Here is a 55,599-nt window from a genome sequence, read left to right as displayed (position 1 = left end):
TTTCACTGGCCGAAGCTGGTCGACATTCCACGCATTCTGGAAGAGCTCGCCGAGGTGGAGATGCACGCCATCCAGACCTCCGGAAACTGCATACGCAATGTGACAGCAGACCATTTTGCCGGTGCGGCGGCCGATGAAGTGGCGGACCCCCGCCCCTATGCCGAAATCCTGCGGCAATGGTCATCGCTGCATCCGGAATTCTCCTATCTTCCGCGCAAGTTCAAGATTGCCGTGACGGGTGCGGCACGTGACCGTGCGGCTATCGAAGTGCACGATATCGGCCTGCATCTGAAGAAGAATGACAGAGGCGAGCTCGGCTTTGCCGTGTTTGTCGGCGGCGGTCTTGGCCGCACACCCATGGTCGCCAAGAAAATCCGCGATTTCCTGCCGGAGCGCGACCTGCTCACCTATGTGACGGCGATCCTGCGCGTCTACAATCTGAACGGACGGCGCGACAACAAATACAAGGCCCGGATCAAGATCCTCGTGCACGAGACCGGCACGGAAGAGCTGAAAGCGCAGGTGGAGAAGGAGTTCGACGAGCTCCGCGAAAGCGAGCTGAAGCTGCCCGAGGCCGATATTCGCGCCATCGAAGCCTATTTCGCACCGCCAAAGCTGAAAGCACGCCCGGAAGGCGACGCGGTGGTGAGCGGGGCGGTGAAGGCCAACCCCGGTTTTGCCGACTGGCTGCGCCGCAACGCGCACACGCATCGCAACCCCGACTATGCTTCCGTGACCGTTTCGCTGAAGGGCATCGGCGAGGTGCCGGGCGATGCGACAGATGCACAGATGGACGCGATTGCCGACCTTGCCGAGCAATATGGCAATGACGAAATCCGCGTGAGCCATGAGCAGAATCTGATCCTGCCGCATGTGGCGCGGGCCGATCTTCCTGCGGTTCATGCCGCACTTGTCGAGATTGGGCTGGCAACCTCCAATGCCGGGCTGATCACCGACATCATCGCCTGCCCCGGGCTCGATTATTGCGCGCTGGCCAATGCCCGCTCCATCCCCGTGGCGCAGGAAATTTCTGAGCGCTTTGCCTCTCAGGCCCGGCAGGACGAAATCGGCGATCTGCAGATCAAGATCTCCGGCTGCATCAATGCCTGCGGGCATCACCATGTCGGCCATATCGGCATTCTCGGTGTCGAGAAGAAGGGCACGGAGCTCTACCAGGTAACCCTTGGCGGTTCGGCGCGTGAGGGCTCGACCATCGGCGAGATCATCGGGCGTGGCTTTGCGCCCGACGAGATCACCGACGCGGTGGAGACCATTGTCGACACCTATCTCGCACGACGCGAAAACAGCAATGAGAGTTTCCTCGACGCCTATCGCAGGCTTGGCCCCGCACCATTCAAGGAGGCCCTTTATGGCCACGAAGCCAAGGCAGCTTGATCGCGATTTCGCCGCCAGTGGCGATGCGACCGAACTCGCTATCGCGCTGAACGATCGATATGGCTATCTTCCCGCCGAAGAAATCATCGCCGTCGCGATCGATCTGTTTCGGGATGCGGGCGGTATCGGAGCGACGTCTTCCTTCGGGGCGGATTCGGCCGCCTTGCTGCATCTGATCGCGAAAGTCGATCCGGGGATTCCGGTGGCGTTTCTGGACACGGGCCAGCATTTCGGTGAAACGCTGGACTATCGTGATCAGCTCGTCGCCGACCTCGGGCTGACCAATCTCAAGATCGTCGCTCCGCGCGCCAAGGCGCTCGCCGAGCAGGACCCGGATGGGACCCTTCACCAACGCGACACGGATCTCTGCTGCGACATCCGCAAGGTGGAACCGATGGCACGTGCGGTCGAGCCTTATCGCGCATGGTTTACCGGCCGGAAGCGCGCTCAGGCTGCGACCCGCGCCCAGATGCCCGTGTTCGAGGCGGTGGGACCCCGGATTCGTGTCAACCCCCTGGCGCGGTGGACCACTGAGGATCAGGCCAACTATATGCGCCAGAATGAGCTGCGCCAGAACCCGCTGGTGGCTTTCGGCTATCTTTCCATCGGCTGCTTTCCATGCACCAGCCCGGTCAGCCCGGGAGAAGACCCGCGTGCGGGGCGCTGGGCGGGGCAAGCCAAGATCGAATGCGGTATTCACCTGCCCGGCCTCGAGGCCGCGCTCTCTCCATCGCGTTAGGAACAGCTTCATGAATGAACCGCATCCGAAGCTCTGGGACGGCAGGGCATTTCGCAAGAACATCTGGGAGAGGCGTGAAGAGGCCGCGGTGCCGGGCGACGGCCAGCATTTTATCGTGCCGCTGGCTGCTTACCTCGAACTTGAGGAAAAGGCGCGCGAGGAAGCCGCGGGCCGAATTGGTGTGGAGCTGCAACCGGGTGAACCACTGGATCTACTGTTGCCGCATCTCGAGCACCTCCCGCTGGTGGCGCTGGCTTTTCCTGCTTTCAACGACGGGCGCAGCTATTCCAAGGCGGAACTCTTGCGCACCCGGCACGGGTATCGCGGGGAAATCCGGGCAACGGGGGACGTGTTGATCGACCAGGTCGCCCATATGTTCCGGGTCGGGTTTTCCACACTCGAAATCGTCAATGCCTTCACGATCAGCCAACTGGAGGCCGGGAAAGAAGCCGGCATTCCGCTCTACTATCAACCTGCAGCGAAGGCAGCGGCCGCGCCAGGTTCCTATGCGTGGAGGCGTATTTCCGCTTGATTTTCCAAGGAAATCTAAAGAATCCACGGGATTTGCGCGGCATTCTGCGTCATTTCATCTCGAAATCTCCCATTTCTGACCTATATCTCTGCCAAGGGGTGCATTCCGCATAACTTCTGTTATGGTGCGCCCCATCTTGAGTCGCCCCTTCGCCTGGGCGCCTTTGCATCTTTGCGCCGGCTGATGCCAGGCCCTTGCACCGATGTAGAATAAGATTGATCGAGAGCTGTTCTTCGCGCTTTTCAGCGCATTGGCCACGCTCAACCACTGAAACGCCAACTGAAGAAGGAAGTCCATTGCAGGTTATCGTTCGCGACAACAATGTCGATCAGGCCCTTAAAGTGCTCAAGAAGAAGATGCAGCGCGAGGGTGTTTTCCGGGAGATGAAATCCCGCCGTTCTTATGAAAAGCCGTCGGAAAAGCGCGCACGCCAGCGTGCCGAAGCTGTCCGCCGCGCACGCAAGCTGGCCCGCAAACAGGCCCAGCGCGAAGGCCTTCTGCCGAAGAAGCGCCGCGCAGCCTGAGGGCTGACGATCAGGCATCGCCTGATTTAATCGGATTTGAAAACAGGGACGGTGCGGCTCAGGCCCCGTCCCTGTTTTGTTTCACCGGTTCGGTCTGAAGTGGATCAGCCGGCGCGTCGCTCGGCTTCATCGAGCTTGCCGAGAAGGTCGTGAAACTCTTCGGGCATGTCGGTGTCCAGCGAGAAATGCGGCATCCTGTTCAGAAACCGCGTGTTTTCAGGGTGGCCAAGACGCTGTCTGACACTGCGCGCAGTGTCAGCGCGATTTGCGTCGCTCTGGCGCTCCTGTCGTTTTTCGTGTCGCGTCATTGTCCTTGCTCAATCGTTTCAAATCGCACTTATGGAGTTAAACCGCCAGATGAGGATTTGTTCCGAGAAATGAGGCACTTCGGCCATGTTTGAGCAACAGGGTAAATTTTTCCTAAAACTTTAATTGTCTGCCCAAGTGTCTGAAACCCGGTATCCGTGCGGCCATGGATCGGACGGGTCGAGCATCAGTTGATGGGTCCCCGTGACCCACCCTCGCCCGGCGATCTCAGGTATGATAGCCGGCTTATTTCCTGCGAATGTTTCGCTCACGATGCTGCACTCAAAGCGAGAACCGAGCACAGACACGCCTGTGAACCGATCTCCCACCTTCATGCGCCCCTGCGCATGGAGCACGGCCATCCGGGCGGAGCATCCGGTGCCGGTCGGCGACCGGTCGAGCTTGGCCGGGCGAATGACGACCGTATTGCGACCGACGAGACCATCCGCGGTTTCCTCGACCGGCAGGGCGAGCTGGCAGAAGGAGATGTGATCCCATTCCGGGTTATCGGGGTGGGAGAAGCCAAGCTGCTCATTGGCAGCCCTTGTGATCTTCGCGCCGGTTTCGGCCAGATCGCGGGCTTCATCCGGCGTGACGGAGAAACCGAGTGCGGCAGCATCGGCGATGACGAAACTGTCGCCGCCATAGGCGGTATCGACCGTGAGCGTGCCGAGACCCGCGACCTCCAGAGGCGCGTCCAGACGGTCAGCGAAGGAGGGCACATTGGTCACGCGAATGCGCTCGGCCTTGCCGTTGCGGCATTCGGCAACCACCTGAACGAGACCGCCCGGCGCTTCCAGAACGAGCTTCGTCTCGGGCTCGGTCATGGGCACGATGCCCGTGTCGAGCAGCACGGTGGCAACGCAGATGGAATTGGAGCCCGACATGGGCGGCGTGTCTTCCGGCTCCATGATGATGAAGCCCATATCGGCTGCCGGATTCTTCGGCGGGACGAGAAGATTGACATGGCGGAAGACGCCGCCGCGCGGCTCATTGAGCATGAAATTGCGCAGGTTTTGATCTCGGGCGATGAAACTGCGCTGCTCCCACAGCGTATCCCCGGGCGGTGGGAGCACCCCGCCGACAATGACGTCGCCCACCTCGCCCTCGGCATGGCAGGAGACGATGTGGATGACCCGGCTGGAGCGCATGGCTCAAGCGCCTTTGCCAAACGACAGGACCGGCGCGCCGAGCGCTTCGAAATCAGGCTCGATGCCGAGGCCCGGCCCGGACGGTGCCTTCATGCCGCCATTGACGCGCTTCGGCGCGTTGGCGGCGATGGCTTTTGTGCCGTAGGAATTGAAATCCGTTGCCGAGAAGACGAAATCGGACGGCGTCGACTGCGCCAGATGGGCAATCGCGGCGGTGACGATGTCGCTGCCCCAGGTGTCTTCGATGGTCATGGGGATGCCGTGTGCCACGCACACATCGCGCATGGTGCGCGCCTTCGAAAGGCCACCGACCTTGGAGATTTTCAGGTTGATGACGTCGAATGCGTCGTCGGCCAGGCCGCGTACGAGCATATCCAGACCGGTGATGTTTTCATCCATGATGAAAGGCTTTGCCGTGCGGCGGCGGATCGACAGGCACTCGTCATAGGTGGCGCATGGCTGCTCGATATAGACATCGAGATCGGCCACCGCATCGACCACACGTGCTGCCTCGTGCCGCGACCAGCCGGTGTTGGCGTCGGCCACGAGAATGTCCGTGGCTTCGAGGATTTCGCGGCAGGCGCGGATGCGGGCGATGTCGTCATCCGCATTGCCGCCGACCTTGAGCTGGAACTTGGTGTAGCCCTCGGCCTTGTAGCCGGCGATCTTCTTCGCCATCTGATCGGGGTCTTCCTGCGAGATGGCGCGGTAGAGGCGCACCTCGTCCTGCGCGCTGCCGCCGAGAAGCGTGACCAGCGGCAGGCCGCTTGCCTTGCCGAGAAGATCCCAGCAGGCGATGTCGAGCGGCGCTTTCACATAGGGGTGGCCGTTGAGGGCGGCATCCATGGTGCGGTTGACGAGACCGAGATTGGTGGGGTCGAGGCCGATCAGCTTTGGTGCGATTTCTTCAAGGCCCGCGCGCACACCGCGCGCATAGGATGGCAGATAGGCCGAACCCAGCGGGCAGCATTCGGCATAGCCGGTGAGGCCTTCATCCGTCTCGATGGCGACGACGGTGGAATCGAAGACCTCGACGAAGTTTCCGTTCGACCATGAATAGCGCCCTTCCTTCAGCGGCAGGTCGACCTGATAAGCGCGGATAGCTTTGATTTTCATGGTCTCTCCTCAAACGACAACAAAGCCGTGGGCATAGGGATCGCGGTCGTCGATCATGATCGTGTTGTAGCCCGTGACGCGCGCCCAGCCGGCGACCGAAGGCACGATGGCGGGCTTGCCTGCAACCTGCGTTTCGGCCTCCACACGACCTTCGAACATGGAGCCGATGATGCTTTCGTGGACGAAATCGTCGCCGGGTTTCAGGCGGCCCTTCGCATGCCAGTGCGCCATACGCGCCGAGGTGCCCGTGCCGCAGGGCGAGCGATCGATGGCCTTGTCGCCATAGAACACGGCGTTGCGCGCATGCGCTTCAGGCCGGGAGGGTTTGCCGGTCCACAGAATGTGGCTCAGGCCCTTGATGTCGGGCTTTTCAGGATGGACGAAATCGTATTTCGCGTTGAGGGCCGCGCGCAGTTTCGGGCTCCAGCCAATGAGCTCGCCCGCCGTGTGGTTCGCCATGTCTTCGAAGGCCGCCTGCGGCTCGACGATGGCGTAGAAATTGCCGCCGTAGGCGACATCGACCGTGATTTCGCCAAGCCCCTCGACCTCGGCTGTGAGCCCGGTCGCATGAACGAAGGCCGGCACATTGGTGAGGCGCACCTTTTCGACAAAACGATCGTTCTGCTCATATTCCGCGACGACGAGACCCGCCGGCGTGTCGAGGCGGACCACGCCGGGCTCGCGCGGACGGATGAGGCCATTCTCGATGCCGATGGTGATGGTGCCGATGGTGCCATGGCCGCACATGGGCAGGCAGCCCGACGTTTCGATGAAGAGAATGCCGATGTCGCAATCCTCGCGCGTCGGCGGATAGAGGATGGAGCCGGACATCATGTCGTGGCCGCGCGGCTCGAACATCAGGCCGGTGCGGATCCAGTCATATTCGGCGAGGAAGTGCGCGCGGCGCTCCAGCATGGTGGAGCCCTGAAGCTGCGGACCGCCGCCGGCCACGACCCGCACGGGGTTTCCGCAGGTGTGTCCGTCGATACAGGTGAATGTGCTGACCGCCATGATGCTTTCCTGTCAAAACCGGCCGGGCCGGAAGGGCGATATGTCGATGGGTGTTTTTCGCTCGAGGATCAGATCGGTGATGAGCCGTGCCGTAGCGGCCGACTGGGTGAGCCCCAGATGGCCGTGACCGAAGGCATAGACAATGCGGGGGCTGGAGGAGGCCCGCCCGATAACGGGGAGCGAATCCGGCATGGAGGGGCGCGAGCCCATCCACTCCGTTCCGCCTTCGCGCTTCAGCCCCGGCAGGAAGCCGGCGGCCTTGTCGAGCATGTGCCGTGCGCGCTTGTAATTGACCGGGGCATCGAAGCCGGCGAGCTCGGACGCGCCTCCGACGCGAATGCCCGTGGCAAGCGGCGTGACCACGAAGCCATGCGCTGGAAAGATGACCTGCCGTTTCAGATCGAAACTGCCGGGTGGCAGCGTGGTGTTGTAGCCGCGCTCGGGTGTGACGGGCAATTTGTCGCCGAGGAGCGCAGTGAGCCTGTTCGACCACGGCCCGGCGGCGAGAACGGCATGGCCTGCCTTGAGGGTTCGGCCATCTTCCAGCGCGACGGTTACACCCTCGGCGCCAGGCGAGAGGCGCGAAACGGCCCCTTCGATCAGCTTGACGCCCCGCGCCCGGGCGGCTTCGAGCAGGGCAAGCGCATAGTCGCGCGGGTCGCTGACCGTTTTCCATTGCAGCAGGAACACGCCCTTTACCAATCTCGGCGAGAGGCCCGGCTGCAATTCGGCAAGGCGCGGGCCTTCCACGTGCTCGATCTCGACGCCGGCCTTTTCGCAACGTTCCCAGCTTTTCAGCGAGGCGCGCCATGCGGCCTCGCTCTCATAAAGCTCCAGAGCGCCATCATGGCGCACCAGATGGTCGAGCCCGGCTTCCCGCGTGAGGGTGGCGGTTTCTGTTTCGGAAAGCCGGTTCAGGGCTGCCTGCGCCGCCGTGCTGGCCTCGATGCGATCTGGCATGGAGGCTCGGAAGAAGCGCAGAAGCCACGGCAGAACTTTTGGGAACTCCGCTGGCGGTATGGAAAGCGGCCCCAGCGGATCGAACAGCCATTTGGGCGCCTTGAAGAGAATGCCGGGTGACGCCAGCGGAAGGATGGAAGGAAAGGCGAATGCGCCGGCATTGCCCCGGCTCGCGGCATTGGCCGGCGCATCGCGCTCAATGAGCACGACCTGCCGGCCCGCCTCTGCAAGGCGGAACGCAGTGGCGATGCCGATGATCCCGCCGCCTATGATGGCGACATCGGCGTTTCCTTGCGAACGGGCTTTGCCCATCCTCCGCTCCTTTCGATCAGGGCTGCGTGTAGGCCGTCTTCACCGTCGTGTAGAACTCGACGGCATAGCGCCCCTGTTCGCGCGAGCCGAAGCTCGAGCCCTTTGTGCCGCCGAAAGGCACGTTGTAGTCGACACCGGCGGTCGGCAGGTTGACCATGACCATGCCGGCCTCCGACTTCTGCTTGAAGTCGCTCGCATATTTGAGCGAAGTGGTGCAGATGCCCGAGGAGAGACCGAAGCTCGTGTCGTTGGCGACGTGCAGCGCTTCCTCGTAATCCTTGACGCGGATGACGCTGGCGACAGGCCCGAAGACCTCCTCGCGGTTGATGCGCATATCGTTGCTGGTCTCGGTGAAGAGTGCGGGCGCCATGTAGAAGCCGGGTTTCTCCAGCGTCAGGCGTTCGCCGCCGATGGCGAGCTTTCCGCCTTCCTGTCCAGCGATTTCGACATAGGACAGGTTCTGTTCGAGCTGTTTTTCATCGACCACCGGGCCCATCTGGGTTTTGGGGTCGAGCGCATCGCCGACGACGAGGGTCTTCAGCTTTTCGGTCAGGGCAGCGACGAAGCGGTCGTGGATGCCCTCCGCTACGACGAGGCGGCTGGAGGCCGTGCAGCGCTGCCCGGTGGAGAAGAATGCGCCGTTGAGCGCGGCGCCGACTGCCACATCGAGATCGGCATCGTCGAGAACCACAAGCGGGTTCTTGCCACCCATTTCAAGCTGCACCTTTTTCAGGTGCTCGCCACAGGCTGCCGCAATGCCGCGGCCCGTGGGTACGGAACCGGTGAAGGAAATTGCGCGGACCTTCGGGTTTTCGATCATGCGCGGGCCAAGCTCGGAACCACGGCCCGCAACCAGATTGAACACGCCTTCCGGCAGACCGGAGCGCGAAAGGATTTCCGCCAGCGCCCAGGCCGAGCCCGGCACGAGCTCGGCCGGCTTCAGCACGACCGCATTGCCATAGGCAAGTGCCGGGGCGATCTTCCACGCCGGGATGGCGATGGGGAAGTTCCACGGGGTGATCATACCGATAACGCCCATCGGCTCGCGGCGCATGTCCACCTCGACGCCGGGGCGGATGGAATCGAGACGCTCGCCCGGCAGGCGAACCGCTTCGCCTGCGAAGAACTTGAACACCTGACCGGCACGCACCACCTCGCCGATGCCTTCTGCCAGCGTCTTGCCTTCCTCGCGCGAAAGCAGACGGCCAAGCTCGTCTTTGCGGGCGATGATCTCATTGCCGACGGCATCGAGAATGTCATAGCGCTGCTGCGGGGTGGACCGCGCCCAGCCCGGCGCCGCGTCATGTGCCGCATCGATGGCGCGGTCGAGATCGGCTGCGCCGGAGCGCGCTGCAAGGCCAACGACATCGCGCGTGTCAGACGGGTTGATGTTTTCAACCTGACTATTGCCCTCGATCCACTCGCCGGCAATGTAGTTCTTGAAATGATTGGTGCCTGTTTCGCTCAGCGCCATTGGTGGAATACCCCCGAATTCAATCAGTTTCTGTTTGGCCGTCTCACTTCAACGGGCAGCCTAACGCACACGTGGTCTGCCAGTCATGCGATGGTTCGTTATGCCAGCCTGCCGTTTGCACATAAGACATCTCTCGGTCCACCGACCGGCGGATCATGAGAGCCCGACCAAACATCGCGGAGGAATCTTTAACTCAGATTGGATCCAATATACAATTGTAAAATCGGCAGCTGCAGGACTCGCGTTTGCGTGTCTCAAACGCACAGACACGGAGACGGTGGATGCCAACATGCCTCAGGCGGGATCGACACGATGAAGCTGGACAGAATCGACATCAGACAAACGGCCTCGGCCACCGATCTGGTCTTCGAAGCCCTGCGCAAAGCCATCATCGAGGGTGAACTGGCAGAGGGAGAACATCTGCGGCAGGATCACATCGCGCAGATGTTCAACACCAGCCGCATTCCCGTGCGCGAGGCTCTTCAGCGCCTGGAACAGGACGGCCTGGTGACCACGCAGCGCTTCAAGGGGACGGTGGTGGCGGCGCTCTCGGTCTCAGAGATCGAAGAGATATTCGAGTTTCGTGCCTTGCTTGAGAGCGAAATGATCCGACTTGCCGTTCCAAGCCTCACACGGGAGCAACTGGAGGCCGCCCGGGCAAACCTGCAGGCGTTTGCCGAGACCACCGATCCCGGAAGCTGGGGGGAAGCAAACCGTAACTTCCACTACGGGCTCTACGAGGCTGCAGACCGCCCCTACCATCTGCAAATCATCCGCTCCTCACTCGACCGGGTCGACCGCTATCTTCGCGCGCAGCTTACCCTGACCGACGGCGCGCAGCGCGCAAACCGGGAGCACATGGCAATATTCGAGGCTTGCAGGAAAGGCGACGCGGCTGAGGCTGCCGACCTCACCCGCGCCCACATTCTCGATGCCGGCCGCTCGCTCCTTTCAATATTGGAGAAGCGACGCGGCTAGATGGTCAGCACTGACCGGGACGAACGACCCGGAAGCCGGCAGCACGCGCGCTGCACGCATTGCCGAATGTCCGACGCTGGCCGCCCTTGCGGGCGCAAACAGGCCTGTATTCACGCGTGCAGGCCTGCGGACGGCCTGGCCGGTTCGACTGAGGCCGGCAGGTGCCTGGGCGCACGATCCTGAAACCCTGCGCGCGCGCCGAACACGCATTGCCGAAGGTGCGCTGCTCTCCGCCGCGTCGTGCGCAGACGGGGTTGTATTCCATCGTACACATCTGTGGCCGATCCGGCCGCGGAGGACGAGGGCGATTGGGGCCTTCCTCGACTACGACGGTACAACTCGCCAGAATAATCGCGGCGCCCGCGAGTGCGCCCATCCGGGACATGATCTTTGCAATGAACACGGTCTACCCTCTCTCGACTTTCGGTGCGGAAACTCCGCTCAATCCCCGAAGGCAGATTAGCCGATTTGTGGAACGATTCCATCCCGTTGTACAAAGATCGTAAACAGAAGACCCATCTTCAACGCAGGCGACGAATCGTATCTCCTGCGGGAAAGCAAGTGGGTGACATCCCGTTCTTCTGTTGCCAATCGCCGATGGAACGGCGCGTCTTGAAACCCACGAGACCGTCTGCCCCGCCGACATCATATCCCAGCCGTTCCAGGCCGCGCTGCATTCCGGCAACATCACCGCGGCTGAACCCGCCAACCCGGCCCCATGATGTGGCGAATTCGCTATTGCCATACATGATGCGGTCGCCGGCATGGCCAACGAAAAGCGCATAGAGATCGCTCTCATTGTAATCCTTGAGGCGATAGAAATTCGGCGTGACTATGAAGGCGGGGCCGTAGCGTCCCGCAGGCATCATGAGATATCCCTCGCCCGTGAGCTCGTGCTCGGGGAAAGCCTTTCCACCGACACGCCGAATGCCGAGCGCCTGCCAGTCTGCTATGCGCTTACCGCGATCCGGCCCTTCGAGAGCGCAGGACACGGATTGCGGGACAGTGACTTCAAAACCCCAGTCACGCCCGCGAACCCAGCCATGCTGCGCCAGATAATTGGCGATGGAGGCCAGAGTGTCTGCGTCGGAATTCCAGATGTCGGCCGTGCCATTGCCGTCGCCATCCACCGCGTATTTCAGATAGGACGAGGGCATGAACTGTGGCTGCCCCATCGCACCGGCCCAGGAGGAGCGCATGGTCCGTGGTGAAACGCCCCGGCGCTCCACCATTTCGAGTGCCGCCAGAACCTCTTGCCGGAACATCTCTTTTCGTGTGGCGAGGAACGCCTTGGTGCCGAGAACCTCAAAGGCGTCGTAAGGGATCTTGGCGCGACCAAAGCCGGATTCACGCCCCCAGATGGCGAGCAGGATGCCGCGAGAAACGCCATAACGCTTCTCGATCGCAGCAAGAACGCCGGAAAGCTGACCGGCGCGGGAGCGGCCACCCGAAACAACGCCGCCAATATGTTTGAAATAGGCGGATGGAGCACGGAACTCGGCCTGATGCTGGGTGTCGCTCCGTGGCTTGCCCTGTCCCGGAAGAACGAGATCGGGCAGTTTCAGATTGGGGGAAACATTGGCAAAGGCTGCATTGAAAGTGGCAGAAGAAATGCCGCGCTGCTGCGCCTCGGGCCAGAGATCACTCGTCAACCAGTTGCGGAACTGCGCCTCGATGGATTGGGCAAAGGCTGGCAGGGCGATCAGACTCATGAGCAGGAAGGTGGTGAGGCGGATCGCGTGACAAAATCTCAAGGCGTTTCTCCCGTTGATCAAAAGCTCGTGCGCGACTTCAGCGCCGCCGAGAGCGTTCCCTCATCCAGATAGTCGAGTTCGCCGCCCACCGGAACGCCATGGGCAAGGCGCGTGACCTTCACCTCCATCCCGGCAAGCTGATCAGTGATGTAGTGGGCCGTGGTTTGCCCCTCGACCGTGGCGTTGACGGCGAGGATCAACTCCGACACGCCGCCTTCGGCCACACGACTGACCAGCCCCTTGATGTTGAGATCATCCGGACCGACACCATCAAGCGGAGAGAGCGTGCCGCCGAGAACGTGGTAGCGCGCGTTCATGGCGCCGGCGCGCTCCAGCGCCCAGAGATCGGACACATCCTCCACCACGATGATCGTGCTATTATCGCGGCGCGGATCGGTACACAGGGTGCAGGGATCGCTGGTATCGACATTGCCGCAGGTGGAGCAGATCCGCACCTTGTCGACGGCTTCGGCCATCGCCGCCGCAAGCGGGGCGAAGAGTTGATCCTTCTTCTTGATCAGATGAAGGGCTGCCCGCCTGGCCGAACGCGGCCCAAGCCCCGGCACGCGGGCCAGAAGCTGGATAAGACGTTCGATTTCCGGTCCGGCGATGGATTTTGACATGACTGTTCCGCCCACACATGGCCAAGACGAGGCCGGCCACTCTTGCTGCTAGAACGGCAGCTTCATGCCGGGAGGGATCGGCAGGCCGGCGGTCATTTCCTGGGTTTTCTCCTGAATGGCCGCTTCGAGCTTCGTTTTGGCATCATTGTGCGCAGCAAGGATCAGGTCTTCGAGAATTTCCACATCGTCTTCCTTGAAAAGCGACGGGTCGATTTTCAGCGCCTTCATCTCGGATTTTCCGCTCAGCGTCACCTTGACCGTGCCGCCGCCAGCCTGACCCTCGATTTCCATTTCGGCCATTTCTTCCTGCATAGCCTGAAACTTGGCCTGCATTTCCTTGGCCTTGCCCATGAGGCCCATCAGATCGCGCATTTTGATCTCCAATTCATTCAAAAATCGTCGTCGTCATCATCGTCCGGGTCTATCGGATCGATGGCATCGGCTGTTTCATCAACCGTATCAGGGTCGGTTGCGTCAGGGATACGGATATCGATGATCTTCGCACCGGGGAAGCTGTTGAGGATCGCCGCAACCGCCGGATCAGCCTTTGCATCGGCGATTGCGCTCTCGCGACGCCCCTCTTCCTGCTCGGCGAGCGTCGGCCCGCCAGCCTCGCTCGACAGCGAGACGATCCAGCGACGGCCGGTCCACTCCTTCAACCGGTTGGTCAGGTCGCCCATGACCGTCTTGGGGGCATCTTCGGTTAGACTGATGTCGAGGCGGCCAGGCTCGATAGAGACAAGCCGGACACACCGCTTGAGCAGCACCTTGAAGGCCATGTCCCGCTTTGCATCGGCGAGTTTGGCGATGTCCTCAAGCGAGTTGAGCGGAACGGCGTCCATCTCCTCGGGCACCGCGGCCGGCTGTTGCATCGGCACCGCCGCCGATTCGGGCTGAACCAGGCGCATTGTCTGACCGCCGCCGGACACAGGAGCGTGTTGCGTGGCGACGGCAGAAGCCATGGCGCCGCCACCGCCGCCATTCCCTGAGGGAGACACTCCGGTTGGTGACGAGGATTGACCATTGCTTGCGCCTGCCGGCATATCGTCGAGCCGCTTTAGCGCCTCATCGAGTGTCGGAAGACTGGCCGCGTGGGCGATGCGGATCAGCACCATCTCGCCAGCAGCCATGGGCCGGCCGGAGGACTGCACCTCCTGAATGCCCTTGAGCAGCATCTGCCAGGTCCGCGAGAGAACGCGTACGGACAGCGTTTTGGAGAATTCGAGACCGCGCGTGCGCTCGTCTTCGGAAAGTGCTGCGTCTTCGGCAGCTTCCGGCACGAAACGCAGACGGGTGACCAGATGATTGAACTCGGCCAGATCGTTGAGCACTGTCGCCGGGTCGGCCCCGACATCGTACTGCGCACGGAATTCGGCGAGGGCAGCCGCCACATCGCCCTTCATCAGATGTTCGAACAGGCCGATGATACGGCTTCGGTCGGCCAGCCCCAGCATGTCGCGCACGGTTTCCGCCGTGACCTTGCCTGAGGAATGGGCAATCGCCTGATCGAAGATCGACTGGGCATCGCGCATCGAGCCTTCGGAGGCGCGCGCGATCATGGCCAGCGCCTCGTCTTCGGCTTCCACACCCTCCAGCCCGCCGATGCGGGCAAGATCGGCCTTGATCATGGCCGCATCGATGCGACGCAGATCAAAACGCTGACAGCGCGAGAGGATCGTGATGGGAACCTTGCGGATTTCCGTGGTGGCGAAGATGAACTTCACATGCGGCGGCGGCTCCTCAAGCGTCTTCAACAGGCCGTTGAAGGCCTGGTTGGAGAGCATGTGAACCTCGTCGATGATGAACACCTTGTAGCGCGCGGAAACCGGTGCGTAGCGTGCCTGGTCGATGATGTCGCGAATATCGTCGATGCCGGTATGCGAAGCGGCATCCATCTCCACCACGTCCACGTGGCGGCCTTCGAGGATGGCGCGGCAATGCTCGCCTTCGGTGGAGAGGTCAACCGTCGGCTTGTCGATCGTATCGGTCTTGTAGTTGAGCGCACGCGCCAGAATGCGCGCCGTCGTCGTCTTTCCCACGCCCCGCACACCGGTCAGCATCCATGCCTGCGCGATGCGCCCGGCATTGAAAGCGTTGGTGAGGGTGCGCACCATCGGCTCCTGGCCGATCAGTCCGGTGAAATCGCTGGGGCGGTATTTGCGCGCCAGAACCCGGTAGGCGCCGCCGGCCTTTTCGCTTGTCTTGGTGCCGGCCTCGCTCATTGCCTTCTCGCGCTCCGTGTTTTGTCCTGACGCTGGCAGTGTCCCCTTGGACAAGGTTCTGCGTCAATGGACAATGTGGACGGCAAGGCTGATATCCGGTGAATGCGGCCTGAGAAAGAAAAGAAGGTGGGAGGCTGGCACGGCGACCCGTGCCTGGCTCGTTAGGGCTGCTTCCTTCCGGACCTGACCCGGTTGGCGAGTGGCGCGTCCACCACCAACCTCCCAGCCCCCATATCGGAAATTGTGAGAACAAATGCAAGGGCAAGAGACGCGCTTTCGTGAGCTTGATCAATCATTCGCTTGCAGGCGCAGGCGGCTGCATCTAGCGTTGACGAGCAAAATGAGGAGAGCCGATGCTACCAGACGCAAAACAGGGTTTCGAGCTTGATCCAAAGCTGGAGGCTGAAAGCCTGCATGTGATGTGGCTCGGCCTGTGTGAATTGCGCCTGTGCGATGACAGGAGATGGCCCTGGCTCATTCTGGTTCCACAGCGCCCCGGTGCGGAGGAAATCCATGACCTGACACCTCTCGATCAGGCCATGGTCAGCTTCGAGACCAACATGGTCGCGCAGATGCTGAAAGAATTGACCGGCTGCACGAAGATCAACAGCGCCGCACTCGGCAACGTGGTTCGGCAGTTGCACATCCATGTGGTGGCGCGCAGCGAGGATGACCCCGGATGGCCCGGCCCTGTCTGGGGACATGGCGTGCGTGAGCCCTATCGCCGCGAAGACCTGCACCAGTTCGCCGAGACGATTCGCGGCAAGCTATGAGTTTTCCTGAAACCCGGTAGATCGCCCTTCATGACCTTTCCATTTTTCGACACCCCACGCGACGAAGCGAGCCAGCGCGTCGCCTTTTCCGGAAACCGCATCGACCGACAGGCTGAAGCCCGTACAGACGATGCCGGGGAACGCGCGCTGGAGAACCCGAACGCGCGCCTGCTTTTGTTTTCGCAAGGGCGGCTTTTCATGCGTGTTGACGGTGACGAGGCGTTCAATCCCTATTTTCCACGAGACGAAGCCTCTCGCCTAGCGGCCGACCTGAAGGGTGCGGTGCTTCTTGGCCATGAGGACGGAAAGCCGGTTCTGGCCGTACCCTCGACGGCAGATATTGAAAACCTGCCTGGGCCTCTCAAGGCAATCGACTATCGTTCCATCTATACGCAGGGACTTTTGCAGCCCTCTGAACTTGGCGCGCTGGCGCAGGGAGCAGCGCTGCTAGCCTGGCACGAGAGCCATCGGTTCTGTGGTCGCTGCGGCAGCGAGACCGAGATGCGCGACGGTGGCTATAAGCGACATTGCCCGGCTTGCGGTCGTGATCATTTTCCCCGTACCGATCCGGTGGTGATCATGCTTGCGGTGCGTGGCGAGCATTGCCTTTTGGGCCGCAGCCCTCATTTCGCACCGGGCATGGTTTCCTGTCTTGCGGGATTTGTGGAACCCGGCGAGACAATCGAGGCTGCGGTGCGGCGCGAAACGCAGGAAGAGGCCGGCATAACTGTGGGTTCTGTCGCCTACCATGCCAGCCAGCCCTGGCCGTTTCCCTACTCGCTCATGATCGGCTGTTATGGAAAGGCCGAGAGCGAGGCGGTCACCATGGACGAAAACGAGTTGGAGGCATGCCGCTGGTTTTCCCGCGAGGAGGTCCGGCTCATGCTGGACAACAAGCATCCGGAGGGCTACCGCGTGCCGCCCACGGGCGCGATAGCCAACACACTCATACGCGACTGGGTGCTCGCAGGGTGAACATATTGCCCCGATGACTAATCGTCATCTTCCGTCTGCGTGGCACGAAAGGGATGCCCCTCATAAACGCCGAGGATGCGCACTTCGCGCGAGAAGAAGCTGAGTTCCTCCAGCGCCAGCGCGACATTGCGGTCGTCCGGATGCCCTTCTACATCGGCGTAGAACAGGGTGGAAAAGAACTTTCCGCCAAGCTGATAGCTCTCAAGCTTCGTCATATTGACGCCATTGGTGGCAAAACCGCCCATGGCCTTGTAGAGCGCGGCGGGAACGTTGCGCACCCGGAAGATGAACGTGGTCATCATGAGCTGCTCGGAGGAGGTCCGCGCTGCCTGCTTCTCCTCCTTGGACAGGACAACGAAGCGGGTGACGTTGTTGTCGGTGTCCTCGACATTCTCCATGGCGATGTCGAGACCATAGAGTTCGGATGCCAGCCGTGGCGCAAGTGCGGCATTGGAGCGCTCGCCCAACTCTGCGACGAGGCGGGCGGCACCTGCGGTATCGCCGGCGACCGTGCCCTTCCAGCGGTTCTTGCGAATGATGTTGCGGCATTGTCCGAGCGCGTGAATGTGGCTGTAGACCGTCTTGATCTCCTCGGTCTTCACACCCGGCAGCACCATGAGCTGAAAGTGGATCGGCAGGAAATATTCACCGACAATATGAAGTTTCGAACGCGGAAGAAGATGATGGATATCCGCCACCCGTCCGGCGATCGTGTTCTCGATCGGGATCATCGCCAGATCGGCCGCGCCGGTCTCGACGGCGGTGAAGCAGTCCTCAAAGGTCGGACAGGGAAGCGGCTCCATGTCAGGAAACATGTTGCGGCAGGCTGTGTCGGAATTTGCACCGGGCTCGCCCTGGAAAGCGATTTTGTTTGTCTTGGCTGCCATGATCATGTGTCCGTTTTCAATGCGAGTCTTTGCCTGGCTCTCTCCAGGTCTTCAGGGGTGTCTACACCCAGCGGCACCGATGCGACGATCTGCACATCAATGCGCATACCGGCCTCCAGCGCCCGCAACTGCTCCAGCCGCTCGCGCGTTTCCAGGACAGAGGGGGGCAGAGAAACGAAACGCTGCAGCGCCGCGCGCCGATAGGCATAGATGCCGACATGATGATAGAGCGGTCCGTCTCCCCAGGGGGCGGTCGCACGGGTGAAGTAAAGCGCCCGCAAGCGGGACGAATCGCTGTCCAGGGGGGCGCCCACTATCTTCACCACGTTGGGGTTGGTTTTTTCTGCCTCATCCCGAATCTCCACGCCGAGGGTGGCGATATCCACCTGCGGGTCGCTCAGCGGGCCTGCGACAGCGCGAATGTCCTCCGGGGCGATGGTGGGCAGATCGCCCTGCAGATTGATGATGCGCTCAAAGCGACCGTCCGGATCAAGGCTGCCCAGCGCCTCGAAGATGCGGTCGGAACCGGACTGATGATCGGTGCGCGTCATGATGGCGGTGAAACCGGCTTTCTGGACGACCGCCGCCACCTCCGCCGAATCGGTCGCGACAGCCACATCGCCAGCCTCGCTCTCTCTTGCACGGCGAGCGACATGCACAATCATCGGCGCGCCCGCGATATCGGCCAATGGCTTGCCCGGCAATCTGGTCGAGGCCATACGCGCGGGAATTATGATCAGGCTGGACATGGAGGCCGGAACTCTTTTGAATTGCTAAAGTGGCAAAAAGTCTCACTGGGAAGTGCCTTATATGTGTTGCATGCGCGGAGCAAAAGACCTAGTTTCCGCGCGATTTTACCGGCAACGGCCGAACGCGGGGGACATTGGCGCTGAAGTTTCTTTCTTCTCGCCGCCGCGAGCGTCCGGAATAGGGAGCCTCAGGGCGTATGAACTCGTTCGAACTCAACAAAATCCTCGGCGCGCTTCTGGGCGCCGTTTTCGTCATCTTCTCGGTCAGCATTCTTTCGGACGCGATTTTCTCGTCGCCGCCACCTGCGACACCGGGCTATGCGATCGAGGTGGCCGAGGACGCTGGTGCAGGCGCATCCGAGGGGCCGGCTGAGCCGGAATCCATTGCGCCGCTTCTCGCCTCCGCTGACGCCGGCAAAGGCGAGAATATCTTCAAGCGCTGTCAGGCATGCCACACGGTCGATGAAGGTGGGGCAAACAAGGTTGGTCCCAACCTTTGGGAGATCGTGAACCGGCCGGTCGCAAGCCATGAAGGCTTTGGTTACTCTGCAGCCATGCAGGAATTCGCGCAGGGCGGTAGCGTGACCTGGACTTACGAAAACCTGGATCACTTCCTGACCAACCCCAAGGGCTTCGTTTCGGGAACCGCGATGGCATTCGCCGGTCTGAAGAAAATCGAAGACCGGGCCGATCTGATCGCCTATCTGCGCCAGCACGCTTCCAGCCCTGCACCTTTGCCAGAGCCTGAAGCTGAAAGTGGCGATGATGCTGCGGCCGCCCCGGCGGAAGGCGAGGAGGCTGCTCCCGCCCCCGAAGGCGAGGCCGCCCCGGCTGAAGAAACAACAGCTCCGGCTGAGACGCAGAACAGCGAAGAAGCTGCTCCTGCAGAGGAAACCTCCACGGATGAGGCGCCTGCAGAAGAAGCTCCCGCCGAAGGCGAAGAAAACGCTACATCCGGCAACTAACGAAAATTTAATTTTGCAGAGCTTGAAAAAGCCGGTTTCGACCGGCTTTTTTGTTGCCCGAAAGCATCTCATGGAGAGAGCTTAGGCCCTTGCCATGCGTGGGGGATGGTCTACCTTTCGGCTGGGAACCAAAACACAATGAGGAGAATGCCATGCGGGTGATCGGTGCAAGAGCAACCAGGGCGGTCTGCCTCGCCACGGCTCTTCTGTTCGCCAGCCATCCCGCAAGCGCCGAAGACGAATGGCTCACCAGTTCGTCGCTTATAAAGTCCGAAAGCCAAAAAGGCACGTTCGAGCGCTATGACTATGTAAATCCGGACGCGCCCAAGGGTGGAACGCTGAATTCCGTTGCGCTTGGCACCTATGACAGTTTCAACCCGTTCATCGTGCGTGGTACCCAGGCAGCCGGTCTCAACTATTTTGGCGGCTTTCTCTGGGACACGCTGATGCAGCAGTCTTTGACCGAGCCCAGCACGAGCTACCCGCTCGTTGCCGAAGCGTTCAAACATCCCGAGGACAACTCATCCGCCACCTACCGCATCAATCCCAAGGCGCGCTGGCATGACGGTACGCCGATTACGGCAGACGATGTGGTGTGGTCTCTCAACATGCTCAAGAAGCACAGTCCGCAACACACGCGGTATTTTTCCAGCGTTGTGGAAGCGGTGGCCCTGTCCGAACGCGAGGTGGAATTTCGCTTCGACCAGGCGGGCAACAAGGAACTGCCGCACATTATGGGCGATCTTCCCGTGCTGCCGAAGCACTGGTGGGAAGGCACAGACGCCGAGGGCAAAAAGCGTGACTTTACGCAGCCCACACTCGAGCCGCCGCTTGGAAGCGGCCCATACATGATCGAGAGCTTTACACCCGGCTCAGAAATTGTCTGGAAGCGGGTGGAGGATTACTGGGCCGCTGATCTGCCTGTGCATGTCGGGCGCTACAATTTCGATCGCCGCAGATACACCTATATTCAGGACGAGAATGCCGCCTGGCTCGCCTTCACCAAGGGTGGGCTGCAGGATATTCGCGTGGAGAACCGCTCGCGCCGCTGGGCGACGGAATACACATTTCCGGCCGTCAAGGATGGCGACGTCATCAAGAAAGAATTTCCGACGGGCGGAGCGGAGCCGATGCAAGGCTTCGTTCTCAACACGCGCCGCCCCAAATTTCAGGACCGCCGGATTCGCCAAGCGCTGACGCTCGCCTTCAACTTCGAGGACATGAACCGCACACTCTTCTTCGATAGCTATACCCGTACGGACAGCTATTTCGAAGGAACCGAGCTGGCCGCAACCGGCCTGCCAGAGGGACGCGAACTGGAGATTCTCGAGGAATTCAAGGACAAGCTTCCGCCGGAAGTGTTTACCGACGCGTTCAAGCTCCCGGTCTATGACAATCCGCAGGCGGAGCGGACCTATCTGCGTGAAGCCATCAAGCTCTTTTCCGAAGCGGGATGGAGCATCAAGGGCGGCAAGATGACGAATGACGGCACCGGCCAGCAATTCACCATCGAGTTTCTTGGGAACAGCCCCACTGACGAAATCACGACCGGGCCTTACATGGCGGCGCTGCGCAAGATCGGTATCGACGTGTCGCTGCGCATCATCGACCCGTCGCAATATGTGAACCGCATCCGCAATTTCGATTTCGACGCAGTGGCGAGCATCTTCGTCAACTCGCTCTCACCAGGGAACGAACAACGCGAATACTGGGGATCGAAGGCGGCAGACACCCCCGGCACTCGCAATCTTGCAGGGGTCAAGAGCCCCATCGTGGATGCGCTCGTTGAAAAGATCATCTATGCGCAGGACCGCGAAGAGCTTGTTGCGGCAAGCCGGGCGCTCGACAGGGTTTTGTTGTGGAATTATTTTTGGGTGCCTCAGTGGCATGCGCCTTATGTTCGCATCGCCTACTGGGACAAGTTCGGTATGCCGGATAAGCAGCCCGAATATGCCGGCGTCGACCTTGATTCCTGGTGGATCGATCCGGAGCGCGAAAAAGCGCTGGCCGCGAAATACCGGAGCCAGAATTGAGCGGGCGCGAAAAGCTACCGCGCCGGGACTTCCTGTCGCTCGCCGGTGCGGCGATCGCCCTCCCGTTGCTACCGCACGACGTGTTTGCCGATGTGGAGACCGGATCGCCACTGCATGGGCTGTCTGCGTTCGGCGACCTCAAATATGCGCCGGGCTTCAGCCATTTCGACTACGCCAGCCCAGATGCACCAAAAGGCGGCACGTTCAATTTTCAGCCCGGGTACTGGTTCTTCAACCAGAACGTCCTGACCTTCAATACGCTGAATTCCTTTGTTCGCACCGGCGATGCGCCACCGCGCATGGAGATCTGTTTCGATTCCCTCATGGTGCGGGCCTATGACGAGCCCGATGCAATATACGGGCTTCTGGCCGAGAGCGTGACGCTTTCCGACGACCGCAACGGGTTCACCTTCAAACTCCGCCCGGAGGCCCGGTTTCATGATGGCTCACCGGTCACCGCCGAAGACGTGGCCTTCACCTACGACCTGCTGAAGGAGAAGGGTCACCCGCAGCTGCAGCTGCCACTCACCGAGATGACCGAGGCCTCGGCCGAAGGGTCCGATCTGGTCCATCTGCGGTTTTCCGGTGCGCAATCACGCCGCAATATTCTCACCGTTGCGGGTTTCCCGATCTTTTCAAAGGCGTTTGTCGAGAAAAACGGTTTCGACAGCTCCCGTCTGGTGCCCCTCCTCGGCTCAGGCCCCTACAAGGTGGGGCGCTTTTCGGCCGGGCGCTACGTGGAATACGACCGCGTGGAAGACTACTGGGCGCGCGATCTCGGCCCAGCCAAGGGGTTCAACCATTTCGACACGATCCGCATCGACTTCTACCGCGACCGCAATGCCGGGTTCGAGGCTTTCAAGAAGGGCGATGTCTACTGGCGCGAGGAGTTCACATCGCGCGTCTGGGCGACGGGGTACGATTTTCCCGCCATTCGCGATGGCCGCGTGCTTCAAACCGAAATCCCCGGTGAGAAGCGCCCACAACTCTATGGCCTCGTGCTCAACCAGCGACGTGAACAATTCAAGGATGTGCGGGTGCGCGAAGCCATCAGCCTGTGCTTCGACTTCGAATGGACCAACCGAAACCTGTTCTACGACGCCTATACGCGGTCGCACTCGTTTTTCGAACGCTCGCCTTACATGGCCGAGGGAGATCCCTCGCCCGAGGAGCAGGCGCTGCTCGACCGCTTTCGCGGCGAGGCGCCGGAGGCAGCGTTTGGAGAGGCGGTGAAGCAACCGGTCTCCGACGGATCGGGCCGCGACCGCAACAATCTGAGACGCGCGCGCCAGCTTCTGACGGAGGCCGGCTGGACCCCGCGTGACGGTGTTCTCCACAATGAAAAGGGCACGCGCTTCACACTGGAATATCTGGTGCGGGATGAACTCTTCCTGCGGCAGGATGCGAGCTTCGGCGAGAACCTGCGGGCCATCGGCGTCGATGCGTCCACCCGTGTGGTCGATGCCTCGCAGTATCAAAGCCGGCAAAGTGCATTCGATTTCGACATGATCTCCATGGCGATCGGGCTGACGGCCACACCGGATGCAAACGGGCTCGAACAGATATTCCACTCGCGCACGGCAAGTGTCGAAGGGACCTACAATTTTGCAGGCACAGCCGATCCGGTGGTCGATGAACTGATTGAAATTGCCGGTAAGGCGAAAAGCCGCGACGAACTGACCGTCACGCTAAAGGTGTTGGACAGGGTCTTGCGTGCAAGGCGCGACTGGATTCCAAATTGGCACCTGACGAATCACCGCGTGGCCCACTGGGACATGTTCGGGTACAGCGACAACAAGCCGGATTACTTCTTCCCCGTGGAATCACTCTGGTGGTTTGAAGAAGAAAAGGCAAAAGAGATTGGCAAGGCGTAGGGGCGGCGTGGCAGATTTTCTCTCAATTTCAAGCTTGAATAGAGCGGCTGACTGATGGGCGCCTATATCCTGCGTCGACTGCTGCTCATGATCCCGACCCTGTTCGGCATCATGGCCATTTCCTTCATCGTCGTGCAGTTCGCACCCGGCGGCCCCGTGGAACAGGTGATCGCCCAGATCACCGGCCAGGCCGGCGGCGCCGATGCGCGCATATCGGGCGGTGGCGGCGATTTCGGCAATCAGGGTTTTGACGGCGGTTCTGTCGAAGGCAGCGGCGTGACCTCGAAATATCGCGGTGCGCAGGGTCTCGATCCGGAGTTCATCGCCTCGCTTGAAAAGCAGTTCGGCTTCGACAAACCACCGCTTGAGCGCTTCGCCCTGATGATCTGGAATTATGCGCGGTTCGATTTTGGCGAAAGCTATTTCCGCGATATATCCGTGATCGATCTGATCCTGGAAAAAATGCCGGTCTCGATCTCGCTCGGTCTCTGGATCACGCTGATTTCCTACGGGATTTCCATTCCGCTCGGCATCCGCAAGGCGGTGAAGGATGGCTCGGCATTCGACGTGTGGACCAGCGGTGTGGTGATCGTCGCCTATGCCATTCCCGGCTTCCTGTTCGCCATTCTCCTGATGGTTCTTTTCGCCGGCGGCTCCTTCTTCGACTGGTTTCCGCTGCGCGGCCTGACCTCTGACAATTGGGAAAGCCTTTCCTGGCCCGCGCGTATTCTCGATTATTTCTGGCACCTTGCGCTGCCTTTGACGGCCATGGTGCTCTCGGCCTTCGCCACGACGACGCTTCTGACTAAGAACTCGTTTCTCGATGAAATCCGCAAGCAATATGTGGTGACCGCGCGCGCCAAGGGGCTTTCCGAGCGCCAGGTGCTCTATGGCCATGTGTTCCGCAACGCGATGCTGATCATCATCGCCGGATTTCCCGGTGCATTTATCTCTGCCTTTTTCACGGGCTCGCTTTTGATCGAAAGCATTTTCTCGCTCGACGGGCTCGGGCTTCTGGGCTTCCGCTCGGTGATCGACCGCGATTACCCGGTGGTCTTCGCCAATCTCTACATCTTCTCGCTGCTTGGCCTGGTCATCAGCCTGATCTCGGATGTGACCTACACGCTGATCGACCCCCGCATCGACTTCGAGCGGAGGGATGTGTGATGTCCGATATTCAGGTGCAAAGCGAAGTGGCGGCGGTGCGGCGCCCCGGCAGAAGGCCGTGGCTTTCGCCGATCAACAAGCGCCGCTGGCAGAACTTTTGCGCCAACCGGCGGGGCTACTGGTCTCTCTGGATATTCCTGATCCTGTTCGTGCTGTCGCTGTTTGCCGAATTTCTCGCCAACGACAAGCCAGTGCTCGCCTATTACAAAGGCGAAGTTCTGTTCCCGGTCATGGTGGATTATCCGGAAGAGAAATTCGGTGGTTTCCTCGCGGTGACAGACTATCGCGATCCGATCATTTCCGAGGAGATCGAGGCCAATGGATGGATGGTGTGGCCACCCATCCGCTATTCCTACCGCACTGTGAACAACGAGATTCCCGAAGCGGCCCCTGCCAAGCCTTCATGGATGTACACCAAGGAGGAGCGCTGCGGGCGCTATCTGCAGGGGGTGGACGACCCGGCCTGCACGCTCGGCAACTGGAACTGGCTTGGCACGGATGATCAGGCGCGCGACGTGCTCTCGCGCGTAATCTACGGGTTCCGCATCTCGGTTCTTTTCGGCCTGATCCTGACCGGTGCCTCTGCGTTGATCGGCGTGAGCGCCGGCGCGATACAGGGCTATTTCGGCGGCTGGACCGATCTTCTCTTCCAGCGCTTTATCGAGATATGGTCCTCCATTCCGGTTCTCTATCTGATCCTGATCATCGCCGCCGTTCTGCCGCCGGGCTTCTTCATCCTGCTCGGCATCATGCTGCTTTTCTCGTGGGTGGCCTTTGTTGGGGTGGTGCGCGCCGAATTCCTGCGCGCACGCAATTTCGAATATGTGAGTGCGGCGCGGGCGCTTGGCGTTTCCAACCGCACGATCATCTTCCGCCACCTTCTGCCTAATGCGATGGTGGCCACCCTCACCTTCCTGCCCTTCATCCTGAACGGTTCGATCACGACACTGACATCACTCGACTTTCTGGGCTTCGGCCTGCCGCCGGGGTCACCCTCGCTGGGGGAACTGTTGCGGCAGGGCCAGCGCAACCTCAACGCGCCATGGCTCGGCATCGCCGGCTTCCTGAGCCTTTCGATCATGCTATCGCTCCTGATCTTCATCGGCGAAGCCGTGCGCGATGCCTTCGACCCGCGGAAGACGTTCAAATGATGGGCCGGATGACCTATATTGAACGGGCTGGATGCAGGAGATGACAATGGGTGTGGTCACCGTCAATCACTATAGGGCATCCAAATTGCCCAAGGAGCTGCGCAAGGACATTCCCCACGACGCTTTGGTGAAAGTGACCGTGGAAGAAGAAGTCAAGCGAGAAGCTCCACCACGCACGCCGGAGGAACTGCTGGCGCAGATCGAGCGCGTTCGCGCTCGCCAGACCCGACGCGTTTCCAGCGAAGACGCGGCAAGACGCATTCGGGCGCTGCGCGATGAGTGGGACGATTGATGGAGTTCACCAGGCTCTATCTCGACACCGCAATCTTCATCGAACTCGCCGAAGTGCAGGGCGAAATACAGACACTGCTTTACAATCTGATCGAGAAACAGATGCAGAGCGGCGAACGCTTTCTATGCACGAGCGAACTGGCGCTGGCGGAGCTTCTGGTTGGGCCCTACCGGGACGAGGATGACGACCTCATTCAGCTCTACGACAACTGGATCGTGGAGGATAATTCCTGGCTGGATGTGAGGCCTGTTACACGGGAGGTCCTGTGGAGCGCTGCCCTCGTGCGCCGACAGTTCAAATCCGTGAAGCTGCCCGATGCGATCCATCTCGCGTCGGCGATCGGATTTGAGTGCAGCCATTTCCTGACCGCCGACAAGCGCATACCCGGCCAGGTTCGGTTAAAGAACGATCGCTGGCGCGGAGAGCGTTTTTCTCCCGAGCTCTCGGTCATCCTGCCTACAGCGGAAAATCTCCGCGCAATCATTGAATCGCGACCATGACATCAACCCCCCTCCTCTCGATCCGCGATCTATCCGTGTCCTTCCGGCAGGGCGCGCAGGAGACGCTTGCGGTCGATCGCATCTCATTCGACATCGCGCGTGGCGAGACCGTTGCGCTTGTGGGGGAATCGGGGTCCGGGAAATCGGTTTCGGCACTCTCGGTCCTGCGGCTTTTGCCCTATCCGGCGGCGAGCCATCCCTCCGGCGAAATCCTTTACAATGGTGTGGACATCCTTGCCGCCAATGAAGCGACCCAACGCAAAGTGCGCGGCAACGAGATCTCCATGATCTTTCAGGAGCCGATGACCTCGCTCAACCCGCTGCACACCATCGAGCGCCAGGTGGGTGAGGTCTTGAAACTGCATCGCGGAATGAGCGACAAGGCAGCGCGGGAGCGGACCCTCGAATTGCTCAATCAAGTGGGCATTCGCGATCCAAAAAAGCGCCTCGATTCCTTCCCGCACCAGCTTTCCGGTGGCCAGCGCCAGCGCGTGATGATCGCCATGGCGCTCGCAAACGAGCCGGACCTGCTGATCGCTGATGAACCGACGACGGCCCTCGACGTGACGGTGCAGGCGCAGATCCTGGAGCTTCTGGCCGATCTGCGGCGCAAGAAATCCATGTCGATGCTGTTCATCACCCATGATCTGGGCATCGTGCGCAAGGTGGCAGACCGGGTCTGCGTGATGACGGACGGCAAGATCGTGGAAAGCGGGCCGACGGAAGAAATATTCACCAACCCACAACATGCCTACACACGCCACCTTATCGAAGCCGAACCGAAGGGCCGCCCGCCCAAGGCGGATCCGACTGCAGAAACCGTGATGAAAGGCGACGAGATCAAGGTGTGGTTCCCTGTAAAAAAAGGGTTGCTGCGCCGCACGGTGGATTACATCAAGGGTGTCGACGGCGTCGACGTGACGGTACGTGCCGGCCAAACGCTCGGTGTGGTGGGGGAATCGGGCTCCGGCAAGACGACACTCGGCCTGGCGCTTGCCCGCATGATCGGCTCCGAGGGACATATTCAGTTTTCGGGCGCGGAGATCGATCAACTCTCGTTTCGGCAAATGCGTCCCTACAGGCACGACTTGCAGGTGGTGTTTCAGGATCCCTACGGTTCGCTCAGCCCGCGCATGTCCGTCGCCGAAATCATCGAGGAAGGGCTGCGCATTCACCAGCCTGGCCTTTCAGCCGAGGAACGCGACGCGATGGTCGTCGATGTTCTGAAAGAGGTCGATCTCGACCCCGACAGCCGGTTTCGCTATCCGCACGAATTCTCCGGCGGTCAGCGCCAGCGTATCGCCATTGCCCGCGCCATGGTACTGAAACCGCGTTTCGTGATGCTGGACGAGCCCACCTCGGCGCTCGACATGAGCGTACAGGCGCAGGTGGTGGACCTTCTGCGTGATTTGCAGAAGCGGCACAATCTGGCTTATCTCTTTATCAGTCATGACCTGAAAGTGGTGCGCGCGCTTGCCAATGAGGTGATCGTCATGCGCGCCGGCAAGGTGGTGGAGGCCGGTCCGGCGGAGCAGATCTTTGATGCGCCACAAACCGACTACACACGCGCGCTGATCGCAGCCGCGTTCAACATCGAAGCCACGCCGGGAGGCGTGGTCAGCGAATAAATATCGAGGGGCAAACGATGAGCACTCCGGAACGCGGTCGCGTCCTTCTTTCCGTGACAGGGTTCAATCCTCAACGCTGGTACGACCTTCTCTCGAAAGAGCGAGAGGTCGTTCTGGAGCCTGATGGCACGGAGGACCCTTCCATTGACTACGCTGTGGTATGGAAGCACCAGCCCGGCGTACTCGCCAGACTGCCGAACCTGAAAGTCATCTTCTCCATCGGCGCGGGGGTGGACCACATCTTCGCGGATGATCAGGTGCCGGATGTGCCCATCGTGCGTGTGGTGGCGGACAATCTCACGCAGTACATGTGTGAGTATGTGACGTGGCGTGTGCTCGATCATCACAGGCAGGGCGCAGTCTACCGGGAACAACAGGTCCGGAAGGTCTGGCACGAGCCGCGGCAGCCACCAGCCAACGAGGTCTCCGTCGGCATTATGGGGCTCGGTCAGCTCGGTACACGCGCCGCGCAGGCACTGTGTGCGATTGGTTTTTCGGTGAATGGCTGGAGCCGTACACCCAAGGACGTGGAGGGTGTCAGGGGCTTCCATGGAGAGGACGGGTTGACCCCGTTCCTCAACGCGACCGACATCCTGGTGGTCTTGTTGCCGCTGACAGCCGCAACCCACGGCATCGTCAATTATTCACTGCTCTCGCGGCTGCGACAGGACGGGCCACTGGGCGGCCCCTGCCTCATCAATGCTGGACGCGGCGGCCTGCAGCGCGAGATCGACATTCTCAAGGCGCTTGAAGCGGGCGTGCTGAAGGAAGCGAGCCTCGACGTGTTCGAGCGCGAACCGCTGGCACCGGAAAGCCCTCTCTGGTCGCACCCCAGGGTTTTCGTCACGCCGCATGCGGCGGCCACTTCAGACCCGGCACATCTGGCGCCTCCCATGTTGCAACAAATGGACGCCTTTGAGCGTGGTGAGGCATTGAAAAACCTCGTCGATCGCAACGCCGGGTATTAAGGGCGACGGTAATGCGTTGGACGACCGTATAACCGTTCAATCCGTTCGATGGCATCGCTCAGCAGCTCACGTGCGACGCTCATGGTGTTGCCGTTGGCATGAAGCATCATCTCGTGATCCAGCATGATGGCCACATGGCCCTTCCAGAAAACGAGATCGCCGCGTTGAAGCGCGGTCTCGGCAGGATCAATCAGCGTGCCGATGCTGTCGGCCTGCATGTCCGTGTCGCGGAGCACGGTTTTTCCGGCCATACGCATGGAAAGCTGCACCAGACCGGAACAATCAATGCCGAAACCGCTCGTTCCACCCCACAGATAGGGTGTGTGCAGAAAGATTTCTGCGACCGTAACGTAGTCCTCTTGGTGTGAGGCGAGAGGTTGCAGGTGGCCAGCAATCATCGCGCCACCCGACGCGAGAAGCATATATTGCGTACCCCGGTTTTCGACAATCTCGCTCACGCTGACAGCGGCGCCCATGCTGTGAGCGGCGATTGCGGGTTTCTTCAATTCCGGCTCGGGATAGACAAAACTGCGCTGGGCGGTGACGCGGTGCGTGGGCGTGGGCGTGAAATCGGTGTCGGCAAGTGCATTCGTATTTACATAGCCGACATAGCCATCGTGTTCTGCCTGCACCCAGGCCCAGCCTTCGCGCTGTTCGAACACGCGCACCGCATCCCCGTGGAGGAACTGGGTGTCCATGCCTGCGTCGGAACGCGGAGCGCTGTGCACATCGGCAACGGGTGTCCCAATGCGGGCGGGTGTGCCGGCCGTGAAACGGGTTGCGTCGACCTTACCCTCCAAGCGGGCATCGGCAAGATCCGGTCGGTGGGCGTGCAGGCGGCGGTCGAGTGTCGTCATAAGGGTAGCTCCGCGGATTTTGCCACCACCACATCGCCGAACCGCTCCACGAACAGGGCGCCCTCGACGGTGCGCTTGATCAGGACATTGCGGCGGTCATTCGGGTCGCGGTGGCGGGAAACGAGTTTGAGCGCGCCCATCGTGTCGAGGGCGCGGGTGATGACGGGTTTGGAGACATCCAGTTTCCCGGCCAGGCCGCGCACGGTGTGCGGAGGCGGATCCAGATAGATCGTAAGAAGGATGGCAAGCTGGCGCTCGGTGAGGTCCGGTTCCTTGGCGCGAACCTCGGCGAGGCTGACCTGCTGCCAAAGACGCAATGCCTGGCTTGGCCTCAGCTGGATGGACATTTCAGGGCCTGCCTTTGCGGGAGAGAATAACCGTTTCGGCTCCGTTCCATTCATGCCGTGAAAGACAGGCCGGCGCAAGCGCCGGCCGCTTCTTCGCTAGGCTCCAGCTCCGTAGCGCTGCACAAGCACGCGTTCGATGGCGCGGATGCCCTGCGCCTCCCCGCCGACCGGCGCATACGGCTTTTCGGCCGGATTCCAGCCATAAATGTCGAAATGCGCCCAGCTCTTCGCCTTCTCCACGAAACGGCCAAGGAAAAGGCCGGCAATGGGCGAGCCCGCGAAGCCATCGAGTGAGACATTGTTGATGTCGGCGATTTTAGAATCCAGACGCGAGAGATAGGGCTTCCACAGCGGCATGCGCCAGAGTGGATCGGCAACGCTCTCGGAGGCCTGGGCCAAGGCGTCTGCAAGCGCCTCATTGTCGGTGTAGAAAGGCGGCACATCGGGCCCGAGCGCGACGCGCGCCGCACCGGTCAACGTCGCCATGTCTATCAGAAGTTCCGGTTCCTCCTCATCTGCCAGGGCCATCGCATCAGCAAGCACCAGCCGCCCTTCGGCATCGGTGTTTCCGATCTCCACGGTGAGCCCCTTACGGCTGGTCAGCACATCGCCAGGACGGAAAGCGTTTCCTGCGACTGCGTTCTCCACTGCCGGGATGAGGACACGAAGGCGAACATCGAGCTTTGCCGCCATGATCATCGAAGCGAGGCCGAGCACATTCGCGGCACCGCCCATGTCTTTCTTCATGAGCAACATGCCGGCGGCGGGTTTGAGATCGAGACCGCCTGTATCGAAACAGACCCCCTTGCCTACAAGAGTGACCTTGGGCGCATTTTCCCGTCCCCATTTCAGATCGAGGAGACGTGGTGCGGCTTCAGCAGCGCGGCCGACCGCATGGATCATGGGCAGGTTTTCCTTGAGAAGGTCATCACCAAGCGTCACTGAGAGCGTCGCACCATGCTCCGAGGCGAGTGCGCGGATGGCCTCCTCGAGCGCATCAGGCCCCATATCGCCTGCAGGCGTGTTGATGAGATCGCGTGCGAGAATGCAGCCATTGGCCAACCGCTCGACGCGACTTGCATCAACCCCTTCGGGCACGCGGAAGCGAAGTGTATTGCGCGGCTTCTTACCGTAGCGTGTGAATGCATAGGACCCGAGCAACAGGCCGAGGAGTGCAAGTTCCGCTTGTTTCGGCACATCAGCAAAGTGCCAATCGCCCTCCGGCAGTTGCCGTGCCAACGCTCCGGCAGCCAGCGGGTTGGCTGCATCTGAATTGCCAAGCCCGAAAAATGCACCGGCCAAAGCGCCACTCTCGCCCGGTATCGTCAAAACCGTGGCTGCAGCCCCTGAAAAGCCGTTTGCCTTCGCCCAGGCGATCGCTGCCTTTGGCGCCTGGCAGGCGTCCAGGGCATCCGCCTCTACCGCGTATACGGGCAAGGATGAAGCCTCTGGCGAGTTCAGGAGCGTGACGGGCATTTGGTGTCTCCTCATTTGCGTTTTGCGGCGCGTTTTAACGCTCCGTTAGGGTTAACAGAATATTTCTCTCTGGTGAGAGTGGGCCGGGAAACGGCCGAAGCCAACCGGAGGGCGCGCGCAGATGTTTACCGAACGGCGCACGAATGCAACCGTAAACAGGATCACCACAACGGCGATTGCGCTGATCATGGCGGTGTCAGTGGCTGGCTGCGCGAAGGATCGGATCACAACCGGTTCGATCAGCCGCAGTACGCCCAAGCCGGTGTCCAATGTTGCAGCGATGAGCGAATCGCAGCTGCGTGGCACCGCCGATTCGCTTGGGCGCGCCTACACCCAGAACACCAAGGACAAGGGCACCGCACTGCAATACGCTTCTGTCCTTCAGATGACCGGGCGGGTCGACCAGTCTCTCGCGGTGATGCGCAAACTTGCGATCGACCACCCCAAGGACCGCGACGTTCTGGCCGCTTATGGCAAGGCATTGGCTGCCGCCGGTGAGCTTCAGCCAGCGCTTGACGCGGTACGCCGGGCACAGACCCCGGAATACCCCGATTGGCGGCTGCAATCAGCCGAGGGTGCTATTCTGGATCAACTCGGACAGAAAGATGCAGCCCGGACGCTTTATCGTCAGGCTCTCAACCTCAAGCCGGGTGAACCCTCCGTGCTTTCGAACATGGGCATGTCGTATCTGCTTGAAGGTGACCTGAAATCAGCCGAGCACTATATGCGCCAAGCCGTACAGGCTGCCGGTGCCGACAGCCGTGTACGGCAGAACCTGGCGCTCGTCGTCGGGCTTCAGGGGCGTTTTGACGAAGCAGAACAGCTGGCCCGGCAGGAGCTTTCGCCCGAGCAGGCCGAGGCCAATGTTGCATATCTTCGTTCCATGCTCGCGCAGCAGAATGCCTGGAGCCAGATCTCGGACGACGAGAACAAGAAGCGCCAGTAGCAGCGCTTTTAAATGAGAACAGAATTAAAAAGGCCGCTTCGAGCGGCCTTTTTGGTGCGCTTAGAACAGCCCCTGTTGCTTGATCTGGATGCCTGCCGGCCCGAGAATTACCGCAAACAGAACGGGAATGAAGAAGAGGATCATGGGAACGGTGAGTTTCGGCGGTAGAGCCGCAGCCTTCTTTTCCGCCTCGTTCATCCGCATTTCCCGGCTTTCGTCCGCAAGCACCCGAAGGGCATGGCTCACCGGCGTGCCGTAGCGCTCGGCCTGGATCAAAGCCTGCGTAACGCTCTTCACCGTTTCGAGCCCTGTACGAGAAGCAAAGTTCTCGTAGGCCTGACGACGTTCCTGGAGGAAGGAGAGTTCCGCATTCGTCAGCACCAGCTCCTCGGCCAACGGGACCGACTGAATGCCGATCTCGTCTGCCACGCGCCGAAAAGCCGCTTCGATGGACATGCCCGATTCAACGCAGATCAACATCAGATCAAGGGCGTCGGGCCACGCGATCTGGATCGACTTCTTTCGCTTCGAAGCCAGATTGCTGACATAGAGCACAGGTGCGTAAAAGCCTGCATAGGCAGCAATAACGCAAACGAAAAGCTTCACGAACAAGGGCTGTTCGGGAAGCCCGCCGAGTACGAAAATATAGACAATTGCAAGAAGCAGCGTGACGAAGGGGAGAATAAGCCGGAAGAAGAGAAACTTCGTGAGCGGATTCTGGCCTCGAAAGCCTGCCGTGCGCAGTTTCGCCACCGCTGCATCATCGGCCAGCGCACGGCGCAGATCGAGCCGGTCTACGATCGCGCGCATGCCTTCCGACTGATGCTCACGCAGGCCCCGGCGGCGCTTGTCAGCTTCGGCAGCAAGACGCGCACGCTGCCGCGCCCGCAATTCCTCGCGCTCAAGCGCGACACTTTTCATGCGCGCTTTCAGCGGGTCGCCGCCGAAAGCCGGCAGGAGCGTGAAAAGAGTGGCAAAAACCGCCACCGCGACCAGAAGCGCGATCAGGAAACTCGGTTCGATGATACTTCCGATGACGTTTGAAGGCATTGTCTAAACCTCGAAATTGATCATGTTCCGCATCACGAGAATGCCGATCGTCATCCACATGGCAGCGAAGCCGAGAATCAGATGCCCCGCGCTGGTGGTAAAGAGCGGGATGATGTAGCTCGGGCTGGTTAGGTAGACGAGGAAAGCGACGACGAAAGGCAGAGCCCCGATGATTACGGCCGATGCCTTGGCCTCCATCGACAGCGCCTGGACCTTCGCCTTCATTTTCTTGCGGTTGCGGAGAACGCGAGACAGGTTTGACAGTGCTTCGGAGAGATTGCCGCCCGCCTGAGACTGAATCTGAATGACAATGCCAAAGAAGTTCGCTTCCGGGCATGGCATCGTTTCGCCCATGCGCACGCAAGCCTCCGGTGTTGAAACGCCCATTTGCTGGGCTTCCACGATCCGGCGAAACTCGGTGCGCACAGGTTCCTGAGCCTCACTGGCGATCAAGCGTATGCCATCATTGATCGGCAAGCCCGACTTTACAGCACGGACGATCACATCGAGCGAATTTGGAAACTCGTTCAGAAACGCCTTCACGCGACCACGGCGGCGCCAGGACACAAACCAGCGCGGCAAGCCCAACGCCCCGACAATCAAGGCCCCCGGCAGCACAAGCAGCGGAGCACCCATGACGAAAACCGCCAGGGTGAACACCAACCCGCAGATGGCCGAAATGATGTAGAACCGCTCCGGAGTTACATTCATCCCAGCCTGTTTGAGCTGCATCTTGAGCGGGGGCTTGCGAACCCTGCTGTCGCGTTTCTTCTGCCGCTCTTCCAGATCCTTCAGCGAGTCCTGAATGGATTTGCGGCGCTTCGCCGTTTCGGCAACACGGTCACGCGAGGCTTTGATGGAGACCTGATCAGTCTGCGCCCGCTTGACGGAGTCCAGCCGGCGCCCGACTTTCTTCTCTGCCGTGATGTTGTTGAACATCAGCGCATAAGCCACCGCCCCGGCACTGCAGCCGGCCAGTAGAACAAACGCAATCAGTGTGATGTCCATTCCAAACATGGATTTACCTGCCCAAACCGAAACAGAAAGCCACCGGCACGTTAGTCGGTCTTCCGTTCCATCGCTTCCAGCGCATTCGCCAGACGCTGCTCTTCACCATAATACCGGGCACGATCCCAGAAATGCGGCCGTGCAATACCGGTCGACACGTGCTCGCCAATGATCTTGCCGTTCGCGTCCTCGCCCTTCATGTCATAGAGAACGAGGTCCTGCGTGATGATCACATCGCCTTCCATCCCGATCACCTCGGTGACGTGCGTGATGCGGCGCGAGCCATCGCGCAGACGCGTTGCCTGGATAATGACGTCGACCGAGCCGACGATGATTTCGCGCACCGTTTTCTGCGGCAGCGTGAAACCGCCCATTGCAACCATGGATTCGATACGATTGAGACACTCGCGCGGATTGTTGGAGTGGATGGTGCCCATCGAACCGTCATGGCCCGTGTTCATCGCCTGCAGCAGGTCGAAGACTTCTGGACCGCGCACCTCGCCCACGATGATGCGCTCAGGGCGCATGCGCAGACAGTTGCGTACGAGGTCGCGCATGGTGACCTCACCCTCGCCTTCGAGGTTGGGAGGGCGCGTTTCTAGCCTGACCACATGCGGCTGCTGCAGCTGCAGCTCCGCGGAATCCTCGCAAGTGATGATGCGCTCGTCGAGATCAATGAAACTGGTCAGACAGTTCAGCAGCGTCGTCTTACCCGAACCCGTGCCGCCCGAGATCAAAACGTTGCAGCGGACGCGACCGATGATCTTCAAAATCTCGGCGCCTTCAGGCGAGATGGCTCCGAAGCGCACAAGCTGATCGAGCGTCAGCTTGTCCTTTTTGAACTTACGAATGGTCAGCGACGCGCCGTCAATGGCAAGTGGCGGTGCGATGACGTTGACACGCGAACCATCGGGCAGGCGCGCATCGCAGATCGGGCTTGATTCATCGACGCGGCGGCCGACCTGGCTGACAATGCGCTGGCAGATGTTGAGCAGCTGCTGGTTGTCGCGAAAGCGTACGCCGGTCTGTTCGACCTTACCGTTCACCTCGATGTAAACATGCTCGGCACCGTTGACCATGATGTCGGCGATATCGTCTCGCGCCAGGAGCGGCTCGAGCGGACCATAACCCAACACATCGTTGCAGATGTCCTCGAGCAGTTCTTCCTGCTCGGAGATGGACATCGCGAAATTCTTGATCGCGATGATATCGTTGACGATGTCGCGGATTTCCTCGCGCGCGCTATCAGGATCGAGATTGGCGAGTTGCGAGAGATCGATGGTCTCGATCAGCGCCGAGAACACCTGGCTCTTGGTGTCGTAATAAGATTCGCTGCGCACGCGGGCGGGCTGAGGCGATCGTGCCGGCGGGGGTGGCGCGGATGGAGTGGGTTTGGGGGCCTCCACACGCGGCCGAGGTGGTTCCTGCGGCGCTGGCGCCGTGTTCTGCAGGCTCGCGGGAGCTGGCCGTTCCGGCGTCAATACGTCGGTGCCGCCCGAAAAGGTTTTCGGGGTTTCTGTGTGCGGCGCTGTGGTATGCGGGACGCCTGCCCCTCTCTTTCCGAACATCTGACGCTACCAATCCGTATCAGCTTTTGCGTTTCAACCTGCCCAGGATGCCGGACAAGCCACTCTTCTTCTTCGGCTTCACATCACGCCGCCCCGTCAGCACATGGGCGAGTTCATTGATTGTCTCGACAATCGGGCTGTTGGCGTCCATTTCGCCGAGCATGCGACCGTTGTTGGCCGCATTGCCAAACAGCTGCGGCTCGAAGGGAATGGTCGCGGCCGGTGTCACGCCAAGCGGTTCGGCAAAGTCTTCCAGCGATATCTCGGGCCGCTTCGGGATGCCGGCCTGATTGAGCAGGAGAACAGGCGGCTTGTCGTTGGGCCGCAGCTTCTTCAGCGTGTCGATCAGGTTCTTCGTATTGCGCAGATTGGCGAGGTCGGGCGTGGCCGTGATGACGATCTCGTCAGCCTGCGCCAGGGTTGTCTTTGTCCAGCCATTCCAGGCATGCGGCACATCGAGAACCAGAACCGGCGCAGTGCGTTGCGTGGTGTCGATGATCTGCGCAAAAGCCTCTGGATCGAAATCATACACGCGGTCGAGTGTCGAGGGAGCTGCCAGGAGGGAGAGTCTTTCCGCACACTGGGCGAGCAAGCGATCCAGATAGACCTCATCGATGCGCTCAGGCGAAAACACCGCTTCAGCGATGCCCTGCGCAGGATCCTGATCAAAGTTGATGTTGGCCGTGCCGAAAGGCAGATCCAAATCGGCGACCACGACTTCGTTCTCGAAGAGGTTGGAAATCGACCACGCCACATTGTGGGCTACGGTGGACGAACCAACCCCACCCTTTGCACCGATAAACGCAATGGAGTGTCCAAGCGGCTCGGCTTCTGGATCGACAAAGATGTTCGCGATCACGCTGACAATGTCCGCCATCGAGATCGGCGCGACCACATATTCGGAAATGCCTGCTCGGATCAGCTCCCGATACAGCCAGACATCGTTGTAGTGACCGATGATGATGACTTTCGTGGAGGGGTCGCAGACCGTCGCCAACTGCTCCAGCGAGGCAAGCAGTTCTCGCGGCTCGCTGGAGGATTCTACAATAACCAGGTTCGGCGTCGCCGCTGTCTGATAAAACTCAACGGCCGTCGCGACACCACCCATGTGTACCTTGAGATGGGTTTTCGCCATGCGGCGGTCTTCGCCTGCCCGCTCGATCGGATTGGCAACGCTGTCCGTCTCACAGAAAGCCTGGATCGAGATCCTCGGGATCGGCCGCAACTTCTGAAGCGCTGGCGACGCGCCATCCTCGGGAGCGAGATCCTCGTGGTCCGTTTCATAGGCCAGATTGCTCATGTCATGCCCCTCGCCTAGTACGCGATCTCTCTGGTGGCCCGGAAGTCTTCGGACACCTGGCCAGGTTTATAAATGCTCTCAGCGCCACGATACTTGTCGATCACGCCCATTCGGTTCTCGGCATCGATTTCGCCCTGCTTGCGCGGCCCAAGGAAATCATTGGGGTTGGCGACCTGTGCGGCGAGGTTGTTTTGAAAGGAACAGCCGAAATTCGCGTAGTGCTTGTTGTCTGTCGTTTCCAGCATGTCTTCCGGCCAACGGCCACACGGCGTGGTGGAAGCCTTGACGACGGGATAGGAGACGCGGATCGGCGGTGCCGTGTCCGGCGCAAGCGCCTGATAGGAGACCACGGATATGTTCTCCGGTGGAACTCCCTGCTTCTGAAGCAAATGGGTGATCTGAGACGCGACGTTGGAGGCGCCCAGCTCGTTGGCGGAACCCGACGGCACAAGCACGGAAACCGTGGCTCCGGAGCGGCGGTCATATCCACTCATGAAACCTGCCAGTGTGCCCATCTGGTCCCGTGTCATCTTACGCGCTGAAGCGGCAATCGGCAGATCGATTTCCTGCGCCTTCTCCGAGATGACGATCGGATGATTGGTGCGATAGTCATCCGGTATGGAACCCACAATGACCGAATCCCGCTTTGCGGCGCAGCCGGCCATGGCTACAGCCGCGCAGATAACAATTGCCGTGCCGGCGAGCCTGGCCCGATATGCGTTCCGTGTCGTGTTCTTCATCATGACCACCCCCGGCATAACCTTTCCCCAGCTCATTTGTAGATGTAGCCGACAACGCCGTGATAGCGGCCATTGGGCAGGTTGGTTTTCATGGTTCCATAGACGCGGTTGACCCGGCCAAGGAACATTCCCGCGCCATCGCTGGCGGGTGTGAAATTGTCGTCCGGCTTCGCCAATGCGTTGCGGGCCGTCGGCTTGGAAAGATACGGCGTTACGATGATCACCAGTTCCGTTTCATTGCGAACGAAATCCCGGCTTCGGAACAAGGCGCCAAGGACGGGCACCTTAGACAGTCCGGGAACCCCATTGAACGCCTGGCGGACATCGTCCTGCACAAGGCCGGCGATCATCATCGATCCGCCGGACGGCAGCTCGACCGTGGTGTCCGCCAAACGCTTGCGGATCGAGATCGCGTTCATGCTCGAAGCGTTGCGGTAGCGCTGGCCGCGCCCCAGGCCAGAGAAGAAGGTCTGGGATCCCTGCATGGTGGGTTCGGAAACCTGAGTGCGGATCTTCAGACTGATGCGGCCGGCAGAAAGAACTGTCGGAAGGAACTCCAGACCAATGCCATAATCGATCTTTTCGACCTCGTATTTCAACGCGTTCGTATCGGGATCGATTTCCTGCGAGGTGACGATGTTGAATTCGCCACCGACGCGGAAAGTGGCTTTTTCGCCGGAGACTGCTGTCAGCGCCGGCTCGGCCAGCGTCTTCATCACGCCCGCCTGCTCCATGGCATTGATATAGGCGTCAATGAGCGATCCGCCGACCGAAAACTGTGTGGGGGAAAGCGGCTTGCCGAGCCCGAAGGCATTGTCCACCACAGCGCCCCAGGAGATGCCGTCGGCACTGCCCGAGCCGATCATGTTCACGCCAAGCTGTTTCATGACGGAGCGGCTGACCTCGGCCACCGTGACTTTGAGCGTGACCTGGTCTTCGCCAATAATCTGGATCATGTTCACGATCCGGCTCGTCTGGCGCTTCTGATCCGGGTTGTTGATCGCCACGCCGCCGCCATCGGTGGGTGCGGCCGCGCTTTGCGAGTATTGACCGGTCGTGGCCTCACCGCCGGTAACGAAGATCTGCGCAAGTTGCGCGGCGCGAGCGGCGTCCAGCGGTGTTTCAACCGTTCCGGTGAGGACCACGTTGTCGTTTATCAACTCCACATCGATATCGGAGTTGGGAATGAAACGCTTGAGATACTCTTCAAGGCCGGCGACATCTCGTTCCACCGCAAGGTCCAGACTCGCGATCTGCTCGCCATTGGCGCCAAACACAAAGATGTTGGTCTCGCCCACCTGCTTGCCGAACAGATAGATGCGCCGTGCGGTGCGGGTCACGGCGTCGGCGACCGACGGATTTGCAACCAGAATGTCGTAGGCGTCGCTCGGCAGGTCGAGCACAAGCGACTTGTTGAGACCGAGCTTTACCCGCTGGTTCACGTTGGGGCCGCCACGCGCCTTGACAACATTCTGTTGGGCAAAGGCCGCGCCATCCGGCAGAGCGGCTTGTGCGGCCAACACCGTGACGCACCCCAACAGGAGACGCGCGGTCAGTTTTAGAGTGCTGCCCATTCCCCGCTCCGACAGTTTCACAGCCCTGGCATCATCCATGCGGTTCGTCATTTCCGGGTCCCCACTTCGGTGACTTCACCGGATTTGATCAGACGGACGCTGTTGCCCCTGCCTCTGCCTGAAACGAGGTAGGACCCGTCATTCTCCGATGTTTCGTTCGTATCGGTAATTGCCCGCAGTGAAAGCGTGAGACGATCAGCCATCTGCTGCGCAACCGTGATGATCTCCGCCTGCTCAGGCGTCAGTTCGAGTGTCGCGGTTTCGCCCACCTTGACGCGGCGTCCCTCTTCGTCTTCCTGAATGGTCTGATCGATCGCCAGAACCTTGATGTTCTTGAGGATGGTCTCGGTGATGAAACCGTTCGCGGTGCCGTTCTCCTGCGAGCGGCGCGTCATGATGACGTCGACGTAATCATTGGGAAGGATAAAACCGCCAGCTGAAGTATCAGCAGCAATCTGGGTTGCCACGGCACGTTTGCCCGCGGGCAGGATCGCCGACATAAAGCTCATCCCCTCGCCGATAAGCTTGGAACGCCTGAGTGGCTCCCCCGTATAGAGTGCCACGCGCGCAATGGAACTGCGCAGCTCTTCCAGCGCCTCAGGGCTATCGTTTCTGGTGATCATGTTGGCGTTGATGTTGTCCGCAGGCCAGGACTGCCAGGACAGCGCGCTGCCGAGCTCGGTTCCCATCGGGACATCCTGTCCGATGACGAGAACATCGACCAGATCGATCGCCGGCTCTTCTGGCCCCGCGCTTGCGACGGGCTGCTGCGGAGCCGGTGCCGTCAGATTTTTGGCGACATAACCGGCGCCAAGGGCAGCCAGCACGGCCACACCTAAAATGACGATCCGGGATTTGCTCATGACTCCGCCCCTTGTACTCGGACTTCCGTTGCGTGAAGCGGAGAATGAAGTGTCAATCGTCAAATTATGGTTAACGCGAACCTTACAAAAATGATTAATTCAAAGTTGAGCTATTTTCCGGGATTGCGAAACGCGAAAACGCCCCGACCGGAGATCGGGGCGTATAGACCTGTTTGAAGTTCTGCCGTTTCCGAGGACACCGCCTTGGATGTCCAGGTCAGGTTGCTAGACCCCGGCCAGACTGGCCAGCGCCCATTGAACAAACGGCGTTTCGGGATAGGCGAAAAGACCGGCAGTGCCCAGCGCGATGCCATAGGGGATTCCCGCCTTGTGATCCGCGAGGTTCCGCAACAGGACGTTGTTGACCGAGACGTAGCCTATGTACGAGTTCCTGAATTTGAGGATCAGGAGCGTGAGAGCACCACCCAGCAGCGCTGCGGTCAAAAAATACTGTATGAGAACCGGACTGAAGCCGAACCAGATTGCGGTGGCTGCCATCAGTTTTGCATCTCCGCCACCCATGCCGCCAAAGGCAAAAAGGGCAAACGTCACCGCCAAAACGAGCACACCTGCCGCCAGATGCAATCCGATTTGCGCCCAGTCCATGCCGATCATCGGCGCGGCGACAGCGAAGGTCGCAAGAAGCAGCACGGACACACGGTTCGCAATGGTCATGGACAACAGGTCCGAGACCGCGGCAAAAACCATACAGAAGGGAAACACCACAAGAACGATTGCTTCAAGCATGCCATGACACCTCAGTTTCCCTTGGATTATCCCGATCGCCGCTTAAAACTTGATGAATTGACGATTTGTGACGCGAAACGACAAAGGCCGCTCCTCCAGTAGAGAAGCGGCCCCAATCTCTGGAACAATCCAGTCGGACGTTCTTAGTTGCCCGGCAGGTCGTCTGCGATGCCCTGGAAGGTGTCGCTCAGCTTGCCGCCGAGTGCAGTGGCGCCAGCAACGATACCGAGAGCGATCAGAGCAGCCAGAAGGCCGTACTCGATAGCGGTTGCGCCGGACTCGTCTTTCATGAAACGTGCAAACAGATTAGCCATTTGGGAAAACTCCTCTTCCGCGTTTTGTTCAGCAAGACCGTCAACGTTTTTTGTTGTGTTGATCGGATGGCCTGACCATACGAGGGAGCTCTTTCAACCTGCTTAAGAAACACCCTTACCAAAACCTTGCCGCCTGAAAGCGCGGGTGTTGGTTAACACGTTCATAAAGTACACGGCGGCGGATGGTTCGCCGGAACTCTTTATATATAACAACGAGAATCCGAGAACTTTCCCACTCGCTCAGCGGGCACTTAACCCTTGGTTCACCAATCAGGTTCATACTCTCTTCAGCTTGACGTGGGGAGCAGGGTGATGCGCGCCGTATTTTCCAAAACCGGAACTGCCTTGAAAACAGTGTTCCTGACCGCTGGTCTGGTTGCGCTGCCGGGAATAACTTCGGCAAACGAGGCAGCCATCGAAGTTGTGATGAACCAGGCGAAAATCGTCAAACTCGCGCGTGAAGCCGACACGATCGTGATCGGCAACCCCGAGATCGCTGACGCAGCCGTGCAGGACGCGACCACCATCGTCCTCACGGGGAAGGGTTTCGGCGTGACCAATCTCGTCGTACTCGACATCGACGGCCAGCCGATCGTCGACGAACAGGTTATGGTCAGCCGCCAGTCGGCCAGTTCCGTGCGCATTTACCGCCGTGCCAATGTCCAGACGCTTTCCTGCACCCCCTACTGCGAGAGTTCCTACAAGACCGACGCTGAGCGGGCCTCGGAAGCCGAGATCAGCGCCAACCAATAGGGCGCACGACGATGCGGGCTTGATGAGCGCTCGGACCAGTCCGGGAGAAGGTTTGCAGAGCGTAAACAAAAACTCTGCAATTTGACCTGCCGTCAAAACCGGAATGCAACCGGGGCTGGTTATAGTCCTCCCTGACAACGCACACTTCAGGGGTCGGTTATGGGCGATCAGACAAAAGGCAAAGCGCGCCGCGCGCCAAATCGGCGCCGTGTGCTGGGCCGTTTTATCAAGAATGAGGAAGGCGTGGCAGCCATCGAGGTTGCCTTTCTCGGTCTTCCGTTCTTTTTCCTGATCTTCGTGATCCTGGAGGCCTGCATAGGCTTTGCAGCGCAGCAATTGCTTGCCAACGCAACGGACGACGTTGCTCGGTTGTTTCGTACCGGCCAGGTACGAGCCAGCGAATTGAACGAGACGAAACTGCGCGACCTGCTGTGCGACCGCATGTCCATACTGATGTCGGAGACCTGTCCTGGGCTCGAAGTCGATCTAAGGCAATTCGACACATTCGAAGACGCCGCCAAATCGAGCCTCGGCTTCAATGACGACGGAAGCATCGATACGAAAACTGATCTGGGTCCGGCACTCACGAAGAACATGATGCGCGTCTACTACCGCTGGCCGGTGGTAACAAACCTGCTGGCAGATCGGCTTCCTGACGGCAAGCTTCTGCTTTTCTCATCAAACACCTGGCAAAACGAGCCGTTCTAACTGTTGGCAATAGGTCGTTGGGGGACCAGGCAATGACAATCAATCACAAAACAACGGGCGCCATACGGGGCGGATTCTTATCCACTCTGGGGGCCTTCGCGCGCAACAAGCGGGGCGTTGCTGCAATCGAATTCGCCATCATCGCGCCCATCCTCTTTGCGATGTATTTTCTGACCTTGGAGTTCAGCCAGGCAATCGACGTCAACAAGAAGCTCAGTCGCGCTGCCAACATGGCGGGTGACCTTGTCGCGCAACAGCCATCGATCACAGCCAGTGAGATCGATGCCGTGATGAAGATCGGTAGCGCCATTCTGAAGCCCTACAATCGTACGATGCCGACCATGACGCTCACCGCGATCCAGGTCACCGACGAGACCACCCCGAAGATCAAGGTTGTCTGGTCGCGTGAACTCAAAAATGGAACCGCATCCACCGGTCTGCCCAAGGGCAGCACCACCACACTGCCCGCCGAACTGAACATCAAGGGGGCTTTCTACATCCGTGCGACCGCTGCGCTCGGGTATAAACCCATTCTCGCCTGGTCGAAGGACGGCACCAAAACGACCGGTCTGACGGCGATGGCTGGTCTCGACAATCTGCAGATGAGCGAACGTTTCTACCTTCGTCCGCGCATGAGCAGCACTGTGCCCTGCGACGATTGCTAACGGGTAAGGGATCACCCGCAAAAACAAGCCCCTGGCAAACAGCCCTTCGGACATCCGTCTCATCCCGAGAAGATTGAACGGAACATTCGCTCACCTGGAATGTCAGCATGTATGGAGAGATCGGGTCATTCCACCCGGTTGTGAAATGCTCTATGTCTTTGACGAGGGCCAGCAACAGTGAGCGAATATGGTGGGCGCATTCCTTTTTGTACCGAAGCCTCTCGGCAAACAGCTTTCCCCAGCCCAAGAACCGGTCAGCTTGGTTGGTCAATTTGAGCCGCATACCGCCTTCCTCACCGCGCCTCATGGGCGATCTCTGCTGATTGAGCTTACCCGAAATGCCTGAGTTGCCCGAGGTCGAAACCGTCCGCCGCGGACTGCAGCCGATCATGGAGGGAGCGCATATCGATTCCCTGGAGCTCAGGCGTCCTGATCTGCGTTTTCCGTTTCCCAGGGGGTTTGCCGAGCGGCTTCGCGGACAGGAGATCATCGCGCTTGGCCGGCGGGCAAAGTACCTCCTGATCCATCTCGAAACCTCCGAGGTGGTGGTTTGCCATTTGGGCATGTCGGGATCGTTTCGTGTCGATGAGGATGACGACAGGGAACACACCCCCGGCGCGTTTCATCATCCGCGCTCCAAAGCGGAGAAGCACGACCACGCGATCTTTCATCTGACGGCGGGCGACGGGCGCAGTCTTCGTGTCATCTACAACGATCCGCGTCGGTTCGGTTTCATGCTTCTGCATGAGGAGGGGCCGCTGGACAGCCACCCGCTTTTGGCCACGCTCGGCGTCGAACCAACTGGAAACACTCTGGATGGTGCGTTGCTTGCTGAGCGTCTGCGAGGGAAGCGAGCACCGCTGAAGGCGGTTTTGCTGGATCAGCGCGTGATTGCCGGGCTCGGCAATATCTATGTCTGCGAGGCATTGTGGCGGGCAAGACTCTCACCGAAACGCAGCGCCGACACAATCGTCGCCCAACGCGGACCATCCGAACGATGCGAGCGACTGGCAGTTTCGATCCGCGCTGTCATTGCAGAGGCGATCGCGGCAGGCGGGTCATCCCTGCGTGATTATGTGAAAGCAGACGGATCTCTGGGCTATTTTCAGCATTCCTTCAAGGTATATGGCCGAGAGGGGCAATTATGCGCTCATGAGGAATGCAGCGGCACCGTTCGCCGCATTGTGCAGAGCGGGCGGTCTACCTTTTATTGTCCGACCTGCCAGCGCTAGCAATTCAAGGAAAACGGAGAGGAATTCAGATCATGGCATATGAGACGATTCTGGTTGAAACGCGGGAGCGGGTCGGGCTGATCACGCTGAACCGACCGAAGGCGCTGAATGCGCTCAATTCCAAAGTGCTTGAGGAAGTGGTGGGTGCACTGGAGGCGTTCGACGAGAACCCCCGAATAGGCGCCATCGTAATCACCGGGTCGGAAAAGGCCTTTGCGGCTGGCGCCGATATCAAGGAAATGGCTTCGAAGTCCTATGTGGACGCCTATATGGAAGACCTCTTCGCAGGATGGGAAGGGCTGACGCGCGTGCGCAAGCCGATCATCGCTGCGGTTGCGGGGTATGCGCTGGGCGGGGGCTGCGAGCTCGCGATGATGTGCGACTTCATCATTGCAGCCGAGAACGCGAAATTCGGTCAGCCCGAGATCACGCTTGGTGTCATGCCCGGGATGGGGGGATCGCAACGGCTGACGCGTTTTGTGGGCAAGTCGAAAGCCATGGACATGTGCCTGACGGGCCGGTTCATGGAGGCGGAGGAAGCGGAACGCTCCGGCCTCGTTTCGAGGGTCGTGCCCCCCGGAGAGCTGATTGAAGAGGCTTTGAAGGCGGCAGAAACCATCGCTGGGTTCTCTCTACCGGCTGTGATGATGACCAAGGAGGCCGTGAACCGTTCCTATGAAACCACTCTCGCCGAGGGCCTGCGCTTCGAGCGACGGGTGTTCCACGCAATGTTCGCACTGGACGACCAGAAGGAAGGGATGGCAGCATTTACAGAAAAGCGCTCTGCCAATTTCAAGAATCGCTGAGCGCGGAAGCAAGGTGGAGGGTATAGACGCCAATAGGCGTTGACGTTGGCCGAAAGCTCCACTATAAGCCGCCACGACTGTGGTGGCCCTGCGGCTGCCCTTTTTGTTTTGCGCCCGCGAGGCATTCATCGCGGCAGGATCTGTAGATACAAGAGAGGAAACATGGCCAACACGACTTCGGCCAAGAAGGCGGTGCGCAAGATTGCTCGCCGCACTGCGGTTAACAAGAACCGTCGCTCGCGTGTGCGCAGCTTCGTTCGCAAGGTCGAAGAAGCTCTGGCCTCCGGCGACAAGGCAGCAGCTGAAAGCGCGTTCAAGGCAGCTCAGCCCGAGCTTATGCGCGCTGCCGGTAAAGGCGTCTTGCATCGCAACACGGCTTCCCGCAAGGTTTCACGCCTTGCCCAGCGCGTGAAGGCACTTGGCGCCTGATACGCCTCATTAAGCGTTTCGATGAACCCGGCCATCCAGCCGGGTTTTTCTTTGCCCTTCAGAAAGGCCGCCTTTCGACAACCCTGTGTTGTTGCGGGGTGGCCTTTTTTGATATGTGACCGTAAGTGTTTGAGAATCGTATTATTTTCGTCACATAAGCAGGACGTTAATTTTTGCGCCAGGTGATTTTCCTGAAACATTTCCGATGGTTACAGAGGTTTATCCACAGGTTGCTCATGTCACGGCGAGCGCGAAATGCGGGCTGAAATGTCAAGTGTTTTTTTATGATTTTTTTTCGCCGCGCTCTTCAAACACACTTATCTGGAAAAGGCTTTTGAATCCAAAAGGCTTATCCAGCCGGCCCGCGGGCGATGCCTATTTTTGCGCTCCGCACAAGACCAGATTCGAGAAAAAAGCGGCAGCCCTGCCCTTGCCCTTTCCACAAGGATTTCGGTAATGTCAGGCCATCGAGAGGGCAGGAAAAGCCCGGCGACTTAAGCCCAAATCGGCACCTATTGCGACGCGGTTTTTTTTCCGCGCGGGTGTTTCGTGCGCTCTCGGAAGCTGCCTCGTCAGCTCGCTTGTCGGGGATCCACTGATGGCGCATTCGCGTCAAGATCAGACGAGCACAAGTGGCATGATCGCCGGGCAAAAAAACAACCGGTGATTGAAATATTGTATTTCAACAGCGACCTTAGCGCTGTAGAGAGCGAAGGAGAGTTTTTGGGCAGAGGCCAGGCGGACATACGATCATCATAAAAAAGCGGATTGGGTAGGGGTAAATCGCCGAAAGGCGCGGACCCATCCGTAAAAAACACCACTCAAAACGACAGGGACACGAGGAATGCAAAGCGGCGCGGAAAGGGAAACGACGGGGGGATTTTCTTTTCAGGAGCAGATGTCTCAGCAGGAGGGCAAAGAGACAGCAGAGACTAAAAAGAACGAGAGTAAGGCGGGTCCATCCGATGCGATCTTCGAGCGCGTGAAAACGCAGCTCCGTGCGCGTCTTGGAAGCGAGGTCTACTCCAGCTGGTTCGGCCGTATGAAGCTGATGGAGGCATCCAAAGGCAGCGTGCGGATTTCCGTTCCCACGGCTTTCCTGCGCTCCTGGATCAACGGACACTATCTCGACCTGATCACCGAGCTGTGGAAGCAGGAAGCACCCGACACCCTGAAGGTCGAGATTGTCGTGAGAACCGCCACACGCAATGTGCGGGCCACGCAAGAGAGCAAGCCGGCTGCGGCCCGCAAGGTTTCGACCCGGCCGCAAACAGCGCTTGCTTCCGGCACTCTGGCAGGAAACCCTTCCGCTCGCGCAAATCCTGCAAAACTGCCCGAGGCAGACGGACGCTCGAACATTCTGGGCTCGCCGCTGGACAGTCGCTACACGTTCGATTCCTTGATTGAAGGCGCCTCCAACCGCGTCGCCTGCGCCGCTGCGCGGACGGTAGCGGAATCGGACTCCAACGCGATCCGCTTCAACCCGCTCTTTCTTCATGCCTCGGTGGGGCTCGGAAAGACGCACATGCTGCAGGCGATTGCAGCCGAGTCACTGCGCCGCAAGCCGCAGGCGCGTGTCGTTTATCTGACCGCAGAGTATTTCATGTGGCGTTTCGCCACGGCGATCCGCGATAACAACGCTCTCACCCTGAAGGAGCAGCTTCGCGACATCGATCTTCTCATCATCGACGACATGCAGTTCCTGCAGGGCAAATCCATCCAGAACGAGTTCTGCCATCTGCTCAATATGTTGCTCGACAGCGCGCGACAGGTCGTGGTCGCGGCTGACCGGCCGCCTTCAGAACTGGAATCGCTCGAACCGCGCGTGAAATCCCGCCTCAACGGTGGTGTGTCGCTCGAGATCGGGGCGCCCGATTTCGCCATGCGGCTATCCATTCTCAAGCAGCGCCTTGCAAGCGCCCAGGCGGAGGATAGCTCGCTCGAAATTCCCGAAGAGATCCTGGTGCATGTGGCGCGTTCGGTGACGGGAAGCGGCCGCGAGCTGGAGGGCGCATTCAACCAGCTCCTTTTCCGTCATTCCTTTGAACCGCAGATCACCATCGACCGGATTGACGAAATACTCGGGCATGTCTGCCGGGCCGGAGAGCCAAAGCGGGTTCGCATTGAAGATATTCAGCGGATCGTCGCGCGACACTACAATGTGTCCAAGACGGAGCTGCTGTCGAACCGCCGCACACGCACCATCGTCAAGCCACGCCAGGTGGCCATGTATCTTTCCAAGGTCATGACCCCGCGCTCCCTGCCGGAGATCGGGCGTCGCTTCGGCGGACGCGATCACACGACAGTGCTGCATGCAGTGCGCAAGATCGAAGGGCTGACCGACGGTGACAGGCAGCTCGCGCAGGAAATCGAGCTTCTGAAACGCCTCATCAGCGATCAGGCTTAAGGCGATCAGGGCTGCGGCATCCTTTGATGCCCCCTGACGGCGTGATTTTGAGAGACCGGCGGCAAGTTCGCCGGTCTTTTTGTGTTCCCATTCCGTCCTGCCTTCCACCGGGCGGCGTGTTTTCCCCAAAAACCCGGTGGAACCGGGACGTAACGCCGTGAAAGGCTTGCGTTTCTTGTCGATTTCCTGTCATTTTGACGGAAATCGAAGCCTGTTCACGGCTGTCCTGAACATGCGCCATGTTTGCAGGGCTTTTCTTCATTCAAGTGAGATTGATTGGTCATGCGTGTTATTCTCGAACGCTCCACCCTCCTGAAATCTTTGAACCATGTTCACCGCGTGGTGGAACGCCGCAACACGATTCCGATTCTCTCGAACGTGCTTCTGAATGCGGACGGCGCAAGCCTGCAGATGAAGGCGACCGATCTCGACCTGGAAGTGACCGAGGCCGCAGGTGCGACCATCGAACAGGCCGGTGCTACGACAGTGCCCGCCCACCTGCTCTATGATATCGTGCGCAAGCTGCCCGATGGCGCGGAAGTGATGCTGAAGACCGATGAGGACGGCAACGCCATGTCCGTGGTCGCGGGGCGCTCCAGTTTCCGCCTTCAGTGTCTGCCGCAATCGGATTTTCCGGAACTTTCTGCCGGCAATTTCTCACACATTTTCCGGCTCGATTCAGAGGCCTTGAAAGGGCTGATCGAAAAGACCCAGTTCGCCATCTCCACTGAGGAGACGCGCTACTATCTGAACGGTATCTTCCTGCACACGATCGAAGCTGATGGCGGTCTCAAGCTGCGCTCGGTTGCGACGGACGGACATCGTCTGGCGCGCGCCGAAATGGAAGCTCCGGCCGGTTCCGAAGGCATGCCGGGCATCATCATTCCACGCAAGACGGTGGGTGAACTGCAGAAACTGGTCGATGACCCGGATGTGGCCGTGACCGTCGAGCTTTCCGACACGAAGATCCGTTTCACCATTGGCAGCGTTATTCTCACCTCGAAGCTTATTGACGGCACTTTCCCCGACTATCAGCGCGTCATTCCGACCGGCAATGACAAGAAGCTGGTGATCGACCGTCAGACCTTCGCGTCGGCTGTCGACCGCGTGTCGACCATTTCTTCGGAACGCGGGCGAGCCGTGAAGCTAAGCATTGCCGAAGGACAGGTGACGCTGACGGTGAACAATCCGGACTCGGGTTCGGCAACGGAAGAACTGGCAGCCGACTACGAAGCCGACCCGATCGAGATCGGCTTCAACGCCCGCTATCTTCTGGATGTGGCGGCACAGCTTTCGGGCAGTGAGGCGCGCTTCCTTCTGGCTGACGCCGGATCGCCCACACTGGTGCAGGACGAAGGCGACGAAAGCACGCTCTACGTTCTGATGCCGATGCGCGTCTAGAGCGCGCCGGCATTGGCTTCCCCTTGGTCGCCCAGACACCCGGCAGGCAGGCCGTAGCCCAGGTTCACGTTACCAGGCTGAGCCTCACCGACTTTCGGAATTATCATGCCCTGGCGCTCGATCTTTCGCCGGGGGCGGTGGTTTTGACCGGCGAGAACGGCGCAGGCAAGACGAACCTGCTCGAGGCCGTTTCCTTTCTCTCCCCGGGTCGCGGATTGCGCCGCGCCACGCTTGACGATGTCGCGCGCGAAGGTGCCGGAACGGGCTTTGCCATCCATGCGAAGCTCGAAGGCCCGTTCGGCGAATGCGACATCGGAACCGGCACCGCCGGCGTGCAGCCGGGAACGGAAACCGGCGGTCGACGTCTGCGCATCAACGGCGAGAACGCGCGGACTGCCGATGCCATGCTCGAATGGGTGCGCGTCCTGTGGCTGACACCGGCCATGGATGCGCTCTTCACCGGTTCTGCCGGCGACCGGCGGCGCTTTCTCGACCGTCTGGTGCTGGCAATAGACCCGGCGCACGGCCGGCGCGCTCTCGACTATGAGAAGGCGATGCGCGCACGCAACCGGCTGCTTGCGGAAGACTCGCGCGATAGTGGCTGGTTCGACGCCATAGAAACGCAGATGGCCGAAACCGGCGTGGCGATTGCCGCCGCGCGCGCCGAGATGGTGCGTCTTCTCGCAGCCATGAACGAACGCCTGCCCGAAGATGGCCCGTTTCCCACCGCCGGGATTGCCCTGGAGGGCACCATCGACCACGCGATCGGACAGCACGCCGCCGTCGATGTGGAGGAGAAGTTCCGCGCCGTTCTGCGCGACCAGCGGCCGCGCGATCGTGCCGCCGGGCGTACGCTTGAGGGTCCACATCGCAGTGACCTGATGGTGCGGCACGTGCCCAAGGACATGCCGGCGGCGCGCTGCTCGACGGGAGAGCAGAAAGCGCTGCTTGTGGGGCTGATCCTCGCCCATGCCCGGCTGACAGGCGAACTCTCGGGAACCGCTCCCATTCTGCTTCTGGATGAGATTTCCGCGCATTTTGACCCCGACCGGCGGGCAGCGCTCTTTTCGATTCTTGAAGAACTCAACTGCCAGGCCTTCATGACAGGCACTGAAGCCAATCTCTTTTCCGCGCTTGAAGGGCGCGCCCAGTTCTTGTCCGTGTCAGCCGGCTCGATCCACGAACAACGCTGACACGTTCCCTGTCTCTGGATAAGATCACCGCATGGCCGAAGCATCTCCCCTTCCCCTTACCGAAAGCGAACTTGAACGCTATGCCCGCCATATCGTGTTGCCCGAGATCGGCGGAGCGGGCCAGCAAAAGCTGAAGAAGGCCCGTGTTCTGGTGATCGGTGCCGGAGGGCTTGGCGCGCCGGTGCTTTGCTATCTCGCCGCCGCCGGCATCGGCACGCTGGGCGTGATTGACGACGACACGGTTTCGCTTTCCAACCTGCAGAGACAGGTGATCCACGACACTGACAGTGTCGGCATGGAGAAGGTCGAGAGCGCCAGGGCAAGCATTGCCCGCATCAACCCGCACGTTACGGTCGAGACCCACCCTATCCGGCTTGATGCGGAGAACGCTGCCGGGATCATCGCCGCCTACGACATGGTGGTGGACGGATCGGACAATTTCGACACGCGCTATCTGCTCGCCGATACCTGCGAGGCGGTGCAAAGGCCGCTCGTGACGGCCGCGGTTGGCCGCTTCGACGGGTCGCTGACGGTACTCAAACCGTACGAAGCTGACGCCGAGGGCAATCTCCTGCCGGGCTATCGTGACCTCTTTCCCGAACCACCACCTGCCGGCCTCGTGCCCAGCTGCGCGGAAGCAGGCATTGTCGGCGCGCTGACCGGCGTGATGGGAACGCTGGAAGCCATGGAGGTCATCAAGCTGGTGACGGGTATCGGTGAACCGCTCACAGGGCGCCTGCTGCTCTATGATGCGCTGGCGGCCCGTTTCGAAACAGTAAAATACAGACGGCGCACCGGCTGAGGGCGTTTTTTGCTGCGGGTGGGAACGGGCTTTGCTCGCACCGTGACCCGTTGCAGTGGCGTTGTGCGTGGCTCGACAAGCTCACCATGAGGGATAGCAATGCCTACATGGAGGGACAATGCGCTGCCAAGGCGCGCCAGAAGCGCCTCTGAAGAACGGTTTTCTACCAGACACAGCCTCCGTCATGGTGAGCTTGTCGAACCACGCACAATGCCACTGCCACCAGATCGCATGCGCCCCGCGATCAGACGTTTCTGGGCAGGACGCGATCCGGTGGGCGGTGGCCGTCGAAGAGGGTGCGGATGTTGATGATCACCTTCTCACCCATATCAATGCGGCCCTCGATGGTGGCCGATCCCATGTGGGGCAGGATGACGATCCTGTTTTTCTGAGCGAGTTTCAGGAGCTTGGGATTGACTGAAGGCTCATGCTCGAACACGTCGAGCCCTGCGCCTGCGAGTCTGCCTTCCTCGATCAAGCGGATCAGTGCGTCCTCGTCCACCACGTCTCCGCGCGCCGTGTTCACGAGGTAGGCACGCGGCTGCATGAGCTCGAGCCGTCGCGCGGACAGAAGGTGGAAGGTGGCGGGTGTCGAAGGGCAATTGACGGAGATGATGTCCATGCGGGCAAGCATCTGGTCGAGACTGTCCCAATATGTCGCTTCCAGTTCATCTTCAATGGAAGGCGCCACACGCTGACGGTTGTGATAGTGGATCGAGAGACCGAAAGCCTTGGCGCGCCGTGCGACAGCAGTCCCCACGCGGCCCATGCCGACAATGCCAAGACGCTTGCCCCAGATGCGATGCCCGAGCATCCAGGTGGGAGACCATCCGCCCCATTTTTCGCCACTGCGCAGGAGCTCCGCACCTTCTGTCAAGCGACGCGGCACAGCGAGCATAAGCGCCATGGTCATGTCCGCAGTGTCCTCGTTGAGCACATTGGGCGTATTGGTGACGGTGATGCCTTTCTTGGCCGCCGCTGCCACGTCGATATTATCGACGCCATTCCCGAAATTGGCGATGAGTTTCAGCCGCTCGCCAGCCTGCGCAATGAGTGCTGCGTCGATACGATCGGTGATCGTGGGAACAAGAACGTCGGCTTCCTTGACTGCGGCCACGAGTTCGGGCTGCGTCATGCGCTTATCGTCGAGATTGAGGCGCGCGTCGAACAGCTCGCGCATGCGTGTCTCAACCTGGTCGGGAAGTTTTCGGGTGATGACGACGAGAGGCTTCTTCCTGACGGTCATATGGTCTCCAAAATAACGCCCTGTTGATACCTCTTTAACCAAGATGCGCGACACTGCAATGCCGAGCCAGGCTGCCCTCTCTCTATCAAGCGGGGGCCGCCAAGACAAAGAAAAAGGGTGGAAGAGCTCGTTCCGCCAAAACACGGGTACCGGGAGTTTGTAATGCCGGCCAAGGCGCCATTCCGTTTGCTGTTTGCCACCTTCTTCGCTGCAATGCTGACCGCAATGCCGATTTCGACACAAGCGCAGGCAAACACCGAACAGAATGCAAAGGTGGGCCCGAGCGGCCTCCCATTGCCGCGTTTCGTCAGCCTGAAATCGAGCCGTGTGAACATGCGTATCGGCCCGGGGCTCAACTACGCCGTCAACTGGATGTATCTGAAATCCGGTCTGCCGATGGAGATCATTCAGGAATATGACAATTGGCGGCGCGTGCGCGATGCCGAGGGGGCAGAAGGCTGGATCAACCAGGCTCTTCTTTCCGGGCGTCGTACCGGGATCGCTGCTCCATGGTTCAAGGGCAAGGAGGCCGACATCGAACTCAGAGCCGATCCCCGCGAGGATGCACGCCTCGTTGCGCGCGTCGAACCCGGTGCCATTGGCTCGATCAAGGCCTGCAACGGTGACTGGTGCGAGATGGAGTTCGCAGGCCATTCCGGCTGGGTGGACCAGTCGCTGATCTGGGGCGCTTATCCAGGCGAAACCGTAAAAGACTGACGGCGCAGCCTGTCTTAGTGGCGCTTGCGGCGCAATCTCACCACAATATCCACGTTGGCGATTTCCGTGCCTTCGGGCGGCTCCGGAAGGTGGCGAACCTCGACTTGTCCTGAGGGGATATCGAACACCGTTTCATCATCTTCGTAGAAGAAATGGTGGTGATCCGAGACATTGGTGTCGAAATAGGTGCGTGCGCCCTCTACCTGGACGATGCGCAACATGCCCGCATCCGTGAACTGATGGAGCGTGTTATAAACCGTGGCCAATGACACGGAGAAGCCAGCCTTCTGTGCCTCCTCGTGCAGCGCTTCAGCAGAGACATGACGGTCACCAGCCGCGAACAGAAGATCGGCCAGTGCCACACGCTGGCGTGTGGGACGCAGGCCCGCATCCCTCAATCGCTCTTCGAGCGAAATGTTCTGCGTTTCATTCGAGATCGACAATGAATCCGTCCGTCTTTCCTGTTGCCCGAAACCCGCTCCAAGGCGGGGCTCTCGCTGCAGTCTTTGCTTTCTGACATATATTCGCTCCATTCAAAGCGATCAATAGCGCCGGTTTTCGGCGACAGTTTTCCGGCTGCAGTCAAAAGAGGCACCGCAGATTCCCACAACTGCGGTTTCCAGCAAGAAACAAGCTGTGATAGGGAGTTCGGAGAATGAAAAGCACGGCCCCGGGGCAACCTGGGCCTCCGACGGGATGGCGATTGATGGCGCAAACGAAAAACAGCTACGATTACGAAGACCTTCTGGCCTGCGCGCAGGGTGAGCTTTTTGGCCCCGGCAATGCGCAATTGCCCGCTCCACCCATGCTGATGTTCGATCGCATTACCGATATTCAGGAAGAAGGCGGCGAGTTCGGCAAAGGTTATGTTCGCGCTGAATTCGCCATCAAGCCTGACCACTGGTTCTTTCCGTGCCATTTCCCCGGCAACCCCATCATGCCTGGCTGCCTTGGGCTTGATGCGCTCTGGCAGTTGACCGGCTTCTATCTCGGATGGCTGGGTCTGCCTGGAAAGGGCATGGCGCTTTCTACCGGGGAGGTGAAGTTCAAGGGGATGGTGACGCCGGAGACGAAGCTTGTCGAATACGGCGTAGACTTCAAGCGCGTCATGAAAGGCCGCCTCGTTCTCGGCACCGCCGATGGCTGGCTGAAGGCTGACGGCGAGCAGATTTACACTGCCACGGACCTCCGTGTCGGGCTGGCCAAACAGGAAGCCTGAGTTTCAACCAATTGACTGGCGGCCACCTGGAGTGGCCCAAGGAGAGCATTATGAGACGCGTCGTCGTTACCGGTCTCGGCATCGTTTCCTCGATTGGCAACAACGCGCAGGAGGTCACCGCCTCCCTGCGTGAAGCAAAATCGGGTATCTCGTTTTCGGAAGACTTTGCCGA

The 55,599-nt window shown here is 60.0% G+C and carries 55 protein-coding genes, 1 other RNA gene and 1 pseudogene (2 of these 57 only partly in view); 30 read left to right on the top strand and 27 right to left on the bottom strand.

Annotation, left to right across the window (positions count from 1 at the left end; all coding sequences use genetic code 11):
• The 4 genes from AC2CHD_RS08510 to rpsU form a co-directional block, all read left to right on the top strand.
• Positions 1-1,395, top strand: partial view of a nitrite/sulfite reductase gene (locus AC2CHD_RS08510; RefSeq protein ID WP_484553347.1) — the 3' portion only. The gene continues 276 nt to the left of window position 1, outside the view; the window shows 1,395 of its 1,671 coding nt (coding positions 277-1,671); its start codon lies beyond the left edge, outside the window; its stop codon occupies positions 1,393-1,395.
• Positions 1,370-2,134 carry a phosphoadenylyl-sulfate reductase gene (locus AC2CHD_RS08505; RefSeq protein ID WP_229450215.1) on the top strand — a complete coding sequence of 255 codons (765 nt, stop codon included), beginning with the start codon at positions 1,370-1,372 and terminating at the stop codon, positions 2,132-2,134. Before AC2CHD_RS08510 ends, AC2CHD_RS08505 begins: the two co-directional genes overlap by 26 nt.
• Positions 2,135-2,144: 10 nt before the next feature.
• Positions 2,145-2,666, top strand: a complete 522-nt coding sequence (locus AC2CHD_RS08500) for a DUF934 domain-containing protein (RefSeq protein WP_484553346.1) — start codon at positions 2,145-2,147, stop codon at positions 2,664-2,666.
• 296 nt (positions 2,667-2,962) lie between these two features.
• Positions 2,963-3,190: a 30S ribosomal protein S21 gene (gene rpsU / locus AC2CHD_RS08495; RefSeq protein WP_007010888.1), complete on the top strand. Its 228-nt coding sequence runs from the start codon at positions 2,963-2,965 to the stop codon at positions 3,188-3,190.
• 104 nt (positions 3,191-3,294) lie between these two features.
• On the opposite strand, the gene AC2CHD_RS08490 is transcribed toward rpsU, so the two are convergent.
• The 6 genes from AC2CHD_RS08490 to AC2CHD_RS08465 all read right to left on the bottom strand — a co-directional run bounded on the left by AC2CHD_RS08490 (position 3,295) and on the right by AC2CHD_RS08465 (position 9,520).
• On the bottom strand, positions 3,295-3,498 hold the full coding sequence (locus AC2CHD_RS08490; RefSeq protein ID WP_229450213.1) for a hypothetical protein: 204 nt from the start codon (positions 3,496-3,498) through the stop codon (positions 3,295-3,297).
• Positions 3,499-3,618: 120 nt separating this feature from the next.
• A complete protein-coding gene (locus AC2CHD_RS08485) occupies positions 3,619-4,647 on the bottom strand; it encodes a trans-3-hydroxy-L-proline dehydratase (RefSeq protein ID WP_484553345.1) in 1,029 nt (342 codons plus the stop codon).
• Between the two features lie 3 nt (positions 4,648-4,650).
• Complete coding sequence (locus AC2CHD_RS08480; RefSeq protein WP_484553344.1) at positions 4,651-5,763, bottom strand: cis-3-hydroxy-L-proline dehydratase; 1,113 nt, start codon at positions 5,761-5,763, stop codon at positions 4,651-4,653.
• A gap of 9 nt (positions 5,764-5,772) precedes the next feature.
• Positions 5,773-6,774 carry a 4-hydroxyproline epimerase gene (locus AC2CHD_RS08475; RefSeq protein ID WP_484553343.1) on the bottom strand — a complete coding sequence of 334 codons (1,002 nt, stop codon included), beginning with the start codon at positions 6,772-6,774 and terminating at the stop codon, positions 5,773-5,775.
• A 12-nt stretch (positions 6,775-6,786) separates the two neighbouring features.
• Entirely contained in the window at positions 6,787-8,046 is a 1,260-nt protein-coding gene (locus AC2CHD_RS08470; protein WP_484553342.1) for an NAD(P)/FAD-dependent oxidoreductase, read from the bottom strand.
• Between the two features lie 16 nt (positions 8,047-8,062).
• Positions 8,063-9,520: an aldehyde dehydrogenase family protein gene (locus tag AC2CHD_RS08465; RefSeq protein ID WP_484553341.1), complete on the bottom strand. Its 1,458-nt coding sequence runs from the start codon at positions 9,518-9,520 to the stop codon at positions 8,063-8,065.
• 312 nt (positions 9,521-9,832) lie between these two features.
• On the opposite strand from AC2CHD_RS08465, the gene AC2CHD_RS08460 reads away from it, so the two are divergent.
• Positions 9,833-10,498 (top strand): GntR family transcriptional regulator, encoded by a 666-nt coding sequence (locus tag AC2CHD_RS08460; protein WP_229450207.1) that lies wholly within the window; start codon positions 9,833-9,835, stop codon positions 10,496-10,498.
• Positions 10,499-11,019: 521 nt separating this feature from the next.
• On the opposite strand, the gene AC2CHD_RS08455 is transcribed toward AC2CHD_RS08460, so the two are convergent.
• The 5 genes from AC2CHD_RS08455 to ffs form a co-directional block, all read right to left on the bottom strand.
• The gene (locus tag AC2CHD_RS08455) at positions 11,020-12,210 is read right to left on the bottom strand and encodes a lytic murein transglycosylase (protein ID WP_229450626.1); all 1,191 of its coding nucleotides are present in this window, start codon (positions 12,208-12,210) and stop codon (positions 11,020-11,022) included.
• 59 nt (positions 12,211-12,269) lie between these two features.
• Positions 12,270-12,875: a recombination mediator RecR gene (gene recR, locus AC2CHD_RS08450; RefSeq protein WP_229450205.1), complete on the bottom strand. Its 606-nt coding sequence runs from the start codon at positions 12,873-12,875 to the stop codon at positions 12,270-12,272.
• A gap of 48 nt (positions 12,876-12,923) precedes the next feature.
• Positions 12,924-13,247, bottom strand: coding sequence for a YbaB/EbfC family nucleoid-associated protein (locus AC2CHD_RS08445; RefSeq protein ID WP_229450204.1), 324 nt, complete (start codon positions 13,245-13,247; stop codon positions 12,924-12,926).
• Between the two features lie 17 nt (positions 13,248-13,264).
• Positions 13,265-15,097, bottom strand: coding sequence for a DNA polymerase III subunit gamma/tau (locus AC2CHD_RS08440; RefSeq protein ID WP_484553340.1), 1,833 nt, complete (start codon positions 15,095-15,097; stop codon positions 13,265-13,267).
• Between the two features lie 126 nt (positions 15,098-15,223).
• An RNA gene (gene ffs, locus AC2CHD_RS08435) (signal recognition particle sRNA small type) lies at positions 15,224-15,320 on the bottom strand.
• 130 nt (positions 15,321-15,450) lie between these two features.
• Here ffs and AC2CHD_RS08430 point away from each other — a divergent pair.
• Complete coding sequence (locus tag AC2CHD_RS08430) at positions 15,451-15,870, top strand: HIT domain-containing protein (protein ID WP_229450202.1); 420 nt, start codon at positions 15,451-15,453, stop codon at positions 15,868-15,870.
• Positions 15,871-15,900: 30 nt separating this feature from the next.
• Positions 15,901-16,845 carry an NAD(+) diphosphatase gene (nudC, locus tag AC2CHD_RS08425; protein ID WP_484553339.1) on the top strand — a complete coding sequence of 315 codons (945 nt, stop codon included), beginning with the start codon at positions 15,901-15,903 and terminating at the stop codon, positions 16,843-16,845.
• Between the two features lie 17 nt (positions 16,846-16,862).
• Here the strand turns inward: nudC and AC2CHD_RS08420 are convergent, their stop codons facing one another.
• On the bottom strand, positions 16,863-17,738 hold the full coding sequence (locus AC2CHD_RS08420; protein WP_484553338.1) for a prephenate dehydratase: 876 nt from the start codon (positions 17,736-17,738) through the stop codon (positions 16,863-16,865).
• Positions 17,735-18,481 (bottom strand): 3-deoxy-manno-octulosonate cytidylyltransferase, encoded by a 747-nt coding sequence (locus AC2CHD_RS08415; RefSeq protein ID WP_484553337.1) that lies wholly within the window; start codon positions 18,479-18,481, stop codon positions 17,735-17,737. The genes AC2CHD_RS08420 and AC2CHD_RS08415 overlap by 4 nt, the downstream gene beginning before the upstream one ends.
• A gap of 197 nt (positions 18,482-18,678) precedes the next feature.
• On the opposite strand from AC2CHD_RS08415, the gene AC2CHD_RS08410 reads away from it, so the two are divergent.
• From AC2CHD_RS08410 to AC2CHD_RS08370, 9 genes are all read left to right on the top strand, one after another.
• Positions 18,679-19,446: a c-type cytochrome gene (locus AC2CHD_RS08410; RefSeq protein WP_484553336.1), complete on the top strand. Its 768-nt coding sequence runs from the start codon at positions 18,679-18,681 to the stop codon at positions 19,444-19,446.
• Positions 19,447-19,598: 152 nt separating this feature from the next.
• Positions 19,599-21,479 (top strand): extracellular solute-binding protein, encoded by a 1,881-nt coding sequence (locus AC2CHD_RS08405; protein WP_484553335.1) that lies wholly within the window; start codon positions 19,599-19,601, stop codon positions 21,477-21,479.
• On the top strand, positions 21,476-23,353 hold the full coding sequence (locus AC2CHD_RS08400) for an extracellular solute-binding protein (protein WP_484553334.1): 1,878 nt from the start codon (positions 21,476-21,478) through the stop codon (positions 23,351-23,353). The genes AC2CHD_RS08405 and AC2CHD_RS08400 overlap by 4 nt, the downstream gene beginning before the upstream one ends.
• Positions 23,354-23,407: 54 nt before the next feature.
• Positions 23,408-24,520 (top strand): microcin C ABC transporter permease YejB, encoded by a 1,113-nt coding sequence (locus AC2CHD_RS08395; protein WP_484553333.1) that lies wholly within the window; start codon positions 23,408-23,410, stop codon positions 24,518-24,520.
• On the top strand, positions 24,520-25,671 hold the full coding sequence (locus tag AC2CHD_RS08390; RefSeq protein WP_484553332.1) for an ABC transporter permease: 1,152 nt from the start codon (positions 24,520-24,522) through the stop codon (positions 25,669-25,671). Before AC2CHD_RS08395 ends, AC2CHD_RS08390 begins: the two co-directional genes overlap by 1 nt.
• A gap of 46 nt (positions 25,672-25,717) precedes the next feature.
• Positions 25,718-25,963, top strand: a complete 246-nt coding sequence (locus AC2CHD_RS08385) for a hypothetical protein (RefSeq protein ID WP_229450193.1) — start codon at positions 25,718-25,720, stop codon at positions 25,961-25,963.
• Positions 25,963-26,463 (top strand): type II toxin-antitoxin system VapC family toxin, encoded by a 501-nt coding sequence (locus tag AC2CHD_RS08380; RefSeq protein WP_484553331.1) that lies wholly within the window; start codon positions 25,963-25,965, stop codon positions 26,461-26,463. The genes AC2CHD_RS08385 and AC2CHD_RS08380 overlap by 1 nt, the downstream gene beginning before the upstream one ends.
• A complete protein-coding gene (locus tag AC2CHD_RS08375) occupies positions 26,460-28,091 on the top strand; it encodes an ABC transporter ATP-binding protein (RefSeq protein ID WP_484553330.1) in 1,632 nt (543 codons plus the stop codon). Before AC2CHD_RS08380 ends, AC2CHD_RS08375 begins: the two co-directional genes overlap by 4 nt.
• Positions 28,092-28,108: 17 nt before the next feature.
• Positions 28,109-29,059 (top strand): 2-hydroxyacid dehydrogenase, encoded by a 951-nt coding sequence (locus tag AC2CHD_RS08370; protein WP_484553329.1) that lies wholly within the window; start codon positions 28,109-28,111, stop codon positions 29,057-29,059.
• Here the strand turns inward: AC2CHD_RS08370 and AC2CHD_RS08365 are convergent.
• The 3 genes from AC2CHD_RS08365 to AC2CHD_RS08355 all read right to left on the bottom strand — a co-directional run bounded on the left by AC2CHD_RS08365 (position 29,056) and on the right by AC2CHD_RS08355 (position 31,739).
• Positions 29,056-29,916, bottom strand: coding sequence for a C40 family peptidase (locus AC2CHD_RS08365; protein WP_484553328.1), 861 nt, complete (start codon positions 29,914-29,916; stop codon positions 29,056-29,058). The genes AC2CHD_RS08370 and AC2CHD_RS08365 overlap by 4 nt on opposite strands.
• Complete coding sequence (locus AC2CHD_RS08360; protein ID WP_229450188.1) at positions 29,913-30,263, bottom strand: MarR family winged helix-turn-helix transcriptional regulator; 351 nt, start codon at positions 30,261-30,263, stop codon at positions 29,913-29,915. The genes AC2CHD_RS08365 and AC2CHD_RS08360 overlap by 4 nt, the downstream gene beginning before the upstream one ends.
• A 96-nt stretch (positions 30,264-30,359) precedes the next feature.
• Entirely contained in the window at positions 30,360-31,739 is a 1,380-nt protein-coding gene (locus tag AC2CHD_RS08355; protein ID WP_484553327.1) for a leucyl aminopeptidase family protein, read from the bottom strand.
• Between the two features lie 121 nt (positions 31,740-31,860).
• Here AC2CHD_RS08355 and AC2CHD_RS08350 point away from each other — a divergent pair, with 121 nt between their 5' ends.
• Positions 31,861-32,685, top strand: a complete 825-nt coding sequence (locus AC2CHD_RS08350; protein WP_484553326.1) for a tetratricopeptide repeat protein — start codon at positions 31,861-31,863, stop codon at positions 32,683-32,685.
• A 60-nt stretch (positions 32,686-32,745) separates the two neighbouring features.
• On the opposite strand, the gene AC2CHD_RS08345 is transcribed toward AC2CHD_RS08350, so the two are convergent.
• From AC2CHD_RS08345 to AC2CHD_RS08305, 9 genes are all read right to left on the bottom strand, one after another.
• Positions 32,746-33,735, bottom strand: coding sequence for a type II secretion system F family protein (locus AC2CHD_RS08345; protein WP_229450185.1), 990 nt, complete (start codon positions 33,733-33,735; stop codon positions 32,746-32,748).
• A 3-nt stretch (positions 33,736-33,738) separates the two neighbouring features.
• Entirely contained in the window at positions 33,739-34,752 is a 1,014-nt protein-coding gene (locus tag AC2CHD_RS08340; protein WP_229450184.1) for a type II secretion system F family protein, read from the bottom strand.
• Positions 34,753-34,793: 41 nt separating this feature from the next.
• On the bottom strand, positions 34,794-36,311 hold the full coding sequence (locus AC2CHD_RS08335) for a TadA family conjugal transfer-associated ATPase (protein WP_484553325.1): 1,518 nt from the start codon (positions 36,309-36,311) through the stop codon (positions 34,794-34,796).
• 19 nt (positions 36,312-36,330) lie between these two features.
• Entirely contained in the window at positions 36,331-37,611 is a 1,281-nt protein-coding gene (locus AC2CHD_RS08330; protein ID WP_229450182.1) for a CpaE/TadZ family protein, read from the bottom strand.
• Positions 37,612-37,625: 14 nt separating this feature from the next.
• Positions 37,626-38,387 (bottom strand): CpaD family pilus assembly protein, encoded by a 762-nt coding sequence (locus AC2CHD_RS08325; RefSeq protein WP_484553324.1) that lies wholly within the window; start codon positions 38,385-38,387, stop codon positions 37,626-37,628.
• The gene (locus AC2CHD_RS08320) at positions 38,384-39,925 is read right to left on the bottom strand and encodes a type II and III secretion system protein family protein (RefSeq protein ID WP_484554211.1); all 1,542 of its coding nucleotides are present in this window, start codon (positions 39,923-39,925) and stop codon (positions 38,384-38,386) included. Before AC2CHD_RS08320 ends, AC2CHD_RS08325 begins: the two co-directional genes overlap by 4 nt.
• Before the next feature lie 47 nt (positions 39,926-39,972).
• The gene (gene cpaB, locus AC2CHD_RS08315) at positions 39,973-40,788 is read right to left on the bottom strand and encodes a Flp pilus assembly protein CpaB (protein ID WP_229450180.1); all 816 of its coding nucleotides are present in this window, start codon (positions 40,786-40,788) and stop codon (positions 39,973-39,975) included.
• A gap of 225 nt (positions 40,789-41,013) precedes the next feature.
• Positions 41,014-41,535: an A24 family peptidase gene (locus AC2CHD_RS08310; protein WP_484553323.1), complete on the bottom strand. Its 522-nt coding sequence runs from the start codon at positions 41,533-41,535 to the stop codon at positions 41,014-41,016.
• Positions 41,536-41,678: 143 nt separating this feature from the next.
• Positions 41,679-41,849, bottom strand: coding sequence for a Flp family type IVb pilin (locus AC2CHD_RS08305; protein ID WP_223019311.1), 171 nt, complete (start codon positions 41,847-41,849; stop codon positions 41,679-41,681).
• Between the two features lie 312 nt (positions 41,850-42,161).
• On the opposite strand from AC2CHD_RS08305, the gene AC2CHD_RS08300 reads away from it, so the two are divergent.
• The 10 genes and pseudogenes from AC2CHD_RS08300 to AC2CHD_RS08255 all read left to right on the top strand — a co-directional run bounded on the left by AC2CHD_RS08300 (position 42,162) and on the right by AC2CHD_RS08255 (position 52,245).
• Positions 42,162-42,602 (top strand): pilus assembly protein N-terminal domain-containing protein, encoded by a 441-nt coding sequence (locus tag AC2CHD_RS08300; protein ID WP_484553322.1) that lies wholly within the window; start codon positions 42,162-42,164, stop codon positions 42,600-42,602.
• A 159-nt stretch (positions 42,603-42,761) separates the two neighbouring features.
• Positions 42,762-43,310 carry a TadE/TadG family type IV pilus assembly protein gene (locus AC2CHD_RS08295; protein ID WP_484553321.1) on the top strand — a complete coding sequence of 183 codons (549 nt, stop codon included), beginning with the start codon at positions 42,762-42,764 and terminating at the stop codon, positions 43,308-43,310.
• 32 nt (positions 43,311-43,342) lie between these two features.
• Complete coding sequence (locus AC2CHD_RS08290) at positions 43,343-43,975, top strand: TadE/TadG family type IV pilus assembly protein (protein ID WP_229450177.1); 633 nt, start codon at positions 43,343-43,345, stop codon at positions 43,973-43,975.
• Positions 43,976-44,313: 338 nt separating this feature from the next.
• A complete protein-coding gene (gene mutM / locus AC2CHD_RS08285; RefSeq protein WP_484553320.1) occupies positions 44,314-45,207 on the top strand; it encodes a bifunctional DNA-formamidopyrimidine glycosylase/DNA-(apurinic or apyrimidinic site) lyase in 894 nt (297 codons plus the stop codon).
• Positions 45,208-45,239: 32 nt separating this feature from the next.
• On the top strand, positions 45,240-46,013 hold the full coding sequence (locus AC2CHD_RS08280; protein ID WP_229450175.1) for an enoyl-CoA hydratase: 774 nt from the start codon (positions 45,240-45,242) through the stop codon (positions 46,011-46,013).
• 162 nt (positions 46,014-46,175) lie between these two features.
• Positions 46,176-46,442, top strand: a complete 267-nt coding sequence (gene rpsT, locus AC2CHD_RS08275; RefSeq protein WP_223019305.1) for a 30S ribosomal protein S20 — start codon at positions 46,176-46,178, stop codon at positions 46,440-46,442.
• Between the two features lie 973 nt (positions 46,443-47,415).
• Positions 47,416-48,849, top strand: a pseudogene (dnaA, locus tag AC2CHD_RS08270) (chromosomal replication initiator protein DnaA); the annotation flags it as partial.
• A 282-nt stretch (positions 48,850-49,131) separates the two neighbouring features.
• Positions 49,132-50,250: a DNA polymerase III subunit beta gene (gene dnaN, locus AC2CHD_RS08265; protein ID WP_229450173.1), complete on the top strand. Its 1,119-nt coding sequence runs from the start codon at positions 49,132-49,134 to the stop codon at positions 50,248-50,250.
• A gap of 23 nt (positions 50,251-50,273) precedes the next feature.
• The gene (gene recF / locus AC2CHD_RS08260; RefSeq protein WP_484553319.1) at positions 50,274-51,443 is read left to right on the top strand and encodes a DNA replication/repair protein RecF; all 1,170 of its coding nucleotides are present in this window, start codon (positions 50,274-50,276) and stop codon (positions 51,441-51,443) included.
• Positions 51,444-51,474: 31 nt separating this feature from the next.
• Positions 51,475-52,245, top strand: a complete 771-nt coding sequence (locus tag AC2CHD_RS08255) for a molybdopterin-synthase adenylyltransferase MoeB (protein WP_484553318.1) — start codon at positions 51,475-51,477, stop codon at positions 52,243-52,245.
• A gap of 244 nt (positions 52,246-52,489) precedes the next feature.
• On the opposite strand, the gene AC2CHD_RS08250 is transcribed toward AC2CHD_RS08255, so the two are convergent.
• Entirely contained in the window at positions 52,490-53,491 is a 1,002-nt protein-coding gene (locus AC2CHD_RS08250; RefSeq protein WP_229450170.1) for a 2-hydroxyacid dehydrogenase, read from the bottom strand.
• Between the two features lie 162 nt (positions 53,492-53,653).
• Here AC2CHD_RS08250 and AC2CHD_RS08245 point away from each other — a divergent pair, with 162 nt between their 5' ends.
• Positions 53,654-54,208: an SH3 domain-containing protein gene (locus tag AC2CHD_RS08245; RefSeq protein WP_229450169.1), complete on the top strand. Its 555-nt coding sequence runs from the start codon at positions 53,654-53,656 to the stop codon at positions 54,206-54,208.
• A gap of 14 nt (positions 54,209-54,222) precedes the next feature.
• Here the strand turns inward: AC2CHD_RS08245 and irrA are convergent, their stop codons facing one another.
• On the bottom strand, positions 54,223-54,651 hold the full coding sequence (gene irrA, locus AC2CHD_RS08240; RefSeq protein WP_255664029.1) for an iron response transcriptional regulator IrrA: 429 nt from the start codon (positions 54,649-54,651) through the stop codon (positions 54,223-54,225).
• A gap of 263 nt (positions 54,652-54,914) precedes the next feature.
• On the opposite strand from irrA, the gene fabA reads away from it, so the two are divergent.
• Entirely contained in the window at positions 54,915-55,427 is a 513-nt protein-coding gene (fabA, locus tag AC2CHD_RS08235; RefSeq protein ID WP_229450168.1) for a 3-hydroxyacyl-[acyl-carrier-protein] dehydratase FabA, read from the top strand.
• 50 nt (positions 55,428-55,477) lie between these two features.
• Positions 55,478-55,599 carry the beginning of a beta-ketoacyl-ACP synthase I gene (gene fabB, locus AC2CHD_RS08230; protein ID WP_484553317.1) on the top strand. 1,099 nt of this gene lie beyond the right edge of the window, so only the first 122 of its 1,221 coding nucleotides appear in the window; the start codon lies at positions 55,478-55,480; the stop codon falls past the right edge of the window.

It is taken from the genome of Nitratireductor sp. ATLC21 (genome assembly GCF_057196525.1).
The sequence above is the reverse complement of the archived record's forward strand: the minus strand, read 5'-3'. Positions and strand labels throughout refer to the sequence as shown.

What these genes read in the sequence shown, in the direction of transcription:
- AC2CHD_RS08375 (WP_484553330.1), top strand. Translation starts at nt 26,460, where the DNA reads ATGACATCAACCCCCCTCCTCTCGATCCGCGATCTATCCGTGTCCTTC.
- AC2CHD_RS08420 (WP_484553338.1), bottom strand. Translation starts at nt 17,738, where the DNA reads ATGATCATGGCAGCCAAGACAAACAAAATCGCTTTCCAGGGCGAGCCC.
- AC2CHD_RS08480 (WP_484553344.1), bottom strand. Translation starts at nt 5,763, where the DNA reads ATGAAAATCAAAGCTATCCGCGCTTATCAGGTCGACCTGCCGCTGAAG.
- AC2CHD_RS08300 (WP_484553322.1), top strand. Translation starts at nt 42,162, where the DNA reads ATGCGCGCCGTATTTTCCAAAACCGGAACTGCCTTGAAAACAGTGTTC.
- AC2CHD_RS08410 (WP_484553336.1), top strand. Translation starts at nt 18,679, where the DNA reads ATGAACTCGTTCGAACTCAACAAAATCCTCGGCGCGCTTCTGGGCGCC.
- AC2CHD_RS08455 (WP_229450626.1), bottom strand. Translation starts at nt 12,210, where the DNA reads ATGAGTCTGATCGCCCTGCCAGCCTTTGCCCAATCCATCGAGGCGCAG.
- AC2CHD_RS08325 (WP_484553324.1), bottom strand. Translation starts at nt 38,387, where the DNA reads ATGAGCTGGGGAAAGGTTATGCCGGGGGTGGTCATGATGAAGAACACG.
- AC2CHD_RS08500 (WP_484553346.1), top strand. Translation starts at nt 2,145, where the DNA reads ATGAATGAACCGCATCCGAAGCTCTGGGACGGCAGGGCATTTCGCAAG.
- AC2CHD_RS08390 (WP_484553332.1), top strand. Translation starts at nt 24,520, where the DNA reads ATGTCCGATATTCAGGTGCAAAGCGAAGTGGCGGCGGTGCGGCGCCCC.
- AC2CHD_RS08310 (WP_484553323.1), bottom strand. Translation starts at nt 41,535, where the DNA reads ATGCTTGAAGCAATCGTTCTTGTGGTGTTTCCCTTCTGTATGGTTTTT.
- AC2CHD_RS08475 (WP_484553343.1), bottom strand. Translation starts at nt 6,774, where the DNA reads ATGGCGGTCAGCACATTCACCTGTATCGACGGACACACCTGCGGAAAC.
- AC2CHD_RS08460 (WP_229450207.1), top strand. Translation starts at nt 9,833, where the DNA reads ATGAAGCTGGACAGAATCGACATCAGACAAACGGCCTCGGCCACCGAT.
- AC2CHD_RS08250 (WP_229450170.1), bottom strand. Translation starts at nt 53,491, where the DNA reads ATGACCGTCAGGAAGAAGCCTCTCGTCGTCATCACCCGAAAACTTCCC.
- AC2CHD_RS08445 (WP_229450204.1), bottom strand. Translation starts at nt 13,247, where the DNA reads ATGCGCGATCTGATGGGCCTCATGGGCAAGGCCAAGGAAATGCAGGCC.
- mutM (WP_484553320.1), top strand. Translation starts at nt 44,314, where the DNA reads ATGCCTGAGTTGCCCGAGGTCGAAACCGTCCGCCGCGGACTGCAGCCG.
- AC2CHD_RS08350 (WP_484553326.1), top strand. Translation starts at nt 31,861, where the DNA reads ATGTTTACCGAACGGCGCACGAATGCAACCGTAAACAGGATCACCACA.
- AC2CHD_RS08320 (WP_484554211.1), bottom strand. Translation starts at nt 39,925, where the DNA reads ATGGGCAGCACTCTAAAACTGACCGCGCGTCTCCTGTTGGGGTGCGTC.
- AC2CHD_RS08505 (WP_229450215.1), top strand. Translation starts at nt 1,370, where the DNA reads ATGGCCACGAAGCCAAGGCAGCTTGATCGCGATTTCGCCGCCAGTGGC.
- AC2CHD_RS08335 (WP_484553325.1), bottom strand. Translation starts at nt 36,311, where the DNA reads ATGTTCGGAAAGAGAGGGGCAGGCGTCCCGCATACCACAGCGCCGCAC.
- AC2CHD_RS08385 (WP_229450193.1), top strand. Translation starts at nt 25,718, where the DNA reads ATGGGTGTGGTCACCGTCAATCACTATAGGGCATCCAAATTGCCCAAG.
- AC2CHD_RS08355 (WP_484553327.1), bottom strand. Translation starts at nt 31,739, where the DNA reads ATGCCCGTCACGCTCCTGAACTCGCCAGAGGCTTCATCCTTGCCCGTA.
- fabA (WP_229450168.1), top strand. Translation starts at nt 54,915, where the DNA reads ATGGCGCAAACGAAAAACAGCTACGATTACGAAGACCTTCTGGCCTGC.
- AC2CHD_RS08340 (WP_229450184.1), bottom strand. Translation starts at nt 34,752, where the DNA reads ATGTTTGGAATGGACATCACACTGATTGCGTTTGTTCTACTGGCCGGC.
- AC2CHD_RS08280 (WP_229450175.1), top strand. Translation starts at nt 45,240, where the DNA reads ATGGCATATGAGACGATTCTGGTTGAAACGCGGGAGCGGGTCGGGCTG.
- AC2CHD_RS08490 (WP_229450213.1), bottom strand. Translation starts at nt 3,498, where the DNA reads ATGACGCGACACGAAAAACGACAGGAGCGCCAGAGCGACGCAAATCGC.
- AC2CHD_RS08305 (WP_223019311.1), bottom strand. Translation starts at nt 41,849, where the DNA reads ATGGCTAATCTGTTTGCACGTTTCATGAAAGACGAGTCCGGCGCAACC.
- nudC (WP_484553339.1), top strand. Translation starts at nt 15,901, where the DNA reads ATGACCTTTCCATTTTTCGACACCCCACGCGACGAAGCGAGCCAGCGC.
- AC2CHD_RS08380 (WP_484553331.1), top strand. Translation starts at nt 25,963, where the DNA reads ATGGAGTTCACCAGGCTCTATCTCGACACCGCAATCTTCATCGAACTC.
- AC2CHD_RS08440 (WP_484553340.1), bottom strand. Translation starts at nt 15,097, where the DNA reads ATGAGCGAGGCCGGCACCAAGACAAGCGAAAAGGCCGGCGGCGCCTAC.
- AC2CHD_RS08485 (WP_484553345.1), bottom strand. Translation starts at nt 4,647, where the DNA reads ATGCGCTCCAGCCGGGTCATCCACATCGTCTCCTGCCATGCCGAGGGC.
- cpaB (WP_229450180.1), bottom strand. Translation starts at nt 40,788, where the DNA reads ATGAGCAAATCCCGGATCGTCATTTTAGGTGTGGCCGTGCTGGCTGCC.
- AC2CHD_RS08370 (WP_484553329.1), top strand. Translation starts at nt 28,109, where the DNA reads ATGAGCACTCCGGAACGCGGTCGCGTCCTTCTTTCCGTGACAGGGTTC.
- AC2CHD_RS08430 (WP_229450202.1), top strand. Translation starts at nt 15,451, where the DNA reads ATGCTACCAGACGCAAAACAGGGTTTCGAGCTTGATCCAAAGCTGGAG.
- AC2CHD_RS08405 (WP_484553335.1), top strand. Translation starts at nt 19,599, where the DNA reads ATGCGGGTGATCGGTGCAAGAGCAACCAGGGCGGTCTGCCTCGCCACG.
- AC2CHD_RS08245 (WP_229450169.1), top strand. Translation starts at nt 53,654, where the DNA reads ATGCCGGCCAAGGCGCCATTCCGTTTGCTGTTTGCCACCTTCTTCGCT.
- AC2CHD_RS08415 (WP_484553337.1), bottom strand. Translation starts at nt 18,481, where the DNA reads ATGTCCAGCCTGATCATAATTCCCGCGCGTATGGCCTCGACCAGATTG.
- AC2CHD_RS08365 (WP_484553328.1), bottom strand. Translation starts at nt 29,916, where the DNA reads ATGACGACACTCGACCGCCGCCTGCACGCCCACCGACCGGATCTTGCC.
- recR (WP_229450205.1), bottom strand. Translation starts at nt 12,875, where the DNA reads ATGTCAAAATCCATCGCCGGACCGGAAATCGAACGTCTTATCCAGCTT.
- AC2CHD_RS08465 (WP_484553341.1), bottom strand. Translation starts at nt 9,520, where the DNA reads ATGGCGCTGAGCGAAACAGGCACCAATCATTTCAAGAACTACATTGCC.
- AC2CHD_RS08470 (WP_484553342.1), bottom strand. Translation starts at nt 8,046, where the DNA reads ATGGGCAAAGCCCGTTCGCAAGGAAACGCCGATGTCGCCATCATAGGC.
- AC2CHD_RS08290 (WP_229450177.1), top strand. Translation starts at nt 43,343, where the DNA reads ATGACAATCAATCACAAAACAACGGGCGCCATACGGGGCGGATTCTTA.
- AC2CHD_RS08395 (WP_484553333.1), top strand. Translation starts at nt 23,408, where the DNA reads ATGGGCGCCTATATCCTGCGTCGACTGCTGCTCATGATCCCGACCCTG.
- rpsT (WP_223019305.1), top strand. Translation starts at nt 46,176, where the DNA reads ATGGCCAACACGACTTCGGCCAAGAAGGCGGTGCGCAAGATTGCTCGC.
- AC2CHD_RS08255 (WP_484553318.1), top strand. Translation starts at nt 51,475, where the DNA reads ATGGCCGAAGCATCTCCCCTTCCCCTTACCGAAAGCGAACTTGAACGC.
- AC2CHD_RS08345 (WP_229450185.1), bottom strand. Translation starts at nt 33,735, where the DNA reads ATGCCTTCAAACGTCATCGGAAGTATCATCGAACCGAGTTTCCTGATC.
- AC2CHD_RS08360 (WP_229450188.1), bottom strand. Translation starts at nt 30,263, where the DNA reads ATGTCCATCCAGCTGAGGCCAAGCCAGGCATTGCGTCTTTGGCAGCAG.
- AC2CHD_RS08295 (WP_484553321.1), top strand. Translation starts at nt 42,762, where the DNA reads ATGGGCGATCAGACAAAAGGCAAAGCGCGCCGCGCGCCAAATCGGCGC.
- dnaN (WP_229450173.1), top strand. Translation starts at nt 49,132, where the DNA reads ATGCGTGTTATTCTCGAACGCTCCACCCTCCTGAAATCTTTGAACCAT.
- AC2CHD_RS08330 (WP_229450182.1), bottom strand. Translation starts at nt 37,611, where the DNA reads ATGAGCAATCTGGCCTATGAAACGGACCACGAGGATCTCGCTCCCGAG.